Source organism: Flavobacterium sp. LM4 (genome assembly GCF_002017935.1).
Taxonomy (GTDB): Bacteria; Bacteroidota; Bacteroidia; order Flavobacteriales; family Flavobacteriaceae; genus Flavobacterium; species Flavobacterium chungangense.
This window is the reverse complement of record NZ_MUFW01000002.1, coordinates 692,059-749,729: the sequence shown is the minus strand read 5'-3', so window position 1 is coordinate 749,729 and position 57,671 is coordinate 692,059. Positions and strand designations below refer to the sequence as shown.

The 57,671-nt window shown below is 33.8% G+C and carries 45 protein-coding genes, 1 tRNA gene, 3 pseudogenes and 1 riboswitch (1 of these 50 running past the window's edge); of the genes and pseudogenes, 27 read left to right on the top strand and 22 right to left on the bottom strand.

Going from position 1 to position 57,671, the window contains the following annotated elements:
* From BXU10_RS17045 to BXU10_RS16970, 16 genes are all read right to left on the bottom strand, one after another.
* Positions 1–3,042: the 5' portion of a CheR family methyltransferase gene (locus tag BXU10_RS17045; protein ID WP_078228737.1), read on the bottom strand. 237 nt of this gene lie to the left of the window's left edge; 3,042 of the gene's 3,279 nt are visible here — the first part of the coding sequence; the start codon lies at positions 3,040–3,042; its stop codon lies off the left edge, out of view.
* 203 nt (positions 3,043–3,245) lie between these two features.
* Positions 3,246–3,620: a response regulator gene (locus tag BXU10_RS17040; RefSeq protein WP_078228735.1), complete on the bottom strand. Its 375-nt coding sequence runs from the start codon at positions 3,618–3,620 to the stop codon at positions 3,246–3,248.
* A gap of 856 nt (positions 3,621–4,476) precedes the next feature.
* Positions 4,477–5,085, bottom strand: coding sequence for an SET domain-containing protein (locus tag BXU10_RS17035; protein ID WP_078228732.1), 609 nt, complete (start codon positions 5,083–5,085; stop codon positions 4,477–4,479).
* Positions 5,086–5,119: 34 nt separating this feature from the next.
* Positions 5,120–5,527 (bottom strand): adenylyltransferase/cytidyltransferase family protein, encoded by a 408-nt coding sequence (locus BXU10_RS17030; RefSeq protein WP_078228730.1) that lies wholly within the window; start codon positions 5,525–5,527, stop codon positions 5,120–5,122.
* Positions 5,490–6,662 carry a glycosyltransferase gene (locus BXU10_RS17025; protein ID WP_078228729.1) on the bottom strand — a complete coding sequence of 391 codons (1,173 nt, stop codon included), beginning with the start codon at positions 6,660–6,662 and terminating at the stop codon, positions 5,490–5,492. Before BXU10_RS17025 ends, BXU10_RS17030 begins: the two co-directional genes overlap by 38 nt.
* A 313-nt stretch (positions 6,663–6,975) precedes the next feature.
* Positions 6,976–7,479, bottom strand: a complete 504-nt coding sequence (locus BXU10_RS17020; RefSeq protein ID WP_078228727.1) for a DNA-deoxyinosine glycosylase — start codon at positions 7,477–7,479, stop codon at positions 6,976–6,978.
* A 97-nt stretch (positions 7,480–7,576) separates the two neighbouring features.
* Positions 7,577–8,176, bottom strand: a complete 600-nt coding sequence (locus tag BXU10_RS17015) for a ferritin-like domain-containing protein (protein WP_078228725.1) — start codon at positions 8,174–8,176, stop codon at positions 7,577–7,579.
* Positions 8,177–8,192: 16 nt separating this feature from the next.
* Positions 8,193–10,334 (bottom strand): catalase, encoded by a 2,142-nt coding sequence (locus BXU10_RS17010; RefSeq protein WP_078228724.1) that lies wholly within the window; start codon positions 10,332–10,334, stop codon positions 8,193–8,195.
* Between the two features lie 227 nt (positions 10,335–10,561).
* On the bottom strand, positions 10,562–11,185 hold the full coding sequence (locus tag BXU10_RS17005) for a DUF6766 family protein (RefSeq protein WP_369803418.1): 624 nt from the start codon (positions 11,183–11,185) through the stop codon (positions 10,562–10,564).
* 120 nt (positions 11,186–11,305) lie between these two features.
* On the bottom strand, positions 11,306–11,509 hold the full coding sequence (locus BXU10_RS17000) for a hypothetical protein (RefSeq protein ID WP_078228720.1): 204 nt from the start codon (positions 11,507–11,509) through the stop codon (positions 11,306–11,308).
* A 38-nt stretch (positions 11,510–11,547) separates the two neighbouring features.
* A complete protein-coding gene (locus BXU10_RS16995) occupies positions 11,548–12,138 on the bottom strand; it encodes a hypothetical protein (protein WP_078228718.1) in 591 nt (196 codons plus the stop codon).
* A 419-nt stretch (positions 12,139–12,557) separates the two neighbouring features.
* Positions 12,558–13,694: a DUF1624 domain-containing protein gene (locus tag BXU10_RS16990; RefSeq protein WP_078228716.1), complete on the bottom strand. Its 1,137-nt coding sequence runs from the start codon at positions 13,692–13,694 to the stop codon at positions 12,558–12,560.
* Between the two features lie 7 nt (positions 13,695–13,701).
* Positions 13,702–16,092, bottom strand: coding sequence for a TonB-dependent receptor (locus BXU10_RS16985; protein ID WP_180910030.1), 2,391 nt, complete (start codon positions 16,090–16,092; stop codon positions 13,702–13,704).
* A gap of 256 nt (positions 16,093–16,348) precedes the next feature.
* A complete protein-coding gene (locus BXU10_RS16980) occupies positions 16,349–18,157 on the bottom strand; it encodes an IucA/IucC family siderophore biosynthesis protein (protein WP_078228712.1) in 1,809 nt (602 codons plus the stop codon).
* 32 nt (positions 18,158–18,189) lie between these two features.
* On the bottom strand, positions 18,190–20,031 hold the full coding sequence (locus tag BXU10_RS16975; protein ID WP_078228710.1) for an IucA/IucC family siderophore biosynthesis protein: 1,842 nt from the start codon (positions 20,029–20,031) through the stop codon (positions 18,190–18,192).
* An 11-nt stretch (positions 20,032–20,042) separates the two neighbouring features.
* The gene (locus BXU10_RS16970) at positions 20,043–21,128 is read right to left on the bottom strand and encodes a TauD/TfdA family dioxygenase (protein ID WP_078228708.1); all 1,086 of its coding nucleotides are present in this window, start codon (positions 21,126–21,128) and stop codon (positions 20,043–20,045) included.
* A gap of 272 nt (positions 21,129–21,400) precedes the next feature.
* On the opposite strand from BXU10_RS16970, the gene BXU10_RS16965 reads away from it, so the two are divergent.
* From BXU10_RS16965 to BXU10_RS16935, 7 genes are read left to right on the top strand one after another with little or no spacing between them, the layout of a single operon-like run.
* The gene (locus BXU10_RS16965) at positions 21,401–22,009 is read left to right on the top strand and encodes a nitroreductase (RefSeq protein ID WP_078228706.1); all 609 of its coding nucleotides are present in this window, start codon (positions 21,401–21,403) and stop codon (positions 22,007–22,009) included.
* A 42-nt stretch (positions 22,010–22,051) separates the two neighbouring features.
* Positions 22,052–23,581: an aspartate aminotransferase family protein gene (locus BXU10_RS16960; RefSeq protein ID WP_078228704.1), complete on the top strand. Its 1,530-nt coding sequence runs from the start codon at positions 22,052–22,054 to the stop codon at positions 23,579–23,581.
* Positions 23,556–24,941, top strand: a complete 1,386-nt coding sequence (locus BXU10_RS16955) for a GNAT family N-acetyltransferase (RefSeq protein WP_078228702.1) — start codon at positions 23,556–23,558, stop codon at positions 24,939–24,941. The genes BXU10_RS16960 and BXU10_RS16955 overlap by 26 nt, the downstream gene beginning before the upstream one ends.
* A gap of 10 nt (positions 24,942–24,951) precedes the next feature.
* The gene (locus tag BXU10_RS16950; protein ID WP_078228700.1) at positions 24,952–26,283 is read left to right on the top strand and encodes a lysine N(6)-hydroxylase/L-ornithine N(5)-oxygenase family protein; all 1,332 of its coding nucleotides are present in this window, start codon (positions 24,952–24,954) and stop codon (positions 26,281–26,283) included.
* 11 nt (positions 26,284–26,294) lie between these two features.
* Entirely contained in the window at positions 26,295–27,692 is a 1,398-nt protein-coding gene (locus BXU10_RS16945; RefSeq protein WP_223255490.1) for an MATE family efflux transporter, read from the top strand.
* A gap of 50 nt (positions 27,693–27,742) precedes the next feature.
* On the top strand, positions 27,743–27,982 hold the full coding sequence (locus BXU10_RS16940; protein ID WP_031453251.1) for an acyl carrier protein: 240 nt from the start codon (positions 27,743–27,745) through the stop codon (positions 27,980–27,982).
* A 9-nt stretch (positions 27,983–27,991) separates the two neighbouring features.
* Positions 27,992–29,380, top strand: coding sequence for an AMP-binding protein (locus BXU10_RS16935; RefSeq protein ID WP_078228696.1), 1,389 nt, complete (start codon positions 27,992–27,994; stop codon positions 29,378–29,380).
* Between the two features lie 524 nt (positions 29,381–29,904).
* Here BXU10_RS16935 and BXU10_RS16925 read toward each other — a convergent pair.
* The 3 genes from BXU10_RS16925 to BXU10_RS16915 all read right to left on the bottom strand — a co-directional run bounded on the left by BXU10_RS16925 (position 29,905) and on the right by BXU10_RS16915 (position 35,492).
* Positions 29,905–30,387 carry a hypothetical protein gene (locus tag BXU10_RS16925; RefSeq protein WP_078228692.1) on the bottom strand — a complete coding sequence of 161 codons (483 nt, stop codon included), beginning with the start codon at positions 30,385–30,387 and terminating at the stop codon, positions 29,905–29,907.
* A 93-nt stretch (positions 30,388–30,480) separates the two neighbouring features.
* Entirely contained in the window at positions 30,481–32,838 is a 2,358-nt protein-coding gene (locus BXU10_RS16920; protein ID WP_078228690.1) for a TIM-barrel domain-containing protein, read from the bottom strand.
* Between the two features lie 86 nt (positions 32,839–32,924).
* Positions 32,925–35,492, bottom strand: a complete 2,568-nt coding sequence (locus BXU10_RS16915) for a helix-turn-helix domain-containing protein (RefSeq protein ID WP_078228688.1) — start codon at positions 35,490–35,492, stop codon at positions 32,925–32,927.
* A 96-nt stretch (positions 35,493–35,588) separates the two neighbouring features.
* On the opposite strand from BXU10_RS16915, the gene BXU10_RS16910 reads away from it, so the two are divergent.
* The 7 genes from BXU10_RS16910 (at position 35,589) to BXU10_RS16880 (ending at position 41,822) form a co-directional block, all read left to right on the top strand.
* Positions 35,589–36,707, top strand: a complete 1,119-nt coding sequence (locus BXU10_RS16910; protein WP_078228685.1) for an RHS repeat domain-containing protein — start codon at positions 35,589–35,591, stop codon at positions 36,705–36,707.
* Complete coding sequence (locus tag BXU10_RS16905) at positions 36,704–37,087, top strand: hypothetical protein (protein WP_078228683.1); 384 nt, start codon at positions 36,704–36,706, stop codon at positions 37,085–37,087. The genes BXU10_RS16910 and BXU10_RS16905 overlap by 4 nt, the downstream gene beginning before the upstream one ends.
* Before the next feature lie 1,353 nt (positions 37,088–38,440).
* Positions 38,441–39,241 (top strand): lipopolysaccharide assembly protein LapB, encoded by an 801-nt coding sequence (locus BXU10_RS16900; RefSeq protein ID WP_078228682.1) that lies wholly within the window; start codon positions 38,441–38,443, stop codon positions 39,239–39,241.
* A 12-nt stretch (positions 39,242–39,253) separates the two neighbouring features.
* On the top strand, positions 39,254–39,808 hold the full coding sequence (locus BXU10_RS16895; protein WP_078228680.1) for a hypothetical protein: 555 nt from the start codon (positions 39,254–39,256) through the stop codon (positions 39,806–39,808).
* Positions 39,792–40,031: a hypothetical protein gene (locus BXU10_RS16890; protein ID WP_078228678.1), complete on the top strand. Its 240-nt coding sequence runs from the start codon at positions 39,792–39,794 to the stop codon at positions 40,029–40,031. Before BXU10_RS16895 ends, BXU10_RS16890 begins: the two co-directional genes overlap by 17 nt.
* 12 nt (positions 40,032–40,043) lie before the next feature.
* Positions 40,044–40,523 carry a hypothetical protein gene (locus tag BXU10_RS16885; RefSeq protein ID WP_078228676.1) on the top strand — a complete coding sequence of 160 codons (480 nt, stop codon included), beginning with the start codon at positions 40,044–40,046 and terminating at the stop codon, positions 40,521–40,523.
* A gap of 459 nt (positions 40,524–40,982) precedes the next feature.
* Positions 40,983–41,822 carry a tyrosine-type recombinase/integrase gene (locus BXU10_RS16880; protein WP_078228674.1) on the top strand — a complete coding sequence of 280 codons (840 nt, stop codon included), beginning with the start codon at positions 40,983–40,985 and terminating at the stop codon, positions 41,820–41,822.
* A 178-nt stretch (positions 41,823–42,000) separates the two neighbouring features.
* Here BXU10_RS16880 and BXU10_RS16875 read toward each other — a convergent pair.
* Positions 42,001–42,072: transfer RNA gene (locus BXU10_RS16875), tRNA-Glu, on the bottom strand.
* Between the two features lie 692 nt (positions 42,073–42,764).
* On the opposite strand from BXU10_RS16875, the gene BXU10_RS16870 reads away from it, so the two are divergent.
* The 11 genes and pseudogenes from BXU10_RS16870 to BXU10_RS25805 all read left to right on the top strand — a co-directional run.
* Complete coding sequence (locus tag BXU10_RS16870; protein ID WP_078228672.1) at positions 42,765–43,349, top strand: Crp/Fnr family transcriptional regulator; 585 nt, start codon at positions 42,765–42,767, stop codon at positions 43,347–43,349.
* A gap of 81 nt (positions 43,350–43,430) precedes the next feature.
* Positions 43,431–44,051, top strand: a complete 621-nt coding sequence (locus BXU10_RS16865; protein ID WP_223255489.1) for a DsbA family protein — start codon at positions 43,431–43,433, stop codon at positions 44,049–44,051.
* Between the two features lie 99 nt (positions 44,052–44,150).
* Positions 44,151–44,990, top strand: a complete 840-nt coding sequence (locus tag BXU10_RS16860) for an MBL fold metallo-hydrolase (RefSeq protein ID WP_078228670.1) — start codon at positions 44,151–44,153, stop codon at positions 44,988–44,990.
* A gap of 59 nt (positions 44,991–45,049) precedes the next feature.
* Positions 45,050–45,439 (top strand): nuclear transport factor 2 family protein, encoded by a 390-nt coding sequence (locus tag BXU10_RS16855; protein ID WP_078228669.1) that lies wholly within the window; start codon positions 45,050–45,052, stop codon positions 45,437–45,439.
* Between the two features lie 279 nt (positions 45,440–45,718).
* A complete protein-coding gene (locus tag BXU10_RS16850; protein ID WP_078228668.1) occupies positions 45,719–46,369 on the top strand; it encodes a Crp/Fnr family transcriptional regulator in 651 nt (216 codons plus the stop codon).
* Between the two features lie 127 nt (positions 46,370–46,496).
* Positions 46,497–46,868, top strand: a complete 372-nt coding sequence (locus BXU10_RS16845; RefSeq protein ID WP_078228667.1) for a helix-turn-helix transcriptional regulator — start codon at positions 46,497–46,499, stop codon at positions 46,866–46,868.
* 214 nt (positions 46,869–47,082) lie between these two features.
* Positions 47,083–50,457 carry a pectinesterase family protein gene (locus tag BXU10_RS16840; RefSeq protein ID WP_078228666.1) on the top strand — a complete coding sequence of 1,125 codons (3,375 nt, stop codon included), beginning with the start codon at positions 47,083–47,085 and terminating at the stop codon, positions 50,455–50,457.
* A gap of 360 nt (positions 50,458–50,817) precedes the next feature.
* A riboswitch (SAM riboswitch) is annotated at positions 50,818–50,917 on the top strand.
* A 254-nt stretch (positions 50,918–51,171) separates the two neighbouring features.
* Positions 51,172–51,618, top strand: a complete 447-nt coding sequence (locus tag BXU10_RS16835; RefSeq protein ID WP_078228665.1) for a carboxypeptidase-like regulatory domain-containing protein — start codon at positions 51,172–51,174, stop codon at positions 51,616–51,618.
* 41 nt (positions 51,619–51,659) lie between these two features.
* Positions 51,660–52,097, top strand: a complete 438-nt coding sequence (locus BXU10_RS16830) for a TonB-dependent receptor plug domain-containing protein (RefSeq protein WP_223255504.1) — start codon at positions 51,660–51,662, stop codon at positions 52,095–52,097.
* A 204-nt stretch (positions 52,098–52,301) separates the two neighbouring features.
* Positions 52,302–53,105 (top strand): hypothetical protein, encoded by an 804-nt coding sequence (locus BXU10_RS16825; protein ID WP_078228663.1) that lies wholly within the window; start codon positions 52,302–52,304, stop codon positions 53,103–53,105.
* A 174-nt stretch (positions 53,106–53,279) separates the two neighbouring features.
* A pseudogene (locus BXU10_RS25805) lies at positions 53,280–53,414 on the top strand (hypothetical protein); the annotation flags it as partial.
* A 497-nt stretch (positions 53,415–53,911) separates the two neighbouring features.
* Here BXU10_RS25805 and BXU10_RS16820 read toward each other — a convergent pair.
* Positions 53,912–54,583 carry a TetR/AcrR family transcriptional regulator gene (locus tag BXU10_RS16820; RefSeq protein WP_078228661.1) on the bottom strand — a complete coding sequence of 224 codons (672 nt, stop codon included), beginning with the start codon at positions 54,581–54,583 and terminating at the stop codon, positions 53,912–53,914.
* 148 nt (positions 54,584–54,731) lie between these two features.
* Between BXU10_RS16820 and BXU10_RS16815 the strand changes: the two are divergent.
* Positions 54,732–55,625, top strand: a pseudogene (locus BXU10_RS16815) (bestrophin family protein).
* On the top strand, positions 55,615–56,289 hold the full coding sequence (locus tag BXU10_RS16810) for a carbonic anhydrase family protein (RefSeq protein WP_304529079.1): 675 nt from the start codon (positions 55,615–55,617) through the stop codon (positions 56,287–56,289). Before BXU10_RS16815 ends, BXU10_RS16810 begins: the two are co-directional and overlap by 11 nt.
* A gap of 531 nt (positions 56,290–56,820) precedes the next feature.
* Here BXU10_RS16810 and tnpA read toward each other — a convergent pair.
* Positions 56,821–57,180: pseudogene (tnpA, locus tag BXU10_RS16805) on the bottom strand (IS200/IS605 family transposase); the annotation flags it as partial.
* Positions 57,181–57,671: the final 491 nt, after the last annotated feature.

Genomic DNA, 57,671 nt, shown 5'->3' with positions numbered 1-57,671 from the left:
TCCACCAAGTTCAAGTATTTCATCAGGTGAAGGGTTTAGCGTTTCAATTTTGATTTCGGGTATTATGTCTTCTTTGGAATATTTGATAGCGTTCAGTATCAAATTTTTAAAAAGCTGCTGAATCTGATACGGTATGATATTTAATTGAGGAGAGGGAAAAATAGTGATTACGGCTTTTTTTTCTAAAATATTGTCCTTAATATCTGCCAATGTTTTTTTCAAAACGACATTCAGATCTGTTTTTTTATACTCTTTTTTTATAAAGCTTATTCTTGAGTACTCAATGAGATCGGTAATTAAAATACTCATATTGGTTACAGAAAAAAGAACACGTTCGAGATTATGTTTTCCTGATTCGCTTAAGCCTGATTCGTTTTCAAAAATCCTTTTGCAAAACATATGAATTTTTCGGAGTGGTTCCTGTAAATCATGACTGGCTGCAGAAGTAAAAGCCTCCAGCTGTTCATTTTGTGTTTGTAATTCAATATTTTTATTCGACAATAATTCATTTGTTGCTATTAAATCTGTAATATCTTCGAGTGCCACAAGAATCATCCCTTCTGGTGTTGAATCGATTATAAGGCGTGCATTTACAATCATTGTTTTTTTACCAATATCAGGACAGATAGTATCTAATTGTAAATTTTCTATCGAAAATTCCGTGTCTATTTTCAGTAATTGTTTCCTAAATTCAGGAATGTCCCATTGACAATTTCCAATTTCAAAAAGACTATAAGCTTCTGTAGCTTTTTCGCTTGTATTAAAGTATTTATAAAATGCAGGATTGGCACTTTTGATGATAAAGTCCTTGTTTACAATTAGTAATGGCTCGTGAATGGTTTTAACAATTGATTCAGAATAATTTCTCAGGGAAATAAGCTGTTTCTGACGATCGATAAGCTCATCATTGACACATACCAATTCTTCATTGTTTGACTGAAGTGCCTCAGTAGAGGTTTCCAGTTCTTCATTCAGTGCCTGCAATTCTTCTCCACTGCTCAATAATTCTTCATTAGTAGTCTGTAATTCCTCTAAGAGGATTTTCTGTTCTTCAGTTACATTTTTTATATCTCTGTATAATTGTGATAATTCATTTTCAAGTTCCTCAATACCCTTTTGGTCTGATTTTTTTTCCTGTATTTTTTTTTGAGGATTTGTTTCGGGTACAATTATCTTATGAAAAATAATCATAATACGCTCATCGTCATTTGGGAGTAAAAACATTTCAAAAGAAACGAGATAAGGTTGGTTTTTAATCTGAATATTTTCTTTTTTTATATTTAATTTCTCTTCTCTTACTTTTGCGATTGCATTATTTAATTCAAAAAAAAGACCTTCACGAGCCATTTTTAAGATATTAAAATTAGGCTGTCCGGGAGAGGGAAGCAAAAATGGGCTTGTATCACCATGAAAATATAAAATTTCCTGATTCAGATCAATTATAACACTAATGGGTGTGTACTTTGTAAATAAAATCTCAGATGCAATTTTTTTGAAATCGTTTTCAGATGCAGTTTTTATTTGAGTTGATACATTGTTTTGCGATACATTATTTGGTGTTGGTTTATAGAGTTTTGTCACATACCTGCCTGCTATAAACTTGCGGGTGTAGATTTTTCCGAATTTTCCGAAATTTTCAAATAAATCATGAGAATTAGTAATTGATTCTGATTTTCCAAGAAACAGCAATCCATTATCTTTTAGGGAATAATGAAAAGTTCCCAGAACTTTATTTTGCAGATAAGAATCAAAATAGATAAGTACATTACGGCAGGTAACCAAATCTATTTTGGCAAAAGCAGGATCCTTCACAAAATTATGCACGGCAAAAATGCACATGTCCCGAATTACTTTATTGATATGGTAGTTACCGTCGCTTCTCGTAAAATAATTACGAAGCCTCTCTGCTGATATTTGCTGTACTTCCTGATAAGAATAGGTTCCGGATCTTGCTTTAGTGATGCCTTTTTCAGATATATCCGATGCGAAAATCTGAACTTTTATGTCTGTATTATTTGTTTGCAGCAGATATTCATGAAGGCTGATCGCTATAGAATATGCTTCTTCACCCGTAGAGCATCCGGCAACCCAGATTCTTAGGTTGTTATTGGTTATATTCCTGATTAGGGATGGGTAAACAATGTTGGGCAAACTTTCAAAGGCTTCCTGGTCTCTAAAGAAATATGTTACCGGAATTAAAAAATCATTAAATAATAAATCCTGCTCATTTTTGTTATTTCGCAAAAAGTTATAATAATCTTCAATAGTGTTTCTTTCTGTAGGGACCATTCTTCTGGCAATACGACGTCTTATAGTAGGATATTTATAATGCCTGAAATCGTTACCGGTTCTTAAAAGAATAAGATTAATAATCTGAAAGAAAATTTCCTCATCGTTTTTTGGAATATGTTCTTCTTCGGTATAGCCATAGTTGGTAATGTAGCTTTTATGAATTTCCAGTAACTGGGACGGAATTTTTTCGGGAGCCAGAATATAATCGGCTGCATCAGTTTCAATTGCGCTTTGAGGCATTCCTTTAAATGCGGCCGTTTCGGGGTCCTGAGCTATAGTTGCGCCTCCCAGTTCCTTTATTTTTTTGAATCCTAATGTACCATCAAAACCGGTTCCGGAAAGTATAACACCAATTGCAAAAGTTCTATGAACATCTGCAAGAGATTCAAAAAAGATGTCAATGGTATTATTTCGTCTTTCACCCCGTGTTCTCTGTTTAAGTTTTAAAGTGCCTGCTTCGGCTATGAGAAGATTGTTTTCGGGAATAACGTAGATATTATTAGGTACAAGATTTATATTGCGGATAATTTCTTGTACAGGAATTTGTGAATATTGTGACAGGATTTCTGTAAGGCTGCTCGGCTGCTCGGGTGACAAGTGTTGTACAAGCACATAAGCCATGCCTGAATCTGCAGATATTGCTGAGATTAATTTTTTAAAAGCATCCAGTCCACCGGCAGATGCTCCTATACCAACAATTGGAAAAGTTGTGGTTTTATTTTCGGTTTTAAAGGTTTCGGGGACTTTCATGAGGTAGGTGTTTTCTCAAAGATAGTCAGTGTTTTACTCTAAAAATAAGCTTTTTACGCTCACATGGGAATTATGTAAGGCACACATTTAAAAAATGTAAAATTGAAATCACGTACTTTTTAGGTGAAAAATTTATCACTTTAAAAGTTTAAATTTTGAATTAAAACAGTCTTAACATTAGCTGATTTTTGGTCAAAAAAATATTAAACGATGTTTCTCAAAATTGTTTTCATAGTTCCAAAATCGTTTGGTTTAATATAATAACCCACTGCGCCCAATCCCTGCAGTTTATTTTCTATGTCTGATGGTATCGAGGTAGAAAATATGATTACAGGAATATTTTTTATGAGCTCTTTTTTATTCATTTCTATTAATAGTTCCATTCCGTTCATTCCGTTCATATTAATATCTAGAAAAATCAGATCCGGATGTATTTCTTTACAAACCAGTTTTTGTAATGCCTGAAGAGGATTATGTATTGCCGTATAGGCAGCAGCAGATACTTCTTCGAGTGCTTCTAAAAAGAAATCGCAATCATCATAATCGTCATCAATCTGTAAAATGTTTTTATATCTCATAATTGCTTTGATTGAAAGTTATTTTTCATAATTATTTAAAATTATGTTCTAAGGAGAAAAAATGTAGATTTCAACTAGACTATTTATGCAGTTTTATGGACTGCTTAAATGCAGACAAGCAATTATATATGTGTTATAGAAGGGTAGAATTCTTTCATAGATAACGGAGTTATTTGGGGTTAAAAAGTCTTTAGTAATTTTGAAATGGATGCAATTAATCTATTAGCACTTTTAGTGAATCCTTTTGATGAAGGACTGCCTCTTTTTGATCTCTGGTATAATCTTCATCATCACAATGAGAAGAACAATTCGTATTTATAAGGGTAAAAAAAATAGCGATTAAAACAATAATAAAGCTCAGTTTTTTCATATTTATTAAAATTATAAGTAAAATAATTCTGATAAAAATATAAGGAAGTTAAAAGATGAATTTATATAATTTCTCTTTTTTGTTATATAATACCCATGTTTATTAGATTTGATTTAAAATCTATTTTAAAATAAGCTTTTGATTATTAGTGCTTTATTTTTTTAATTGTGTGTAAACTTTCAATAATAAGATCGGCCGTTTTATCTATTGTCTGTAATATGATTTCTTCAGGTGATCCGTTAAAAACTTCCCGATGGTTGATTTTTTATCAGAAGTGATAATGTAAATAAAAATAGTTCCTACTGGTTTTTCTATAGTTTCATTTTCACCTGGAGTTGTAAGGACGGTACACTTTTGGTAAAAGCGATATTCCATCCTTTTTCGGCAATTGCTTTACCGCATTTAATAACTATTTCTGAAGGCATAAAAATAATTTTTATTTTAATTATTAATCCTTGAAGAGTTGATTTTTATAAATCATAAAAATTAGGTTGTGCTGTTTATTTGAATATCATGTGGATAATGACATTCGAGTATCGATTTCATTTTGTGTGGGCTATGAACCGCATTTGCGAATTCATTCCAGGTTTCTTTAGGAATTAAATCAAGTAATAACTGTTCAACTTCCAAAACTTTTGGAGCATTTTCCTTAATAAGATCATCCCATTCTTTATGAAAGGTAACAATATCATTCGGGAAAACTTTTTTTCTGTCAGTACCTTCGTCAATTACATCAAAAGGTTTTTCTACATTAAGATAACCATAATCATCTGTAAGTTCGTCACCTGGAAAAATATTCCTGATAGCAATCTCAAAATCATAGGCTGTACTAAAACAGCTTGGTTTAAAACTATGGTTCACAAATTTTCCGTTATCCCAGCATAATACCATTTCTCCATATTTATTGATAAAAGAGTAAGTATCGAGGTGTTTTTTTATAAAAGCATTCAGATTAGCGGCCTCATCACGGGAAAATATCTGATCTAAATCATCCTGAACCCAGGTAATAGTACCTTTTGGAATTAGTTTTGTTGCTACTACGCCATATCCTTTTTCTTTGCTGATAAAACGTATTTCTGTATCTGTATGTATCATCTTACACTAATTTTAAACATTCACATTCGTATACTTATTTTCTAAGTTCACTGCTGGAAAAGCGATGATTGCGTGTGTTGAAAACGAGTTTAATTCCCTTCTGTTCGAAATAGTCGCGCCCTGTAAAATTTTTATCTTTGTATTCGTCTCCCAGAATCTTTACATCAGTAGGAAAGGCCTGAAGAATGCTCTGAAGATCCTGATCTGCGGCATACGGAATAATTTCATCTACAAATTTACAACCTGTAAGTTGTATATAACGTTCGACTACAGACTGTGTTGGTTTGTTTTTTTCGGGTCTGTCCAAAGTCGGGTCTGTTTGCAATCCTAAAATTAGATAATCACAATGTTGTTTTGCTTCTTCAAGCATTCTTACATGGCCTGCATGTAATAAGTCGAATGCGCTAAATGTGATTCCAGTAATTGTTTTTGTCAGTCCCATTTATAAAATTTTTAAGAATTGATTTCATTTTAACAGCAGTAATATCCCATGATGTTTTTTTGAGGATTTTGTGGTATTCCAGTTCCATTGAAAAACGATCTGTTTTATCAAGTGCAAACTTAATGGCTTCACAAAATTCATCTGCAGATTCCACCATGTTCAGGCAAATACCATAGTTGTGTACTATATCTGTAATTTTTGTAGAAATAATGGGTTTACCGGCCGACATATATTCCAGGGTTTTGGTAGGGCTAATGTATTTTGTTGTATCGTTTACTGCAAAAGGTATCATAGCAATATCAAATGCTTTTAGATAATGAGGTAATTCGTTGTAAGACTTCATTCCTAAATAATGAATGTTGTCTTCTTGTGGGAGATCATTTTTCTCTATTTTCGACAAAGGTCCAATCATTACAAAAGAAACATTGGGTAGTTTAAGAGCCGTTTCATGAAGCAATGCAAAATCGATACGTTCATCGATTACTCCATAATATCCTACAATAGGTGATTGTAAATTGGCAACATCATCAGCAATTTTGATTCCGTTTAAGGCCTTTGCAAAATGGGGTTCATCGACTGAACTGGGAAAACAATGTACATTTGTGTGCCACAGTTTTTTTAATTCATATAATGATTTTGCACCCGTAAAAACAATGTCAGCATTAGATATCAGATATTTTTCCTGATTTATCACATTTTTTGTGGCACCTTTCAGAAAAGAAAGTTCCTCCATGCAATCATAAACGATAGTTTCAAAATCAATACATTCGGATAATGGACAAAAAATAGCTGAATAAAACCATCCAACAGGAATATCTTTGTTTTTTACATATTCAGGAATGATTGCAGCAATCGATTCGATATCTTTTACATTTGGCTGTAAAACATGCAACATATCATTGAGAATAATAAGATTTCCGGACTCTTTACTTTCATTGTTGTATAGGGGTTCTTCAATGAATAAAGTTTTCATTGTTTTAGAAATACGGCTAATGATGTGTTGAGGACGCTGATAAACAAAATGCCATCTTAAATGACAAAATACAATCATATCATAATATTGGGCAGTATTCTGATTTGATAAATTTATTCTCTTAAGTATATTCTTTTGTGCATTTTTTAAATTTTCTATCATAGCCGATAATTTAATTTTTTTTGTAGGTTAAAAGTGTAAGATAATGATTTTAACTTTAATAAAAGTAATTTAATAATTACAAAAATATATTTTTACAACAATAATTTCTTGCAAATAAAATAATAAGAGTTACATAATTTACAGTTATGAATTTTTGAGATTTAAAAATGCATGATAATACTGTTGATTTGTGAAGGTTGTATTAGATCAATGGTAATAATAGTAGCGAAGGTGAGATTTTATCGAACAAAAGTCTTAGAATTTCGCCTTTATGATAAATTTCATTTTAGTGAAAACAGCATTTATGTGCTAATTATACAGAATCTAAAGCATCTGCTGTTGCTGCTAAAACAGTCCACATTTCGACTTTTTGACTAAACGACAACCCTGTATTTAAACCACTGGTTGATGGTAAAATGTGATAAGATATATCTGTTTGAGGTTTAAGATATTTATGGTAAAACTTAGCTGCTGATTTGCTTTCAAAAAATACATTTTTAATATTTGGGTATTGAATATGAAAATTTGTAAAATCATTTATTGTTTCATTACTAATTTTCGAATCACTGCTCCCTTCTCTGATGCATGATGCCAGAACATTCCATAATGCAATTTTATGCTTTTTCAAAAATGTTTTGCGATCATCGTATGATTCGCTGTAATTTTCGTTAAAAACAGTAAATAGGATTCTCCAGAAATGATTTCCTTTATTTCCATAATATTGTTGTTTGGCAATAGATTGGTCTCCGGGCATTGTTCCCAGAATTAATATTCTGCTGTAATGATCGACCAGTGGATGTAAAGCCTTTTTATACATAGAAAATAGAAATTTGAATAGTATAATAATACAAAAAACATCTGTCGTGGTACAGATGTTTTTCTGGGAAAAATGAAAATATTTAAAAAGATGATTACTATTCGGCTGCTACGATATTTACTACATTTAAAGCAACGTCGTTCAGTATGCAGTCTGCTTCTTTTTCTTCTGCCAATGTTTGTGTTAATAGTTTTGCAGCATCATTTTCTCCAAGAGTTTTTGCAAAAGCAGCTAAGGTTCCATATGTTGCAATTTCATAATGCTCAATTTTTTGAGAAGCAGCAATAATACCCGCATCTCTAACAGGTCCTGGCGTCGTTTCTTCAAGAATGCTGTCACCTTCTTTTAGTAATCCGGCCATAGCTTCGCATTTTTTTCCTTCGGCTTTTTCACCTAAAAGTTCAAAAACTTGTTTTAGTCTTTCTACCTGAAGTTCAGTAATGTCAAGATGTTCTAAAATGGCACTTGCAAGACCCGGAGAACTGGCATTGGCAGCCATTTTAGGAAGCGCACCAACCAGTGCGTTTTCAGCCCAGTATATATCTTTTAAACTGTCAACAAAAAGTTCTTTTAATTCCGTTGCTGCATCTGAAGCTGGCTCAACAATATTTATTTTTGCATTATCTTTTATAGCTTTTGTTTGATTTGCTTTTGCTTGAGGAGCATTTGTATGGCCTTCTTTTTCTGAATTTTTCATGTTTATTTTTTTTAAATTAAATATATAAGTTGGGTTCACGATCCCAGAAACGATGCATACCCATTGCAGCGATAAATTCCTGGGCAAATGCTTCAGATCCAACATCGGTGGTTACAATAATTCCAGCATCGGTTTTTGTTAATTTCGAAGCAAAAGCTGTTGCGCTAAGCAATTCAGATGCTTCTCCATCAGCACCTATAATCTTGCAATGTTTATAAGCATCATTAAGGTATTCAAGAGCGTCATCATTTTCTGCTAATGCATTCAGCCCTATTCCGTGCGGAACATAAACCGCATCAAATAAAACTGATGATGCTGTGAGAAAACTATATTCAGCGGCAAGAGCTCCGTCAGAATCAGTAAGAACAGATCCTAAATGTGGTGCAATTACACATCCTTTGGCTCCTTGTTTTTTAAGAGCACTTTTCATATTTAAAACTGATGCTTCAGAAACTCCATCAGAACAAAGGATAGCAATTTTTCGTGACTCGATTGTAGGTGAATTGGTCGGATTTTTAACCATACTCAATGCATCAGACGAACTTACAGATGATTCAACCGTTTTAGGCTCCTGATTTCCACCTTCATTTTCTGGTGAAACTCCTTTATTAACAGGGAATTCTAATGTTGATGGTACAGAAGCCCCAAGTCCTAATGCTACTTTTTCTGCCAATTGAGCATCTACCTGCGAAAGAAGTCCCAACATTCGAACTCTGATTGCAGTAGTTTCTACCTTGCCAAGTTCAAAACGTAATGCCTTTACAATATGGCTTTTTTCTACATCGGTCTGGCTGTTAAAGAATAATTTTGCCTGACCGAAGTGATCAGCAAAGCTTTCACTTCTTTCACTTATTTTATGAGCTTCAATACGTTCATTAAAACTGGAGAAACCGCCTTCGGCAATTTGTGACTGATAAGGACATCCGCCACCAAGTGAATTTGGATGATAACTTACCCGGCCTTTGTTAACTTCCTGTCGCATAAATCCATCACGTTGATTATTGTGAACAGGTGCAATACTTCTGTTAATTGGAATTTCATGAAAGTTTGGCCCGCCTAATCGGGTAAGCTGCGTATCTGTATAAGAGAACAATCTTCCTTGTAGTAATGGGTCGTTAGAGAAATCAATACCCGGAACAACATGCCCAGGGTGAAAAGCAATCTGCTCTGTTTCTGCAAAGAAATTATCCGGATTTTTGTTCAATGTCATTTTTCCAATTATAGTAACCGGAACTAATTCTTCCGGAACAATTTTTGTTGGATCAAGTAAATCAAATTCATATTTGTCTTCATCCTCTGAAGGTATTATTTGTACACCTAATTCCCATTCAGGAAAATTACCCATTTCTATAGCTTGCCATAAATCTTCTCTGTGAAAATCCGGATTCTTACCTGAAATTTTTTGTGCCTCATCCCAGACTACGGCGTGAGTTCCTAATTTTGGTTTCCAGTGAAATTTTACAAAAGTAGATTCATTAGCTTCGTTAATCAATCTGAATGTGTGAACACCAAATCCTTCCATCATACGATAACTTCTCGGAATCGCACGATCAGACATTGTCCACATAATCATGTGCATAGATTCCGGCATAAGCGAAATAAAATCCCAAAAAGTATCATGTGCAGAGGCTGCTTGTGGCATTTCGTTATGTGGTTCAGGTTTTACTGCATGAACCAAATCTGGGAATTTTGAAGCATCCTGAATAAAAAAAACAGGAATATTGTTACCAACCAGGTCATAAACTCCTTCCTGGGTATAAAATTTAACCGCAAATCCCCTAACATCTCTGGCAAGATCTGTAGATCCGCGTGAACCGGCAACTGTAGAAAATCTTGCAAAAACGGGAGTTTTTTGTCCTGTTTCCTGTAAGAATCCAGCTTTTGTTAATTCTGGAATGGGATTTGTCACTTCAAAAAAACCATGCGCTCCTGAACCACGTGCATGTACTACGCGTTCCGGAATTCTTTCGTGGTCAAAATGGGTTATTTTTTCTCTTAAAATGAAGTCTTCCAGTAAAGAAGGTCCGCGCTCGCCTGCTTTCAGTGAATTATTATCATCATTAATGCGTACACCCTGATCTGTGGTCAGGAACTTGTTGGTTCCGTCTGATTTGTTTATGGACAAATCACGTTGTTTCTCGTCTTGAAAATTTTTCATATAATAAATCTTTTGATTAAATGTTTGAAAGTTTACAGGTATCTCTTAAGTTTTTATTATTAATATCTTATAATGAGTTATTTATAAAGTGATATTTCCGGTTATTTCAAATGTAAATGATAAAGCAATGATGTATTTATATGATTAATTTGAAACGTTGTACAATTACCATTACTTAAAAAGTATTGTTTATTATAGCAGGTTTATTGTAAAAGTTTGCTCAATCGTTATTCTCCAGTTTCCATGTGAGGAGCATCTACTGGTTTTGATTGTGAAGATCCGATTTGGCGTAAATAGATAGAAAGCACAACAATAGCAAAAACAGAAAGAAATTCGCTTTGCCAGTTCTGAAAAGATTCATACCAAAACCTGGAATCCCCAATATAATCAGCACTGGATTCTAAAGGCATTCCTTTTAATGCCAGTTGTTCATTTTCGTCTTTAAGGCTCCCATAAAAATGAGCTATAAATGAGGCTGTAAACAGCAAAAACAAAACAATAGTCAGAGAATGTTTGTAAACTTCAAGAATCCATCCGCCTTTTTTTACAGGCCATGTCGCGTCTTTTCGGGTGGGTGAGGGTTGTCTGTCGACTTCTTCGTCTTTATCCGGATCTTTTGACTCGGAAGATCCTTTCTGCATTAAAAAAATAGTAAATACAACAAACAGGGACATTTGTAGAAATTCGCTTTCCCAATTTTCAAAAGTCGATTGAATAAAATGACCTGAGATAAGATAGGACGAAAGCTGAATGGCAGTACTGCCTTCATCTATAAGCTCTTTATTATGTTCTTTAAAACCAAATACGATCTGTCCGAATAATGTTCCAATAAATAATACTAAAAAGCAGATACATATTTACCAAGATGGTCAATGAGAGACAAAAAAATGAGTATTCTATCGAAGAAAATAAGACATAAAAAAACCACCTAATTTCTTAGATGGTTAAATTTTTTTGAATTAAAATATCAATTATAATGAGCTATTTTGCATTTTGTTTATTTTTTCTATTTTTTCAGGAGAATCAAAAACTTTTTCGAAAAGCCTGCCTTTTTCTTTGGCAAATTTCTCTACGGCTTCTAACTCCTGGATAGTCATTTTAGGACGACCGGCCCAAAAGTTAGTAGATTTTTCTATTTGTTTTTCTACTAGATCTCTTAATTGTTTTACTTCCATGATGTTACAAATATACTATTTTTTTATTATTTCAATAATCATAGGTCTTTTTTTAACTTAAACAAAACAAATTGATAGTCCGATGTTTTAGCTGCGTTGTATTTTTCAATGCTTTTTATTTCAACACTCTTACTGAGTGATGTCAGGTCTTTTTCCCGAATAGTCCTTTCGTGTTCTTTTCCTTTTCGTGTAATCGTTTGTTTTTTTTCTATAAGCTTTATTTGCTCTTCTGTTTTGCCTCCTGAAATCTCCAAATATTGTTTTAGAATAATAATGTTAGATGAAATCTTTTGTTTGTACAAACGATGTTTGTGTAGCGTATTTCCAAAAAATAAAATAGTATGATCAGGATTGGATATGAAAAAATGAAGTATGCACATAAATACTGTGGCTAAGACTTCATCATAATCATTATTATTAATTTCGGCAAGATCATTAACAGTGATTCCATCTTCATAATTTTCTAAGTTTCCAAAACCTACACTGTACCAATTCAGGTTTTTATTTACAGGCGAAATAGAAACAATTTTGGTTATTTCCTGTATTCCTATACTAATGAATCGAAACTGATAAACTTCATTAGTAATTCCTTCAAAATTATAACTGTACGCTTTATTTAAAAAATCCAAATTTAATTAATTTCAATTTATAAGTAAATATAAATATCATTTTTGGTTATTATGAGTAAATAAGAAATTTATTGTTATTTTTTACATTTCGGTTACAGTTTGTACTTTTTTGGGATTTATTTTGAATAAAGAATAAAAAACGATAATCATAAATAACACAAGATTCAATGTTTTTCCAAAAACGTTTCCAGTGAATTGAATTTTACATTAAAGATTATCGTTTTTTATAGATACGTTTGAATTGACTGTGTGGTTTGATTACAGGTTCATTTATTTTAATTAAGTTACAAATAAATTGAATGCTAACAGTTCTGTTTTAAATTTTGTATGCCAAACTTATCCAAAAAAAGGGTAAAGGATGATTTACCATTGCCCTAATAATTAAAATGATAAAAATAGAAATGGTGATATTTATCTTTTTAATTAGCTGGTTTAATTCGTTTAATTGTAAAATAACAAATCAAAATAAAAGCAGACGATAAAATATATACCGTACTCAGGGAGTACCCATAATGGCTCAATGGACTTTCATTATTATATGAGGCAGAGGTTATGATCATCATTTGTAATGGTTTACTTTGAAAATATAAAGAAAGCATAGCAGCCAAATGAATTATAAATGTACTGAAGAGGTAAGTAAGCAACGGGTAATTTCCTAAAGTAAAAAAGAAATCTGAGATTTTGTTTTTAAGGTTTTCTGCATATGCCAGAAATAGGAAAACAGGACCTAATGTAATCAAGATGTAATCCAGTGATGCCGGATATTTTGTTAGATTGAAGAATGATAAAATGGTTTTGGCAGTTGAAACTTCGATTTTCCAGGGATTCGATTCTCCATAATCATTAATGCTGCGGAGTAAAAAAAACAGACATATAGAAATCCAGCCGGAGTATAACAATATTTTTTTACGAATTACGGCAGAGCTCTCTGGTCTGTAATAAAATCCAAAGAAATAGCCTGATAATATTATCCCAAGCCAGGGCAAGATTGTGTAATTTATAATATACATATTTTGCCCGAGTGGGATATATTTTTGCTGATGCAGCAAATACCATAAGACAGCCTTCATTGAATGTCCTTCAAATTGAATTGGATCCAGTAAGTGATGACCTGCGATAATGGACAAACTAATTACTAAAATGAAAGTTCTGCTGAAGTATTGAAAACCTGCCATACAGAATATGCATAAACCCAATGACCCAATAATGAAAACGCCAATAGTACGATAATAGATATCAAAGGTGTACAGGAAATTGTTTATAAATATTTCAATGAGAATCAGAGCACTTCCTAAACTCAATAGATACCATACGTTTTGTGTCTTTGTTTTTTTACCCATAATATGAAATAATTCCATGCCAGTTATAAAAAAAACTGCCGGGGCAAAATAATGAGATATAAATCGGGTAAAAAATAAGGGCCAGGTGGTATGATCCAGATCTGCCGGGTTGGTGTTCCAGTAATGGAAAAACAAACGGGTATGATCAAGAATAGCAAAAGCCATAACTATACCAAGTAATGTCCTATAGGTTTTGAAAGTGCTCTGATTGGTCATTTATAAATTAAAATTTATAAGTAAAATTGATCATAAAATTGCTTGGCTTTTGCGGGCGTGCATAAAAACCGTCACTTACCCAATATTTTTCATCCAGAATATTATTGGCTTTGATACCAATTCTATACCTCGGACGGTTGTAAAAAAGAGTTGCATCAAGAAGATTATAAGAAGAAAGTGTAAAATTGTTTGCACTGTCTAAGAATGCATCCGAAACATACGAATTGCCTACTCCAAGTCCTAATCCCTGCGCTTTTCCATTGATAATGGTGTAACTTGCCCAAAGATTTACAACATTTTTAGGAGTACCGGGGGCTCTTTTTCCTAATATGTTTGGATTTGATTTTGTAAATTCATTCTCGTTATAACCATAGCTGGCTACGTAGTTGAATCCGGAAAATGGCCTTCCAATAATTTCTACCTCAAGTCCTTTGCTTTTTTGAGTTCCATCCTGTACAAAAAAGTTGACACCATTAATTACCTGATTCATAGTACTATTTGTTACATCAATCTCATAATAACTGATGGTTGCATTAAATTTATCTGATAAATCAACCTTTACACCACCTTCAAGCTGTGTCGCTTGCTGAGGTTTAAAAACAGATACTTCTCCATTTGGCTGAATTCTGTTTCCTACGTTTTTAAAACCATTCAGGTAATTGCTGAAAACGGATACTTTATCTTTCAAAATCTGGTAGACAAAACCGAGCTTAGGAGAAAATGCCGTCTGGTTATAATTACCTGTAGTGGCACGGGTAAGTGTATTTGTTGTTCCATCGCCAATATAACGATCAACACGTAAACTTGCCATTATTAAAAGTTGATCGGTTACATTTAAAACATCAGAAGCATAAGCGCTGTAGGTTGTTTCTTTTGTTTTATTCTGTCCGGTATTTCTGTCGGCTAAAACTGAAAGAACGTCTTCTAGACGAATTACAGGTGTACCCGGAAGATTATCCAGTTTTGCTGGTTCGAATACTTTAGCTCCATAACCAAGTCCGTCATATCTGGTTAGTCTGTAGCTGGATAAATAATCAACACCTACGACAAGTCGGTTACGTAGATTACCAATTTTAAAATCTCCTATAAAATTTTGCTGAAAGTTTCTTCTGGCTGTTTTTTCATCAGTAAATGCTCTAAGTACACGGTCAACAGTGTTATCATCCTGCCAGATAAAGTCAAAAATATAAAGATCATCATAGGAACCTCCGCCATAAGCATATCTCGACTGTGAAGTCCATTGGTCAGAGATCTTGTATTCTGCATCCAGTAATATGTTAGTAGAACGCTGCTCGCTGACCAAAGAATTATCATTGAGTGACTGACGATAATCCAGATTAAGATCTTCGAAACTCTTTATCCCTAAGTTAGCAGCGGTAGTCCATCCTCCGGCAACTACTCCTTTGGCACTAAAGAAATCTGCATTTAGAGTAAATTTTAAGCGATCTGATACCTGATAGGTTATACTCGGCGCAATAAGCAATGTGGCATTGTTCCCCTGATCCTGAAAAGTGTTTTCGGTCTGACGGGCTACATTAAGTCTAACTAAAAGGCCCTCGGCGTCTTTAATAGGAGTATTCAGGTCTAATGTCATACGATTTAGGTCCCAGCTTCCTGTCGTGTAACCTAACTCTCCGCCAAAATGGTCATACGGTTTCTTGCTGACATAATTAACGAGTCCTCCAAATGAGGTCATTTGCGCTCCAAAAAGTGTCGAACTTGGTCCTTTATAAGTTTCTACACGCTCAACAGAAGCTAGATCAATACCTGTACGCAGATAGGTTGCCATTCCATTACGGAAATTCTCACTGGTCTGAAAACCTCTTGAAAAAAAAGATGGCATTCCTGCTCCCGTTTTTGCAGGTGCAGCTCCCGGAACATTTCTAAACGATTCTTCAAGTGTCAAAGCCATTTGCTCTTTAATCAATTCTTTGTCAACCACACTGTAAACTTGTGAGTTTTCAAGATTTTTGATTGGAAGTCTTGAGATATATTCGCTGTTCTTTCTGGAAGTAATAGCATATTTATTTCCAACCACAAGAACCTCATTAAGAGATTCTGCATTCGCGGCAAATGTAAAATCCAAAACTAATTCTTCTCCTGGATTCAGATTTACCGTCCTTGTTTCTGATGCTAAACCTGTAATGTTTGCTGTAAGAGTATAAGATCCTGCTATAAGATTTTCAAATTTGTAAGCACCTTCCTTATTTGCTTTTATACTATATTTTCCATTGATATTAACACTACCGAATTGGACATTTTTCCCATCTTCAGTCAAAATTTGCCCTTTAATAATTCCTGATTGATTTTGTGCTTGTGTATGTATGGAAAATAACAAAAGCAAAGTCGAACATAACAATGTAAGAAGACACTTGTTTAGTGATGTAAAATAATTCATATATAGGTTGTTAAATTTCTGCAAAAATACATAACAGAATTGAAAAAGCATATATTATTTTTATTTATTCTTAATAAGAGTAAAACATTTTTCTTAGAAGTTGTGAAATATGATACTATGTTCCCTTAAAAAAAAAACTAATGCCATAAATAAAGGCATTAGTTTTTCTGAAAGATTCTTTTGTATTCAGGCTGCTTCAGGTTACTGATCAAAGCAGGAATAAAATAGACTTTGCACCAATTTTAGCTTTTAGTATTTAATTAATAGCAAAAGGGGTTATTGGATTTTCTACAATTCCTATGTAGGGCAGATCCTGAAAAGGATTGGCACGATTTCGTAATTGCCTGTTATTATTCAGTTGTAATTTATTTAATGCATCCGGACTGAATTCGTTAACAAAAAGATCAAATTTCTGAAAAGATTCACTGAATTCAGGATTTTCAGATTGGTAATCCTGGATGCATTCTGCTACCAGTTTCCAGAATTTATCTTCATGAAAATCAGCATGTTCTGCAAGTATTGCCGATATAAACCTGAATATTGAATCAAATACCTGCGTAAATAAAGGGAGTGTTTTACGGTCTTCAGGAACATCAACCTTAAGTCTTAACGCTGCTTCCGGAACCTGTAAGGAGGTGTTTAGTAAAGAAACTTCCTCACCTATATCTTTCATAATAGCATTCACTACTTTATGATCTTCCAGGATTAGGATTAGGTTTTCTCCATGAGGCATGAACACCATATCCCACTTATAAAAGCAATGAAGTAAAGGACTCAGATAACAGCTGAAGTATTGTTTTAGCCAATTTGCAATTGATAGGCCAGATGCTTTTATTAGCTCAGGAAGGTAAGCTTTGTCTTCATTGTCGATATGTAACAATGCGGCCATAGTAATTAAACGCTGATTACCACTAATTTTTTCGGCAGGGCTTTCTCTCCATAAACAGGCAAGCATTTTTTTGTAAGGAGTATCGTTTGCAATCGCAGTTTCATAGTATTGATGCGCAAAACTTACACTTGCGATTTCCCTTAGAATGATAAACCCTTTTGATTTCAGATAATTATCATTCTCAACCAAATTGTAAATCCATTCGTTGATAGGCGGGTTGGTCAACATAAATTTAGGAGACAAACCACGTACATAACCCATATTAAGGACAGAAAGGGCTGTTTTAACATAAAACTTTTCAGGATTGCTAATATTATAAAAAGTACGGATCGATTGTTGGGGCTGGTATTTATCTTCATTATACCCTAAGCAGACTAATCGGTTAGTAGCAATATCTGCAGAAAATATATTGGATAATTTATTAAACCATTGCCATGGATGAACCGGAATAAAAAAATAATCTTCAGGATTCAAACCTCTTTGAATAAGTTGATTATTAAAGTTTCTTAAGGTTTGTTCTCCCAGTTCCTGCAGCATTACTTTTTGATAATCCAGATTTGGAACAGCAGTAAACACAGCAGTTGAGCGATGGCCGGCAAGCCATACTAGTGAAAATGGCTCAGCTGTTTCAGGGGCGTATTGCCTGTAATCGCTGGAATCAAAGCCAATTCTTCCGTTATTGGCAATGAAACGCGGATGGCCGGTCATTGAAGACTCCGTTTGCTGATAGTCTGCTTTTAACAACTCTTTTGAGTTTGGCTTGCCATAATAATTCATGTAGGCACTTCCGGCTAATGTACTGCATACCTCTTCCATGTAAACGGGTAATGACGCCTCTGGGATTCCCAGTTCTATCTTAAATTCAATGATAAAACTGAGCGAATCTAACGCAGCAGGTGTTCCGTCAACAAATTTTTCAATAGATTCCGTATCAATATACCAATGGTTAAGAGCCAGTATTTTTGCATTAAATTGATAAATATTTCTCTCATCTGAACTGCTAAGCTGATAAATGCCCCAGTCGTCCTTGTTTTCAATTAGTTTAGGGAATACAAGACGTTCATGAGAGAATTCGGCAAGTATTTTTCTGATATGTAAACGGTTTATTTTATTCCAAACTGATTTTTCTAAATGTGTTGAGGCTTCTATTGGTGAAACCTGAGTATCTATATTCATTGTTTATAGTATATGATAGTTATTAAGGATAGCTAGATTAATTTTGCCTGATAAACAGAAAGAGGATTTTTTAAAAAGCCTGCAAATTTTTGATTCCTGAAAGGATCACTTCCATCAATCATCTTTTGGCTGTTTTGCATTTGCAGTCTGTTAGAACAGGTTTTAATAATTTCTGTAGCAAACAAATCATACTTTCTGAATTTATCTTCCAGTTCAGGATATTCAGACTGGTATTCGGTAATGCATTCTGCTACCAGGCTCCAAAAATCTTCCTCTGGTAAGTTGATGTGTTCTACCAGTACATGATTCAGGTAACGAAAGAAAGAGTCAAATATCTGAGTGAAAATGGATAAAATTTTAAGGTCTTCAGGTACCGGGATGATAATTCTTTTTACAATTTCAGGCAATTCCTTTTGCTGATTTACAACGGCTACTTCTTCTCCAATATCCTTCATAATCGCTCTAACCGGTACATTATCCCGGAATACTAAAATCAGGTTTTCTCCATGCGGCATAAAACGCATATCATGATAATAAAAACAATGTAAAAGCGGACTTAGGTAACATTGTAAATAACTATTCAGCCATTCTTTTGTGTCTAAAGGTGAATTCTTTATTAATTCTGATAAAAGAGATGTTCCTTTTGTATCTATATGAAGCAGAGATGCCATTGTCATTATACGCTCTCCTGGAGCTATTTTGTCCATTGGGCTTTCTCTCCAAAGTGTAGACAGCATTTTTTTATAAGGAGAGTCAACTTTTATAGCCTCTTCAATATATCCATTCGTATAGCCTACAGTTGCAATTTCTTTCAGTATCGTAAAGCCTTTTTTCTGCAGGTAAGCATCATTCTCAACTGTGTTCGCAACCCATTCATTTATTGGAGGAGTAGTTCGCATAAAATAAGGAGAAAGCCCTCTCATAAAGCCCATATTCAGAATCGATAAAGCCGATTTCACATAAAATCTGCGAGTATGGCTTACATTAAAAAAGGTACGAACAGATTGTTGCGGCATGTATTGATCTTTACTATTTCCCAGACATACCAATTTTGATGCAGCAATATCAGGAGCAAATAAATAAACCAGTTTATTATGCCATTGCCATGGATGAATAGGGAAATAGATATATTGTTCCGGATCAAGCCCTTTTTCATTTAGAACTAAATCAAATGATGCTATAGTTTCTGAATCTAATTCCTGTTGCATTACCTCACAATAAGTAAGCGGGTCTATACTGGTAAATTCAGTATGATTTTTATGGCCCGCAACCCACACAAGCGAAAGCGGAGCAGCTGCTTCCGGACTGTAATTTTGATAATCTACGGCATCAAAACCTATTCTGGCGCTGTTGGCAATAAAACAGGGATGTCCGGCAATCATGGCATGTTCCACATCTGCGTAACTTGCTTTGGTTAAATCTTTAGATGTGAGCTGGCTGTTGGTGTGCATGTAAGCACTGCCATACAAACAGCTTATTACCTCTTCCAGATAGGTAGGAAGGTTTGAATCCGTAAAACCTAATTCTTTGGTAAATTCAAGCAAAAAAGCAATTGCATCCAGGGGTTCAGTCTGTTTGTCTGTGATTTTGGTAATAGAATTGTTATCAATATGCCAATGGTCTAATGCCAGTATTCTGGCCAGAAATTGATATTCTGTTTGTCCATTAGAAGTGGTAAGGCTGTAAAGTCCCCATATGCCATGAATTCTTTTCAATTGAGGACTTAGTAGCAATTCATGTGAAAATTCACATAACATTTTTCTGACCTGGAGTCTGTTTACTTTTTCCCAGATTTCAGGCTCAAGGTGCGATATAGCAAGTTCGGGATTCAGCTGATTGTTTTTATATTCTTGTATTTCAGATTGTTTTTTCATTTGGTGATGTTTTAATTGATAAGATTAACTTTTCCATAGTGATCTTCCATAATCAGATAAGGATTCTCGGGGTGAGCAACATCCTGAACGTGAATCAGGCTGCTTTTACTCATCATACGCAGCATTTGGCGTCTTTCGCACTTGACACTTTCTCCGTTTACTTCTCTTATACCGGCTCTGAAAGCAGTTCTGCCATGTGCACATAAATGATTGTTTACAAAAACAAGATCACCTGCATTAGGAATGAATTCATCATAAATAAGGGTTTTGGCTTTCTCCCAGAATTTTTTTAGAATCTCTAAAGCTTCAGGACTTTGGCCGGCTTGTTCATTATAAATTTGTTCTGCTGCATCAAAACGGATAAAAGGTCTTAACCTGTTTCCGTACAAAACAGAAGTCGTTAGCTCTGATGCTAAAGCGTCTTCGATTTCAAAATTGGCATCTTTTGGACATTTATATATCTCTTTGAAAAGTTCTTCCATTAATTCATCTGTTTCTCCGTGTGATCGTACAGAATATAAAGTTGAATTTACCTGTTCTTCATTTCGCAGGTATAAAAAACTAAGAAAATCAGCAGGATTATATAAAAAAGCATCTTCGGTATGTACAAATAAATCGGTTCTGGAGCCTGCACCAGTTTGAGAAAATGACATGTTTTCTTCCGGAATAATGGCGTGCAAACTTCCTCCTCCTTTTCGCTGTACATAATATTGAACCGGTTTTGAGGGAACAGCGCCATGAAGCAATGAAGAAATAAAACCGTATAAGTTCAGTTTACTCTTATCCGTTTCTTTCCACGAGGTAGGTGTTGGACCTAAAGCTTCCTGATCAACATCGACTAATCCTCTAAAAACGATAGCGCCATATTGTTCCTCAGAAAAGTCTGTACTAAGATTACTAAGCAAACTTGCAATTCTTTCGGGGAGTAAATGATAGGCATTTAGATGGAGATTTGATATATAATCCGGAGACTCATAATCTCCATACTCATTTTGAAGATACAAAGCAGAACTTTTTATTATAGCGCGTTCAACTGGTGATACATCAACAATGAGTGGTTTTGTTGGTGGTTTTGATGGGGTGATTTTAGTTATCATAATTTGATAGATTAATTAAAGCTATTTACTGTTTAGGTAAATAATTAAGGTTAATTAAATAGGTTAACTTTTTATTTAGTAAAAAAATCGCATTAAAATATATTTTGTTTTATGAAAAAGACTACATATATTTGCTATTCTTATTTATTCTAAATAAAAATAACTTGCTCGCCGCACAAATCTATTTATAATAATTTTAAATAACAAAGTTTTTTATAAATATTTTCGCACTTAATAAATCTGTTGGTGTTATTTAAATCTTTTTGATAATTATGGAAAAAACTAAAATTTGTTCTGATTCTGAGGCTGTAACCCGAATAATTCGTTTTAGAAAAAGTATTTATGCTGATTCTTATACAGGAGGGAGTCTTCCCGATGAGGTATTGAAAGAGATTCTGATCAACGCAACCTGGGCACCTACGCATAAAATGACAGAACCCTGGAGATTTATTGTCCTTTCGGGTAGTCAACTGAGCAAATACGGAGACTTCATGGCTGATTATTACAAGCATTTGTACGAAGACATTCCTGATGCTCAAAAAAAAGCAGCTAAGTACAATTATTTAAAAGAATACCCCCTTAATGCTGCTTGCATGATTGGAGTGATTCTTTCAAAAAGCAGGAGTGTCGATATTCCGGAATGGGAGGAATTGGCGGCAATATCCTGTGCAGTACAAAACATGGCTATTAGTGCCACCTCCTACAATTTAGGGTCTTATTGGGCAACTGGCTGTAGTGCAGTAGAATATGTCAGGACTTTTGGTTTAGAAGATCATGAACAGTCTTTAGGGCTTTTTTTTATTGGATATCCTGATAGCCCAGCGCTTTCTGTAACAAAAAGAAGAACATCAATTGATAAAAAAGTTTCCTGGTTTATTTAACAAACCAGTCTTAAATGTCTAAAATCAAATCATTTTAAAACTATGGAAAACATATCTTATACAAACTCAACAGAAAGAGAAGAGTTCTCTGCTATTATTGAAACAACCCCTTTTCAGGATATTTTTTATGAAAAAACGGCAGATGCTTACCGTGATGCAGTAGATCAGGCAAAAGAATTGGTTATGAGTTTTTTAGAAAATCAACAAAAACCATTTAGTGGTATTACACCTGCAGAGTTAGGTGCGCAGTTTAAGCAAATAAAATTCGATACTCCATTAAACAGTTATGATGAAATGTTTGCTGAAGTAAAAGAACTTTATGTAGATCATGCGACAGCCTTTCATTTGCCAAGCTACATTGCACATTTAAATTGTCCGGTAGTAATTCCGGCATTGGCTGCCGAAGTACTGATTAGTGCAATTAATTCTTCGCAGGATACCTGGGATCAAAGTGCGGGCGGAACACTAATGGAGCGTCGATTAATAGACTGGACTGCTGAACAAATTGGCTTTGGTCTGGAGGCTGATGGCGTTTTTACAGGCGGCGGTTCTCAAAGTAACCTGATGGGGCTTTTGCTTGCCAGAGATTACTTTGCCCTGGATCGTCTTGGGCATAATATCAAATTGGATGGGAATCCTGCAGAATATGCCAAATTTAGAATTTTTGTTTCTGATAAATCTCATTTCAGCAACCAGAAAAATGCGTCATTAATGGGACTGGGAGAACGCAGTATCGTACAGGTAAAAACAGATAGCAGGTTCAGAATGGATATAGATGCACTGGAGCTGGCAATACAGAAGGAACTTGAATCAGGAAATATTCCAATAGCAATTATAGCTACTGCCGGAACAACAGATTTTGGTAATGTAGACCCATTAAACAAAATCGGTTTTTTAGCTGAAAAATACAAGCTTTGGATGCATGTCGATGCAGCATATGGATGCGGATTGCTGTTAACGGATAAACATAAACACCTGTTAAACGGAATAGAATTAGCGCATTCTGTAACTATTGATTATCACAAATCTTTCTTTCAGCCAATCAGCAGCAGCGCTTTTATTGTAAGAGATAAAAAACTGCTTGAAATTATCAGGCATCATGCGGATTATTTAAACCCTAAAGAGGAAAATTATGAAGCTTATCCTGCCCAGATCAATAAGTCAATTACGCAAAGTACCAGAAGATTTGATGCACTAAAACTCTGGTTCACGCTAAGGTTGATGGGAAGGGAAAAATTAGGAGAATATATTGATACGGTAATTGCTACTGCTAAAGAAGCTGCATCTGTAATTAAAGCTGATCCGATGCTGGAATTATTAAGCGATTCTGATATCAGTATTTTAGTATTCCGTTATAAATCCATCGGGGTTTCTCCCAAGAATGTCTGTGCCCTGAATGAATTTATTAAAAAGAAAATGTTTCATACAGGCGAAGTACTGGTCGCAAGTACAAAGGTAGATGGAAATTACTATTTGAAATTTACCATCTTAAATCCGCTAACAACTCTTCAGGATATTCATAAAATTTTAAATCTGATCAAAACATATGGAGCAGCCTACCTTAATAACTAACCCAATCAATGCTGAAAATAAAGATTTGACTTTCTCTGTTTTACTGCGTTTTTATTGCCGGGAGTTTACTAACTGGAGCCCGTATATGGGACTCCCAAAATATGATCAGGTTGTAAAACATGCTTTAGAAAACTCAGGTTCTGACCTTCATCTCAGAATTGATTTTAATACAGAAGAAATAGAGGTATATGTTCCTTTAGTTTATTACAGTCCAACGGGGAATCATCTTTTTAAAGCGAAGTTGATTCAAAGAAACAGGCGCAATGATGAGGTGAAAGAATTAGACCTGTATTCTTTTTTTGAACTGGCATTTAAAGAAGGAACGAAAAATTATCCCGAATGGCAATCGATAGATATCGAATCAGGAGTAAAACAAGCAATTTCAGCTCTTGAACAAACTGCTCAGGAGTATATAATGAAAGAAGTTTACTTTTCAGATCTTTTATTGGATCACCTTCCTTCATCTATTACCAGTTATTTGCAAAAACATCTTGAAAATTTTGATATTTCTGAAAATGTACAGAGCCAACTGGAAGATTTATTTGTGATTGTTGGGATATTGGGGCAGAAGGAATTAATGGAAGAACATCTTTCGCTTAACTATATTTACAATCAGTTCCGTCAAAAAGGAGAGGAGTTTAAAGCCATTCTTGATCAGAGAAAGAGTAAAATAAAGGGAGCTTTCTTTAGCCATTTTACAGCGTATGACCAACTGGTTCAAAATATGCTGCATTATGCTTTTTTCTCTCCCGATTTACTTCTTCCTCAAATTAAGAGAGAAGTATTTAGTAAATATTTTGAACAGGAAAAAGTACAAATTAGTTTTCGGCCTTTTGACCTGGATCGCGATCTGGAGATGGTTTGCGAGTGGTTTCATAAGGATCATGCCAAAACGATATGGAAAATGGACTGGCCAATTGCTGAACTGGAATTGTTTTACAGGACACTTTTGCCTGGCAGGTTTTCGCATAGCTATATCGGGGAAATTAACGGAGAAGCGATATTCAATTTTGAAATTTACTGGGCTACTAATGATGTACTGGGTGATTATTATGAAGTGCTACCTTCAGATTATGGCACTCATCTCTTTATTGCTACAACAGACAAGACAAAGAAATTTCCGGCACTCATAACCAGAAGTATTGTAGAATGGATGTTTAGCCAGCCTCAGGTAAACAGAATGGTTGGAGAAGGATCTGTCGAGTCTTTGGCAGCTTTAATGAATAAGGTTCATGTAGGCTTTAAGTTGCAGCATATTATCGAAATGCCCCATAAAAAAGCCTATTTGAATTTTTGCATTAGAGAATGGTATCTCGAAAAATTTCCTGAAAGTAAGGAGCTAATCAATACAAATTTTTAAAAAATATAAAATGAAAGAACACAAAATATACGACCTAATTGGTATTGGTATCGGTCCATTTAATTTAGGTTTAGCCGCATTAGTAAAACCTGTAGATGAATTAGAAACTGTTTTCTTTGATCAGTCAGATGAATTCAATTGGCATCCCGGACTGATGCTGGATGAAGTCACGCTTCAGGTTCCTTTTATGGCAGATCTTGTAACGATGGCAGATCCTACCAGTCCTTACAGTTTCCTGAATTATATGAAAGAAACAGGTAAAATTTATAAATTTTACATCAGGGAAAGTTTTTTTGTTTTCAGAAAAGAATACAATAATTATTGCCGTTGGGTGACAGCACAGCTTGACAATTGTTTTTTTGGAAAAAAGGTAATGGCCGTAGATTATGAGGATGGTATTTATACGGTTACTGTAAGAGATACCAAATCGGATAATTACAGTATCTGGCATACGCGTAAACTGGTATTGGGTACAGGAACAAACCCGCATGTTCCGGTAGAAATTGCACAAAAACGTTTTGACAGAGTGATCCATACCTCTAAATATCTGTATCATAAAGACCAGCTCAATGGAGATAAATCAGTAACAATTATTGGCTCGGGCCAAAGTGCTGCAGAAGTATTTCAGGACTTATTGCCCGAAGTTAAAAAGGGATTGCGACTCAATTGGTTTACCCGCTCTGAACGTTTTTTTCCTTTAGAAAATCATACAAAGCTTACACTCGAACTGACTTCGCCGGAGTACATTGATTATTTCCATACATTACCCGAAGATCAAAGAAAGACTGTGCTGGCTAAACAGAATATTTTATTTAAGGGTATAAACTATGAACTCATTAACCAGATTCACAACAGCCTGTATGCTATGGAACTTGATGATCCGAATTTAAAGGTGACCTTAATGGCGAATAGTAAACTAATTGATATCAGCAGAAGTGAAGATCTGTCTTATCTCTTGAGCCTTTCGCAGGTAGAAGAAAACAAACCTTTTGAAATAGAAACAGATTATGTGATTCTGGCAACTGGTTATAAATATGTAGAACCTGATTTTCTAAATGGAATCCTAAACAGGATTAGAAGGCTGGCTGATGGCAATTATGATGTTCGTAGAAATTATACCATTGATCATTCAGAAGAAGAGATTTTTGTTCAGAATGCAGAGTTGCACACTCATGGAATTTCAACACCTGATTTGGGAATGGGAGCTTACCGAAATTCGCAAATCATTAATCAGATTTCAGGCAGAGAAGTGTATTTGGTAGAAAAGAAGATTGCATTTCAGTCTTTTAGCGCTGAAGATATTCTTGCAGAACAAAAAATGAATTTTAATCTTCCTTTGTAAAACAACTAATTGTGTTAATAAAAATTCGTTCAATATTTGCCCTGTTCAGAATTGCTTTGCAGGGTACAGAAAAAAATTTCACATCAGGAAATGTAAACAGGGCCACCTTTTTATTGTCAGTTCCTACCATGCTGGAACTTAGTATGGAATCCTTATTCGTATTGGTAGACCTTCTTTTTGTAAGCAGTCTTGGCGAAAATGCCATTACCGTCGTAGGAATTACCAATTCTGTAATTATTCTTATTCAATCTGTAGCAATGGGTTTAAGCATTGCAGCAACAGCACTGATTTCAAGAAGAATAGGAGAGCAAAAGCACCGTGATGCCGGACAAACTGCAATGCAGGTTATTTATTTAGGAATTTTCCTTTCTGTAATATGCAGTTCTGTGGCAGTGGTTTTCAGTCAGGATATTATGCATTTTGCCGGAGGATCGGATCATTTGGTAAATTATGGAAATGTATTTTCTAAAACCATGTTCGCAGGGTTGATTTTTATGATTATGCGAATTATGATTAATGGCGTTTTTCGGGGTTCCGGGGATGCCTCGATGGCGATGCGGACACTTGCCTTTTCTAATGTTTTAAATGGGGTACTGTGTGCGGTACTAATTTTTGGCTTGGGGCCATTTCCTAAGCTGGGTTTATTGGGAGCAGCCGTAGCGATGGTTATTGCAAATATTTCAAGTGTAGCGTATCAGTTGTGGTACCTTTTTAAAAAAAATACCAGAATTAGTATAGGAAGGCAGGAGTTGTTAATGGTTCCTGCCTTAATGAAACGTATCTTAAAACTGGCTACCGCAGGAATGATTCAAAACCTGGTGCCCTCTTCGAGCAGATTTTTAATGATTGTGATTGTTGCAAAACTGGGCGAAAATGTATTGGCAGGTTATATCATTGCCAATCGCATCATCATGTTTAGTGTCTTGCCGGCATACGGAATTGCAAATGCTGCCGGAGTACTAACCGGACAGAACCTGGGGGCAAAACAGCCGGAAAGGGCAGAAGCTTCTGTATGGAAAACAGGAGTATTTAATATGTGTTTCCTTGGACTGATCGCTATCTTCCTGTTGTTTTATGCCGGATCTCTGGCCAGCTTTTTCACACACGAAGACGAAATTCTGTTCTATGCATCCACTTATCTGCAGTACATGGCAATTGCTTACTTTTTCTTTGGTTATACGATGGTAATTTCCCGCTCGTTAAATGCAGCCGGAAATGTCAATACAGTAACGATGCTTTACATTCTAATGTTTTTTATCATTCAGCTTCCCTTGTCGTATCTGCTTGGAATTTATTATGAATGGGGACCAAAAGGCATATTTACAGCAATCCTGATTTCAGAGATTGTATTAGCAACCAGCTGTATCCTTGTTTTCAGAACCGGAAAATGGAAAACGGTTGAGTTGTAAAAAACTGATTAAATTTTTAATAACAATAAATTTTTATACTTAAAATAATTATGAATAATTTACATAAACTAAAACAAGCTTTTTCAGAGGGGCTTTCTATTTCTATTGATGATGTACATGAAGATTTAAGTTATCTGGAAATTGTAGAATGGGACTCTATGTCACATTTATTTCTGGTAAAAGAGATCGAAAATTCTTTTGACATCGTAGTTGAAACCGAAGATATTCTTGAGATGAACAGTTTTAAAAATATCAAAGAAGTTCTGGGGAAGTTTCAAATTGCTTTTTAAACAATCGATATGTCAGAAACAAAACAACTTTACGAATTAATACTCGGTAATAAAAACTTGCTTTATATAGATTCTGTAAAAGACAAAGCCAATTCAGTTTTGGATTTCCATGAATCTTTGGATATTATCGGTGGAGGAGGACTGGCTTTTCTTTATCTGGACAATCAGATTCAGTCGGTTGAATTGCTCTTAAATTTCATAAGATCAGACTTTACCATTGCATTGCTTAGCCCGTCTTTGAATGTCATTCATAAAGAATATCTCGAAAAGCATTATAACCCCTATTATATTTATGATGCAACCCGAATAAAAATTGATGCCTATTCGGCTAAAGCATTAGGGGCAACCCATACTTGTTTTGTTCAGGACAAGGCAGTGAAAACTGTGGTAAATCCTTCAATCAAATTGTTGCTCAGTACTTCCGGAAGTACAGGTTCACCAAAATTTGTGAAATTGTCAGAACAAAATATAGTAAGCAATGCCTTGTCTATCCTGGATTACCTGCCGGTTAAAAATTTCGATGTCTGCCCGTTAAACCTGCCTTTGTTTTATTCTTATGGATTCTCGGTATTTACTACTAATTCTATATCAGGAGGTACGATAGTATGTTCTGATACAACCATTATGCAAAAGGAATTTTGGGAAGAATGGGAGCGATATCAATATACCTCTTTGGCTGGTGTACCCTATGTATATGAAATGCTGCAACGAATTGGTTTTTTGAAAAAAGAATATCCTTCTTTGCGATACTTAAGTCAGGCAGGTGGCAGACTGAATCCGTCAGCATTAATTGAGTTTGGAAATTATGCTTTAAAAAATGGCCTTTCCTTTTATACGATGTATGGGCAAACAGAAGCTACGGCAAGAATGTCCTATTTAGAACCTCAATATCTTATTGAGAAAGCAGGTTCAATTGGGAAACCCATTAAGGATGGAAAAATGGAAATTGATCTGGTCTCCGGAGAACTTTTGTATTCTGGTCCAAACGTATCGGGCGGTTACGCAACTGTAAAAGAAGATTTATTGGAGTATTCTCCTTTAAAAGTGTTGCATACAGGAGACATTGCCAAAAAAGATAAAGATGGATTTTTTTACATCACCGGAAGAAGTCAGCGCTTTATAAAGCTTTTTGGCACAAGGATCAGTTTAGATGAAATTGAGCAGATCCTGCAGAATAATTTTGCAGGAACTAAGTTTCTTTGTCTGGGTGAAGATGATAAAATCCTGATTGTAGCATATTTATATGATGATCTTAATGAACTTGAAATCAAAAAGATACTTTCTGAACAAGTTAAGCTTCATCCGACAACTATAAAAGTGAAGAAAATAAATGAGCTGCCTTTATCTCAAAATGGTAAGATTGATTACAAAGAGGTAAAAGAAATGGTAGCATTTTAAGTACTACTTTACTATTATAAACAAGTAAAAGGGGAAATAAAGAATTGTTATTCTTTTTTCCCCTTTGTTATTTGTCGATGCTCTTTATCGGCACGGAAAAAATTTCTGCGGTATAGTTGTTATTAATGAGCTATTTATGGTCTTAAAGATTGTTGCCACCTGATTAAATATATTTGCGTACTCTCAATAGCAATAGTAAAACTCCTAAAATCACAAGAATATACCATCTCTTATAAATTCCAGGCGAATCTTTCGCCAATTTCGTATTACTATTACTGGCATAAAAACCGCCAACTATCAACATAATTGGTACCAACAGACGAAAAATTTCATTTAATTTCATATTTATAAGTTAAAATAAACAATACAATGATAACAAAATAAATAGTATTATTAGAATTCGAATGGTCAGCGTTACTTTTTTATGTGCGTTACAAACGCTATGATTTATCTTTTAATTTTTTAGGTAGCCGATACAATCGGACACAGGAGTATAAATAAACGTGCGCTAGTTGAAGTTATTATTACGTTGATATATCCGATTCATCTGGTGTTTGTGGAATTACAATTTCTGTCTTTTCATCGTAAGAATTCAACATTGTGATAAAATCTTTTTCATCTAATAAAATGATTTCGTCCCAGCCAAAACAAAATCCAAATATAAATTCATTGTTTGTACTTAAAAATTTTGAACCAAATTGATATGTTGATTGTAAATAATTATAAATAGTAGTGATCTTTTGAGTATTCATTATTTCACTTATTTCTAATAATTGAATTTCTACACTTTTCAGATCATAATCCCCTAAAATTATAAGTTCTTCTATTGGAGATAATTGGTAAACTTTTATATCGTAATCAATTAAAATTTGAACTAATGAGTTGTCAATTAATTTTAAGACCAATGAATCTGAAAGGCTATAGGAAAATTTCTTTTCACAAATAGAAATATTGTAAATGTTTATTACTGTTTTATTGTTTAAAAAATCTAAATTATAGCCTTTCATTAAAATTTAATTGTTTAGTTATTGGAATAGGGGTAGTAAAAGTAATTCAGGTACTATCTAAACCCTTAATTCACTTTTTTTACCATTCAAAAATTAAAATTTAACCGATATTTTACTGCCTTTATAAGAAACACTCTTAACGATCTCAGCAGGAGTATCACCATACCCCTGATTTTTATTGGCAATCACAATTTTGAACTTACGAGATTTAATCATACCAGGAAAATTACCTTCTCTGTTTTCTATAGTAAGGGTTTTTGATGCATCACTCCATTTGAATTTGATAGTAGAATAAAAGTTCTTTTCATAATTGTAATTGTCATTTTCATCTTCGTATAATAGAAATTCCCCATCTGCTCCGGGATAAATACGTATTTCAAGATTGTCCCATTTTTTTTGGGTTGCATACTGAACCTTGGGACCAAAAGGCACAATAGAACCCGATTTAATGTATAGCGGAATTTTATCTACCTCAGTTTCGGTTGAAACGGTTTGTCCTCCGGTTAAGTATTCATTGGTCCAGAAGTTGTACCAGTTGCTTCCCGCAGGAAGATATACAGGCCATTTTCTTGACTTATATTGGGTAACAGGAGCGACAAGAATAGAACGCCCGAAGAGGTATTCGTTGCCAATATCGTGTGTTTTTACATCTGAGGCAAAATCCATAACGAGTGGACGCATAAATGTTCCGTTGTTGTGACTGACATCCCATGATGTGCTGTAGATATAAGGTAAGAGGCTGTAACGTAAATTAATTGCCTTTTCCTGTGCATCGAAACACCACGTACCACGATCTCCAAAATTCCATATTTCGCGCGGAAGATCGGTTCCATGAGAACGCATCATTGAGCAAAACGCTCCAAACTGCATCCAGCGAACATAGAGTTCCTGAAACTCCGGGTTTTTATTGCCTCCATCTTTTTTCCAATGACCGGCAAAAAAACCGCCAATATCACTATTCCAGTTTGGAATACCCATTAAGGTATAATTTAACACGGCAGGAATTTGTTTCTGCAGCATTTCCCATGAAGAAACTACATCGCCACTCCAGGTATTAGAACCATAAAACTGCTGTCCGATAAATCCTGAACGAGTAAGGATAACGACCCTTTTTTCTAGATTTGTTTTACGTTGATTAAGAGCAATTCCTTTATTATGCATAAGACTGTAGGCATTCTTTACACTGCGGTAAGAACCCAGATGTGTTGGCAGAAGATAATCTGAATCTTTCCTGTCGATGTGGTCTGGTTCTGTTGAATCGAGCCACCAGCCATCATTTTCAATAAAGCTAAAAATACCTTTGTTCAGGTAGCGCCAGTAAATATCTAAGGCTTCAGGATTGTATACATCATAAGGACGTGCACCGCTTTTTGGAGGCCATGTATCAAAGTTGATAATCATTTTTTTACTGTCTAATTCTTTACGCTGCTCTGTTTTAGGACCAAATCCGGGCCAGGTAACGATCAGTAATTTTGCATTTAGTTTGTGAATTTCATTTGCCCATTGCTTAGGATTAGGAAACCTCTCCCTGTCAAAACTTTGCGAATTCCATAAACTGTCACTTTTGTTATATTCGGGCCAGTAACGCCAGTCCTGAATAACCACATCCAGAGGGATTTGAAGCTCGCGGTACTTCTTTACTACATTCAGGCTTTCGTCTTGTGTGTGATACCGTTCTTTACTTTGAAAAAAACCATAGGCCCATAAAGGAAGCATTGGCGCTTTGCCTGTTAAATCACGAACTTGTGCAATAACACCGTCTGCATTTTTTCCATACATAAAATAATAGTCGGAGCAATGTCCTAATCCTTCAAAAGAAAGTTCCTGTGGATTGTCATTAAACTTTGAAATGGAGTAATTATCCCAAAAAACGGCATATCCTTTCACAGACATAAAATACGGAGAATAGGTTGACATGTTTTCATTCTGCATATTATGCGAAGAGTTTCGGCGGTTGAATTTATTATCCATGATTTGTCCAACTCCGTATACTGCTTCGTCTTTTTCCAGCAAAAATCCTTCTTTAACGGAATAAGATGGTGTTCCGGCATCATCCAGAGGCGAAAACTGTGTTCCGTAATCCTTATCTTTAAGAAGCAGTTTTCCCGAAGTATCATAAAAAGAAATTCCTCCGCTTTCAGTATTAATCTGAACCTTAAGATTATTACTTTCTAATAGGGTAATTTCTCCTTTTTCATTAAACTTTACGGGCACATTTTCAGGAAGTTTTACAACAGAAAGGCTTTTTTTGTTATAAGAAATCCCACTTGGACTTTTATAAACCCTAACAATATTATTAGAATAAAATTCGATCTGGATTTCCATACCTTGTGAAGTAAATTTTACTCCCTGCGTGGTTTTCTCTATAGCTTGTGCATTAACACCTGCTATTATAAAATAGAGGAAAAATGTTACTATTAAACGATTAGATTTAAAATTAAAAAATTTCATTGGCTTTAATGTTTTGGTTTTCTATATGTCCAAAATTACTTTTACCCCCGTAAAAACGACAACAGCCATGTTGAAATAAACAGTAATCAGGTTGATTTGTTTATCTTTTCGGCATATTCTGATGGCCTGCAACCATACATCTCCTGAAAACATTTACTCATATAACTGGGACTGCTGAATCCTACTTTTTCTGTAATTTCTGAAATACTGAGTTCTCCTTCAAGAAGTAAAACTGCAGCTTTCTGAAGACGTACATTTCTAATAAACATAGACGGCGGCTTATCTAAAAGCGCGATTAATTTACGGTAAAGTCCAGTGCGGTCCATACAAAGGTCCCGGCTTAGATCTTCTACGGAATAATTAGCAGTACTCAGATTCTTTTCAACCTGTTCTAAAGCTTTTGTTAAGAATATTTCATCAGCTTTGTTTTCATTTTTTTGAAGTGAAGGCTGAAATACATTTGTCTGAGCAAGATAAGTGTCTTTTTCAGCTTCAAGATAATTACACTGGTCAATAAGGTTTTTTATTCGCACCAGAAGCAGATCTTCTCTGTAGTTTTGTTCCAGTTTCTTTCGGGTATTCGCAATATAAATGTAAATTCCTGTACCAATAAATGCTGTCAAAAATAAAGTGAATAAAATGTAGGCAGAAGTAGTTCTCCACCATGGCGCATGAATGGTAATTTCTAATTCTGAAACAGGACTCCATTGTCCACGGCTTCCGGCTGCCATTACCTTAAGTATATATCTTCCGTGTGGAAGATTGGTATAAGCGTTTTTGAGTTTACTGCCTGTACCGGTATTTTCATTTTGCCTGCCCGCAGAGGTTTCCCGCCAGTCATTATCGATACCCACAAGTTGGTAACGGTAGCGTGTTTGCGAGGGGTTTTTATAATTTAGGGCAGAAAACTCAAAAGTCAGGAAGTTCTGCTCATAAGAAAGTTCAATCTTTTTAGTATTCGGAGCAGTCTGTTCTAAAATAATACGGTCATCATATTTAACACCTGTTTCGACCTTCTCTCCACGAATAAACAGATTTGTAAAAACGGGACGAAAGGGAAGTTTTTCATCCACTTCATTGTCCGTTCTTAATGTATTAAAACCATTAATTCCGCCAAAATACAAAGTCCCGTCAGTTGCCTGAAAAGCTGCATCATCTGAATATTCTCCTTCTAAAGTTCCTTCACGGGAGGTAAAAATTGTAAAACTAATTTTCCTGCTTACAGCATCTATCTGCAGTTTTGTTATGCCGGAACTGGTCGTTACCCATATATTTTTGTTTTGGTCCTCCAAAAGAGCATGGACAAAATTATTAGATAAGCCATCCTGGGTATAAAACAGTTTTTCTTTTTTCTTGTTTGGAATAAAAAGTTTTAATCCGTCTTGTGTTCCCGTCCATTTCCAGCCACGTACATCATAAAGCGATCTGTGTATACTGCCATAATAAGTTTTATCCTGATTGAATTTTTTTAATACTTCTTTCGGAAGGGAAACAGAAGGAACAAGAACTACCTTATTTTCTTCGGAATGGTATTGATAAAACACATCGCCGCATCGAATGTAGATATTTCCTTTCTGATCCTCAGCAAATGATTCAACGGTTATGTCTTTTGGATTTTTTGGCTCAAAGTAGAAGCGTCCTATCAAATTGAATTTGTATCTGGAAGGATGATAATAAAGAAGTCCCTGGTTAAAAGTACCCAGCCAAAGACCGCCCTGCCTGTCATAAAACACAGTGCTTATTTCAGTATTGATGATACTTCCATCTACTTTTTTTAATGTAGGAATGTATTGTTTCTCTCCCGTTAGGTTATTAATGATCCAGATTCCTGTTTTGCAACTGATGTAAGCTTTATGATCAGCAGTGATTGCTAATGTATTAAGAGTATAGCTGGTTTCCAGTATTTTTTTCCAATTGCGTTTTTGGATATCAAAAAAGAAAAAACCACCTTTAATTCCGTTTCGTAATTGATAAAAACCGTTGCTTCCTTCAACTACCATCGAGGTATTTTTAAAATTAGCATGCTCTGCCGTGCAGTATGCGGTACTGCTGTAGCGTTTTTCTTTTGTTTTCAGATCATAACACACTACTGCTCCGGTACTGTAAAAGAGGTATAAGTTATTCTTAACGGAAGCCAAATCTTGTAAATTGCCATCATTGGCTCGTATGTCTATAAAATAATCGGAATTATTTTTATAAAGTTTGTTCCTGCTCAGCAGCCATAGCCTGCTGTCTGAATCCACGAAAAGATTTTCGACAGGTTTTTTTAATCCTTTATTTTTAAAATAAGATTCTGGATTCGGAACATATGTTTCAGTATACAGGTCTAAACACATCAATTTGTGAGTGTCTTTAATCCATAGAAGTGAATCCCTGTCTTTATAAATTCTGTAAAACCCATCGTAACCTTTTAGAGGAAAAACATGAGCAGTGTTCTGGTGTATATATTTAAAATTTTCTCCATCGTAGAGGTTTAAATTACCGCTGGTTTTAAAAACCATTCTTCCATCAGAAAGCTGCAGTATATAACGAATTTGATTATCACTTAGTCCTTCTAAAACGTTAATTGGCGAAAATACAAAATTACCGGACTGGGCACCGGCAACATGTATTGCTAACAGAATGATTATAATTATTCGGGATAATGGATTCATTTTGTAATAATATCAAATAATTTTCAGTTTTTCTTTCTTACGAACTTAAAAAAAGTTTTTGGTCTCCCTATTTTCTTAAATTTGTAATGTCGAAAATTGCTGAAAACTGCAATTTTAAGGTTTTTAAATTGTACAGAAGTTCTTTTATTTATTGGTCTTAACCGCTACTCAGATTACTATCCTTTTGGAATGATCGTACCTTCACGTCATGGAAGCTCCGATTCGTATCGTTATGGCTTCCAGGGGCAGGAGAAGGATGATGAGATGAAAGGGGAAGGGAATTCTTTGAATTATACCTTTAGGATGCATGATCCTAGGATTGGGAGGTTTTTTGCGGTGGATCCTTTAACAAAAGAATATCCATATTACACTCCTTACAGTTTCAGTGGAAATAAAGTTATTGCCTTTACTGAATTAGAAGGTTTGGAAGAGAACTCAATGCACCCTGCAGGACCTTTGGATAATGTTGAAGCCTCGTGGAGAGAAATATCTGGAGGACGTATTTCTGACTTAAGTCTAGATCGAGATGATGCAAAAAGTGGAGAGGAAAAAAGTAAGATAGCTAAAGAACAGAAAAAAGTACTAGTAAAAACAGCAAAAGCTACAGAAGTAGTTAAAAAAGCAACATATGCAACAGCTGGTATAGCTGCTAGTCCTTTCATGATAGGTGGTGCTTTTTATATTGCTCCTGCATATGAATCATATACAGTTTGGTATGGTAGTTCACAAGCTTACGCGTATTTTTCAGGTGGGTTAACATCTGCTGCTGCTGCTGATTTTCTTTCATACAATGGTCTTTCAAAAGCTGGATATAGTTTTGTTTCAGGTTCACTTGCACAGTATGCTGGTTCTGGATTTAAAATGAAAAAAGTTGATTTTCTAAAGAATGCATTTACAAGTCTTGTTGGAGGATATGGTAGCTTAGCCTTTTCGTCTTCATTTCAAAAAGACCCTGAAAGTGGTGAATATCATATCTCGAGTATGAATGAATTTACATTAGATTTTACTTTTGGGAGAATAAATGACAAAATTGGTGATAATATAAAAGGCTTAAATATTCCAAAAACTTCTGGTACTCCATTTGGTATGGGACTAATTACTGAGACATTTTTAAAAATGGATGCTAAAATAATGACTAACGTAATAAAAAATAAAATTAAAGATGAATTCATCACTGATAAGAAGAAAGAGAAAAAAACAGGTAAAAAAAGATGATTAATAAACTTATTCTTAAAGAGGCGCAAATATTAAATTTTTTATATTTAATGTTTATACTAGGATCGTTATATGCTGTTTATAGAGGCACACACCGCCAAGATTATTTAAAACAGAATTGTGAATTTACCATAGGTAGGGCATTTGAATATACAGGAACCGGTGGAAATAATGGCTTTGTTGCCTATAAATACTTTGTTAATGGTTCAATATATAAGGGAGATGTGAGACGAAATTTTGAAAAAGCTTCTCCTTTAGGTAAGTATTACGTACTAAAATATTCAAAAATAAAACCAGAAATTAGTGAAATATATTTAAATGAAGAAGTTACAGATTCTGGTAAAATTGTTAAAGCTGGATTTAAATATCAAAAAGAATAACATTTTGAAATTTTACAACCCCAGATGGCACGGATATCTCATCGCAACGATATCCCCGATGGCGCGGATATGTAAGCGGTTCGATAGCGCGGTTTTGCAATCTCGATGGCTCGGATATGCAATAAAATTCCTCCTTTCCCAGATGCCCAGATGGCTCGGATATAACCCAGATGGCTCGGATATATCATCGCAACGATAGCGCGGAAATTCTTCCCGATAGCGCGGAAATGTTTTCCGTGCCCGCAACGATAAGACACAAAGCATTAAAACTACAACCCTAAAAAAGTTGTAGTTTTTTTATTTATATCCTAACAATTTCAAGCTTTAACTTAAAATTGTATTTTTGAAAAAAACAAAAGCATGAAAAAAACGAGTCCTATTATACCAGATGGCGCGGATATATCAACACCGATGGCGCGGATATGTCATTGCAACGATACCATGAACCCGATAAGAATAAAAATGAGCTAGGGAAATTGAATCAACAACAACAAGCTGCTGTTAATGAAGCAAACAAACAGATTAATGAATTTTATGAACAAAACAGATATGTAGATGAATAATAACTTAATAAAACGTTTTTTTTATATTGTTTTGCCTAACTTATATATTTTAATAACGTATGGTTTAATTTTAAATTTTGGTTGGTTTTTTACTTCAATTTATCTGCAAAAAAATTATTTCGATAGAAATTTTGTTCTTACAATATTCGTATATATTATATTGATAAGTCTTATTATATCGAAATTTTATTCAAAAAAATTTTCGTGGATATTTTTCATAAAGTCATCATTATACATATTTTTTTGTCTGATGATATTAATTATCTTTTACATCTTTTTGTTAGGTGTAGGCTTTAATTATATGATTTCGTATGGACTACTCATATTGACCTATTCTTTTCTTATGTCAATAATTTTATCAAAGTTAAAATTTATAAGAATAAATTATATTTTTTATATCTGGCAAGTTATAATATGTTTGGTTACTATATTTTGTTTTATGTATTTGGACGGTATTCAAACATATTTTTATGGTTTACAATTTTTATTTTCAACATGGATACTTTCCATCAATATTTATTTGTTTTTTCATAAAGCTTATAAAATTTTTAATAATCCAGATGGCTCAGATATATCATCGCAACGATAGCGCGGAAATGTTTTCCGTGCCCGCAACGATAAGACACAAAGCATTAAAACTACAATCCCGAGGAATCATCTACAGAAGATCCAGCTACTCTTAACGCAAATAAAATTTTACAAGAACATTTAAAACCTCATATAAAAACTCCACTTGAGAAAATTGGAGAAACTTTTGGAACCATAGTTAAAAACTCAAAAAAAACATCGGATGAATAAATTCAAAATAGCACTTTTTTATATATTAATTACTTTGTTTTCTAAAGTGTTTTCTCAGAATACAAATGCAAAATATTATGCTGATGAATCAAAAAGATTAGTAATACAAAAAGAGCACAAAAAGGCTGTTGAAATGATTGATAAAGCTATTGAAATAGATTCATTAAATGAAGACCACTATATTCAAAAGGCAAATATATATTATGAAAATTCTAAATGTGAAGATGGTTTAAATGTATTGTTAAAATATCTTGAGATTGCAGGGAATATTAGTGAAAAGGGAATATTATATATATCAGAATTGATTGAATGTGCATATTCCAAAGAGGAATCATTAAAAGTTTTAATTAAAGCAGCAAATGGTAATTTTGGAGATTCAAAATTAATTTTAACACAAATTATTTCTAAAAGTTTAGACTTAAAAGACTATGATAATGCTGTTATTTACTATAATAAATATATTCATTTGATTCCTGATGATGTTGATAGTATAAATAGTTTATATACTCTTCTTTATGGTTTAAATAAATTTGATGAGGCAGAAAAACTACTTGTGTTAGGTTTGAAAAATAATCCTGACAACCTAAGCCTTTTATCAAATTTAGCGGGCTTTTATTTTGCTCGAAAGGATTATACTTCGTGTATTTCTACAATGGATAAAATTGTTAAACTAAGTTATACAGTAGACAATATTAAAAATAGAGCTATTGTATATGAAAACAATAATCAAATTGGATTAGCATATGAAGATTATAAAAGAATTATTAAAATTGACAAATGTAATGAGGAGTGATACGCTAAGATATTGCAATATGAGTATGATAATAAGAATTATGAAAACGTAATAACTAATAGTCTAAAATTTATAAATTGTAATGCAACAGCTGAAAATAATTTAATTGATGGATTATATACTTCAATGTTTTTTTGTAATCAAAACAAAAAAGGTGTTGAATTATTAAATAGAAGATTATCTCAAAAACCAGATGTTTTTTTACCCTATTATACAATGGCTGTAATTTTGATTAACCAAAAAGAATATGAAAAAGCATTACAATATATAGAATTAGCGCTAAAGAGTAATGGTTTAAGTAAATCTGATAATTTAACTATTAATCTTTTGAAATTAGGTATTTATTTAGTCCTTGAAGATTATAAAAGTTTATCATCTTTCGCTACAGAATATGAACTTAGACAAATTATTTCTGATAATAAAACTAACATTTCAAAAACTAATGAAATAAAAAAGGTAGAGTTGAATGTTTTTTTTGATAAACAAAAAGGGATAATAAGTACTTCTATAACTATACCTATAAAAGTAATTAATCTTTTAAATGACAAGTATGGTGTTTCATTTTAAATCAGTCTATACTGATTTTAGAGGAAGAAAAACATTTGGTTACAACCAGACCCAAATGACAATAGAAAAGAAACCCGATAGCGCGGAAATGTTTTCCGTTCCTGAATATTACAAGAAGAACACAGATGATTTCTCACCTGATTATGAAAATATTCGTCCAGATTCGCCCGCAGGAGATTTAAAAAAAACAATAGAAGAGATAGCCCCAAAAATTGGATATTAGATAAGTTTTAAAATGAGAAACCACATATTATTAAGAGGTATAGCATTAATTATATTTTTATTTTTTGTAAATTGTACAAATCATAATGAATTAAAAAAAAGTAGTAAAACAGAGTTTACTTATTATTATGAAGAGCCTGAAGTTTTAATGAATAAAGGAGGTGTAAAAACAATTTCTTTTCTATTTTTTATAACTGAATTAAAAAGAAATCAAGAAGTTAGTAGAGAGGATGTAAAAAGTTTAATAATTAGTATTCCAGAAAATAAAATAAAATTCTCACTAAATGATCAAAATATATGGCAATGCAAATATTCCTATTTTTTAAAAAAAGATGGTTTTAAGAGTGAAGTAGTAAAACATGGTAGAATCGAAGGAGAAAAAATCGAAGAAGGAATATGGAAAATTAAAATAAAGTTTAAAGAGTTTGATTTTGATGGATTAGTTATGCAAAACAAAAAACATGCTAATCATATAATAATCGAAACCCGATAGTGCGAAAATGCCTTCCGTGCCCGCAACGATGAGCCATAAAGTATTAAAACTACATCTGAACAAATAATACCGATGGCGCGGATATGTCATTGCAACCATACCATGAACCCGATAGCGCGGAAATGTTTTCCGTGCCCGCAACGATAAGACACAAAGCATTAAAACTACAACCCTAAAAAAGTTGTAGTTTTTTATTTATATCCTAACAATTTCAAGCTTTAACTTAAAATTGTATTTTTAAAAAAACAAAAGCATGAAAAAAACGAGTCCTATTATTCCATTATTTAAGCAATTTATAAGGGAGACAGAAACAGGTAAACGACTCAAAAAAATGGAGAAAAAATAAAAGCCAGCTCGATCCAAAACTACCAATATGTATTAAAGAATCTGATTCAGTTTTCGAGCGAAACTAAATTTGAATTGCGTATTTGTGATGCTTCCAAACTGGACAAACGCGAAATGACATCAGAGAAAAGCTACTGGAAAAAAATCTATCAAAAATTTACCGAATTCTTATATAAAAAAGGCTGTCATGACAATTATGTAGGTGCCAATATCAAAGTGATTCGGGTCTTTTTTAATTATCTAAAAAATGATAAAGATTTAAGTACCGGTGATTTTCAGCGTTTGTTTTATGTCCGCAAAGAAGAAATTGAAATCTTTGTACTCTCACCTGAACAGTTAAAATTCTTAATTCATGATAAAGAATTTGAACAAAGTCTGATTCCGAGTTACAGACGCATTAAGGATATCTTTGTTTTTGGCTGTACTACTGGTTTACGTTACTCGGACATTTTTTTATTGACCAATAAAAACTTCGAAAAAATAGATGGGGAATGGTATCTAAAATTGAAATCCAAGAAAACAAAAACTTTTAGTTTTATCAAATTATCAGCTTATGCGGTCACTATTTTTCAGCGTTATACAACATCAAACAATAAAGCAACTCTTTTTGGAAACACGAGTTTATTCAATTTTAATAAGAGCCTGAAACATATAGGTGAATTTGCAGGTTTTACAACTCCTATAGAAGTTTCCAGAGAAAAACAGGGTAAGACCAAGCGCATAACTAAAAAGACAGACACAGCTAAAAACCGCTTTTGCGATAAAATGAGTTCACACATGATGCGAAGAACCGCTATTACTACATTACTCATTTTAGGAATGCCGGAACATTTAGTCCGCAAAATTAGCGGACACAGTCATGCCAGTACTTCTTTTAATCGATATGTACATTATGCCCAGGCTTATATGGATAAAGAGATTGAAAAAGTGCATAGTAAGCTGGAGAGTTATTAAATAGAAAAACTACAACTTTTTTGGATTGTAGTTTTATTGTTTTGTTTTTATTGTTACAGGCACGATAAGAATTTCTGCGGTATCTTTGTACAGATATGTGCGGGCCCTCTGATATTAATTTTTGCGATACAAAATAAAAATAAAAAAGCTCCAGATTTTCTCTGAAGCTTTGTGTTAGTAGCCCGTAGCGGAATCGAACCGCTCTTACATGGATGAAAACCATGCGTCCTAACCGATAGACGAACGGGCCTGTTTTGCTAATGCGGGTGCAAAAATGCAATAAAATTTAAAATAGACCAAATGATTTTTTAAAATTATTGTCTTAATTTTTTTGAAAATATACTATTTATAAATAATCAATAGTACATGAATTACGTTTTTAAGATGTATTTGTTTGATTCATAATTGATTGTTTTATATAAAAAAAAGAGTTAATAAAGTTATTTTATTAATTGATTATTTTTAATAAATTTTAAAACCATTTTGAAAATTATTGTTTTGAAAGAATATTCGTTTATTTTTCCATTATATTTTTAGATTTTTATTATTTGATTAACGTAAAATAGCATGCTTTTACATAAACTATAGTTGAAAATTCAGGTTAGAAATCGTATTAAACACTATTAATATACAAAGCCCTAAATTTAGAATGGATCTCTGCAATATCAGTAATGTCAAAATAAGCTGATTTTACTTTGGCTTGAATAGATTCAGTATCCTTCTTCGTATAAAAGATAGCTCTCTTATACTTTACAAGCAAACTTTTTTATGTGTATTGCCTGCGATAAGCTGCCGGAGACAAATTAGTCATTGATTTAAAAAATCTGAATCATATTTGCATTTTGAATGTTATTAATCTGCAATTGAAAAAAGAATTAAGTCTAAAAGAAACCCGAAGTAGAATTTTTAGTATTTTTATTTGTTTTTTTATCTAAAGCTTAAATGAGAGAACAACTTGAAAATAATATTACAGCACACCTTAATCTGACTAAAGATGAAGTAAAAGCATTTTGTAATTTGTTTGAACCTAAAAAAATCAAAAAAAAGAGTTTCTTACTTCGTGAAGGAGAGGTTTGCAGATTTGAAGGGTTTGTAGTAAAAGGGCTTTTTCGGGTTTTTCATATTGATCAGAATGGCTTTGAACAGATTCTTTATTTCGCAGTAGAAAATTGGTGGATTACCGATATTGACAGTTTTATAAATGAAATCCCTTCACAGCTTTTTATAGAAGCGCTGGAAGACAGTGATGTTTTGCTTATTTCAAAAAAAGATAAAGAATTTGCTTATTCGAATCTGCCTGGGATAGAAAAACTTTTCAGAATAATGACCCAAAAAACGCATGTTGCACTGCAGCGTCGTATGATAGATAATCTTAGTAAAACGGCAGAAGTTCGTTATATTGAGTTTGCGCAAAGATACCCCCGGCTTATACAGCGTCTGTCTAACATTCACATAGCAGCTTATCTGGGAATTACCAATGTTTTTTTAAGTAATATCCGAAAGAAAATTGCATTAAAAAATAATTAATAAAGGTGTTTTTTAAACTACTTTAATATTTTTAAAGGTCTTTCCATACCATCTTTGCATTGTAATTTAATCAATTAAAAGATGAAACTAATTTATATAATGGATCCTCTTTGCGGATGGTGCTATGGAAATACGGCCAATATTGTAAAGCTGTACGAAAAATACAAGGATAATCTGGATTTTACAATTCTTCCGGCAGGAATGTGGACAGGCGAAAATGCCCGAAAGCAGACTACACAGATTGCTGCTTACATTAAAAAACACGATCCGCAGATACAGCAGATTACAGGTACAGAATTCGGAAATGACTATTTTAAGTTTATAGAAAATCAGGAAATAATCCTTGACAGCGAAATTCCATCAAGAGCAATAATCACGGCAACAAAATTATGGGAATCAAAGGCAGTACTTTTTGCTGCAGAAGTTCAAAAAGCAAGATACTGGTACGGAAAAGATCTAAATGCAGATGATACTTATCTAGCTGTCTGCGATATTTTAAATTTGAATAAAACAGAATTTTTAAAAGCATTCCATTCTGAAGTATTGAAACAGGAGACGCAGAACACATTTGCCAAAGCACTTCATTATGCACGTTCTTATCCTACACTATTGGCGCAGAAAGACGATAAGATATTTATACTTGAACAGGGTTATGCTAAATTTGAAGCTATTACAAAACAAATTGATGCCCTGTTTTTTTAAACTAGTTTAATGTTTTAAAGCCTACAAGATTTAATCTTTGTATGATTAAATAATGGAATAAAGAATTGCGAATTTTTATAAATTTTAATTTTATACAGTATGGAATCACATGTAAAAAGTTTCAAAACGATTGAAACTGAAAATTTGAATCTTAAAGTTTTTAATGCATCAGAAAATAGTTTTGGGGTTGCTTCAACAATAATTTCAGGAAAAGAAGACGTTGTTTTGATTGATGCCCAGTTTACTTTGGCTGAAGCCGAAATTGTGGCAGAGGAAATCAAAAAAAGCGGTAAAAAATTAGTAGCTGTTTATGTTTCTCACGGAGATCCTGATTTTTATTTTGGTCTTGAAGTATTTAAAAAACATTTTCCTGAAGTAACCGCTTATGCTGCCCCTGCAACAGTTGAACATATAAAGGCTACAGCGCAGAAGAAATTGGAAATATGGGGAGAAAGATTAGGAAACAAAATTACCTCAAATGTTGTTTTGCCTCAGGTCTTAAAGGGAAACAGTATTGATTTAGAAGGTCATAAATTAGAAGTTTTTGGGCTGGAATCTTTTCCGTCTAAAACTTTTATCTGGATTCCATCTATAAAAACAGTGGTTGGAGGGATTAATATTTTTGGGACTACTTTTAATTTATGGATGGCAGATGCACAGACAGTCGAAGCGCGTACGAACTGGATTTCAATTTTAGATCAAATTAAGGATCTGAATCCTGAAATAGTTATTCCGGCGCATGCTAATTCAGATTCTCCTTTTGATGTTGCAGCTGTGGTGCATACAAAACAATACATAGAGTTTTATGAAAAGGCTCTTCAGGATAATGCAACTTCTGAAAGTTTAATTGCAGCTTTAAAAGCAGAATATCCGGCACTTACTTTTGATACTGCTTTGGCTATAGGAGCAAAGGTGAATACTGGAGAAATGAAATGGTAAAAGTATAATATGCAGCCTGAATACATAAAGTGTTCAGGCTTTTGTTAAATAGAAAAACAATGACAAATCTTGATATTGTAAAAAGTACTTACGAAGGAAAAACTTCGGAAGAAAATGGTAAAAATCTAACTGCTTATGCAGCCGATGATATTTCATGGACAGAAGCAAATGGATTTCCTTATGCCGGAACCTATATTGGTTTAGAGGATATTTTTAAAAATGTTTTTGGCAGGCTTGGAAGTGAATGGATCGATTATAAATTTACTCCGGAAGACTATGTCTGGAATGAAGATAAAGTAGTAGCCTACGGAACTTATAGCGGAACCTATAAAATTACAGGAAAAGTATTTGAGGCCAGAGTGGCGCATATCTGGAAATTAAAGGATGGAAAAATTATACGTTTTGAGCAATTTGTAGACAGCCAGTCTGTGAATGATGCGATTAGCTAATTAACCCAATTATGTTATATTAGAAAAAAACACTTCTTATTGCCGTAGGTCTGTATGCTCTTGTGTCAGTTATGATTTTGGATGTATCGTTTCCTGCAGGCTTTAACAGATCTTCCTGCGTTGTAATTTTCAGAGCTGCATAAAGGTAATGGTACAGATACTGTTACCTTTTTTTTAACCTGAAATGTATAGTTTGTTCTTATTGTATTCAGAATTTTTTACGCCTCGTCCTGATACTTAACTTTGCAGAAAATTTTAAATTATTGCGACGTTAATTCTATGATACCAGAAAAATCAAGGAGAGTTTATAAAAGAAAAAAAATCAAAACTGAACATTTAAAAGATTGTGGAATAATAAATCTGTATAGAATGATTATTTCTTATATCTATATCAATGATACAGAGTGGCAATATTGTCAGAGTATGCTTAGCAGTTCATTTTTTTTTAAAAAAAGTATGCTTCTAAATGAAAATGATGATTGTGATAAAATCTTTTTTGTAGTGAGTGGTCTGTTACGCATTTATTTTGCAGACGAAAAGGGTGAAGAGAAAACCTTTCACTTCTGTCTGGAGAATACTTTTGCCACCGACTATGAAAGTTTCTTAAAAAATGTGCCATCCAATCATTCTATACAGGCAATGGAAGATACTGTTGTTATCGTTATCTCCAGAGAAATGCTTCACAATTTTTACAATACAGTCAGGTATGGTGAGAAACTTGGCAGACTTATTACTGAGGAATATTTTTTTATTATTAATGATAAAATTAAAGCTCTTTATACCAATTCACCTAAAGAGCGTTATGTGTCTATGAACCGTCACTTTCCCAATCTTTTTCAGCGTGTACCTCAATATTATATAGCTTCATATTTGAATATTACTCCTGTCCATTTAAGTCGGTTAAAATATACCTTGCGGAAAGATGCTTAAACGCTTAACATTTGTTATTGTGCGTTCTCATTTAACTTTCTTTATTTGCTGTATTCAGGAATTACTGTTTTACAAATAAGTAGTGATTTAGATTTAATAATAGTTTGATACTAAATCAAAAAATGTGATGAGTAGCAATATAAACGATAATATAAGAAGTATCAGAGAACTTAAGAATTATACCCAGGAATATATGGCTGTGCGATTGGGAATTACACAAGCCGGTTACAGCAAAATCGAAAAAGGAAATGCCAAAATGAGTTTTGAGAAGTTAGAAGAAATAGCGGCTGTTTTTGAACTTAGTGTAGAAAATATTATAAGTTTTGAGACGAATCTTCATATAACAAATACTGTTAAAAGAAACAGTATGCTGTCAGATAACTATGGTCTTATGAATTTAAATTTGCTTTATCAGGACAAAATTATGCTGTTGGAAAAGTTACTGCATAAAACTGATTCTGAACTTAGATGCTATAAGGACAAATTTGGGCTATTGTGAACAATTTTTATCTTACATGTTAAATAGCATCAGTGCTGAAATTTAAGTTTTTAAAAACTCACAGATGTTATAATGGTTTGATTGACAAATATTTGTTTTTACCCCTTGTTTAATAGTGATATGTCTACTGTATTTGTATATGGTTTTTTATAGTTTTGTTTTAACAGGAAAGTACTTAATCTGTAAAACTATTATCTAACCAAAACCAAAAAGTATGAAACAAAAAATTTTACTATTAGCTTTTTTAGCTTTCTTTTCGATACAACTGAAAGCACAGACCTACGATATCGTAGTTGCCAAGGATGGAACAGGTAATTATACCACTGTACAGGCAGCCGTGAATGCAGCTCCTTCTAATAGTTCCACCAGAACTAAAATTTATATTAAAAATGGTACTTATTATGAAGTAATTACGATTCCTTCAAATAAAACAAATCTGACCTTCGTAGGACAAAGTTCAACGGGAACTATTTTGACCTATAATAACTATGCATCCAAAATTAATCCGGCAACAGGAGCTGCTTACGGAACCTCAAATTCGGCAAGTACTTTCATCAATGGGGCAGGTTTTTATGCATTGAACCTTACGTTTGCTAATTCATCCGGACCTGTTGGACAGGCAGTAGCTGTTCGCTGTACTGCGGATAAAGCTGTTTTTAAGGACTGCCGTTTTTTAGGAGATCAGGATACTTATTATCCTCACAGCGGTAGATCTTATCATGAAAATTGTTATTTTGAAGGTACTACAGACTTTATTTTTGGAGGAGCCATCGCTTATTTTCAAAATTGTCAGCTTTACACAAAAGGGGGAAGCTCTTTAACTGCAGCTAATACTGCATCACATTTAGCATATGGCTTTGTATTCAATAATTGCCAGATTACAGGTTCAGGAAGTAATATTACGGATCTTGGCCGCCCATGGGGAGGATATGCATCGGTTACCTATATGAACACAAGTATGACTAATGCTATTAAAGCAGTAGGGTGGAATGACTGGGGTAACGCTGCTAATCAGGCTACGGCACGTTTTGCAGAATACAGTAACTCAGGAGCCGGTTATGTTCCGTCTTCAAGAGTTTTATGGGCAAAAAAATTAAGTGTTGCTCAAGCTGCCTCTTATACAAAATTAAATGTTTTAAAAGCAAATAATGCCAATCCACAGGTTACCGATAACTGGAATCCTGATACCATCATTAATTCTGTTACATTAGGAGCTGCATTAATAAAACACGGAGCTGGAGGTTCTAGTCAAACCATAGCGATAAATACTGCTATTACAGGCTTTTATTATAACTGGGAAAACGCTGCCACAGTAACAATATCAGGATTGCCATCTGGAATCAATGCGGCTATAGATAATTCGGCGAAAACTATAACCTTCAGTGGAAAACCAACTGTGAGTGGCACTTTTAACTATACAATTACCACAGTTGGCGGGACTCCAAATGTTACAAAATCAGGAACTTTAACAGTTACCGCATCGACTCAAAAGGCTACTGCAGCTCTAGCGGTTACTTCACCGGCATTTCCGGGTGCCGAAGGTTTTGGACGTTACACCAGCGGTGGTCGTGGCGGACAGGTAATCTATGTTACCAATCTAAATGATTCAGGTGCTGGAAGTTTAAGGGCAGCCGTTACAGAAACAGGAGTGAGAACAGTACTGTTTAAAGTATCCGGAATCATTGCGCTTAATTCAGATTTAAGAATCAATAATGGAAATATCACCATAGCAGGTCAGACTGCTCCGGGTGATGGAATCTGTCTGAAAAATTACTCAGTAAATGTAGATGCTGATAATGTTATCATCCGATATCTTCGTTTTCGTATGGGCGACCAGGCACAGCATGAAGGAGATGCCATTGGCGGCAGGAATCATAAAAACATTATTATTGACCACTGTTCTATGAGCTGGAGTACAGACGAATGTGCTTCATTTTACGACAATGAAAACTTTACTATGCAGTGGTGCATGATGTCTGAAAGTTTGCGCGTGTCTGTTCACGACAAAGGAACTCATGGTTACGGTGGAATTTGGGGAGGAAAAAAAGCCTCGTTTCATCATAATATGCTGGCTCATCATGATAGTCGTAATGCCCGTTTTTGCGGAAGCAGATACTCGGCGCTTCCTAATCTCGAGATGGTTGATTTTAGAAATAATGTTGTTTATAACTGGGGCGGTAACAGTGCTTATGCTGCTGAAGGAGGATCGTATAATCTTACCAATAATTATTACAAAGCAGGTCCCGCAACAGCTTCAGGAGTAAACGACCGAATTATTTCTCCCAGTGCGGATGATGGATCTAACTCTCAGCCAGCAGGTGTCTGGGGTAGTTTTTATGTCAATGGAAATTATACTACTGCAAATTCAACTACTTCTGGCGATAACTGGAATGGCGTCGATCCTAATCCATCTTCAAAAAGTAAAACGGAGCTTCGTGTAAATACTGAATATAATTTTGGTGAAATGACTACACATTCTGCAACAAATGCCTACAACAGAGTATTAGCATACGTAGGAGCAAGCTTTAAGCGTGATGCGGTGGACAACAGAATTGTATCAGAAGCAACTAATGGAACCTTTACTTATACTGGTTCCAACGGTAGTACTAAAGGGCTCATTGATACACAATCTGATGTTGGAGGCTGGCCAACCTACAATTCTACTACAGCACCTACAGATACAGATAAGGACGGAATGCCGGATAGCTGGGAAAATGCCAATGGTTTAAATAGCAACAATATTTCAGACGGAACAACTTATACATTAAACTCGGTATATACTAATCTGGAAGTGTACATTAATGGATTAGTAGCAGCGATTACTTTTAGTCAAAATCAAAATGGAACTGCTAATTATACAGATCCGGTTGCAGCAAATACTGAAATTTCGATCAATGAAAATGAAACGGGTTTCTGTTTTGTTGAAGGCACAATAGACAGTAATAATGCCGGATATCAGGGTACTGGTTTTGCCAATGCTAATAATGCAGTCGGTGCAGGAATTGAATGGTTTGTGAATACTTCTTCCGGAAATTATATCCTTCGATGGAGATATTCTAATGGAGGTACTACTTCAAGAGGTGCTAAAGTAATTGTAGATGGCGTTACTGTGGCTACTGCAGCTTTTAATGCTACAGCCAATTGGACAACCTGGGCCGAAAATTCCAGTTCTTTGGTTACTGTAGCGCTTTCTGCCGGTACTCATAACATAAGATTAGAAGCCACAACAGCATCAGGTTTGGCTAACATTGATAAGATAGAAGTAGAAGGGATTAATCCTGTCGCAATTAGTTGTGGCAATACATCTAAAAATGCTGTTTCTGACAATACACTTGATGTAGCTCTGGAGGTTAAAGCTGAAGTGAAAATATATCCTGTACCATTCAAAAATGAATTTTATATAGATTTTGGTACTATTGGAAAAGTCAAACAGATTTCGATATTCAATATGCTTGGACAACAAATTTACACAATAAACGAAATTACTGATACAACTGTAAAAGTGAACATGAATGCCAGTGCTGGTACTTATGTAGTTAAGATATTGACCGAAAAGGGTATCATAAATAAAACCATTATCAAAGAATAAGTTTTTATAAGCTTAAGTACTTTTTTTGTTAACCCTGTCAGAAGCTAAAATTTCGGATAGGGTTTTTTATTAATTCTCCTAAACATTATTTAATATCTGGGAGCAAGTGAATATTAAAAAGTAAAACATACTGGGTATCTAAATTTTCCAAATATTGAATAAAGCATGAATATTCTGTGTAAAATAATAATATCTACTTTTTTTAAGTATAAATAAGTATTTGTTATACAGTTAATTAATGTTTTTGTGAAATATTTTTGTAAAAAACATTTTAAAATATATTAATTATATAGAATTAATATATATTTATATATATTTATATATATTTATATATATTTGTCAGGTAGAAAATTTTTACATGACTTATCCAGAAAGACTGAGGGAATAGGCCCGATGATGTCTTAGCAACCTGTTACCAAATAAGGTGCTAAATCCTTCGGCTGCGGTGGACAGATAAGAAAGATTTCCTTAGAAAATCTGAATAAGCTCATTATTATTAAATTTTTTATCACTTACATGAAAACTGAACTATTATTTTTAGATGCCCATTCCAAACAATTTAATCTGCTTTTAAAAGAAGACTATTCTAAAGTTTTCCGAATGCAAAATCGTTAGTCTTTTTTAAACCCTGTCCTGTTTTATCAGCATTATTGATAGGCCATTTCAACATCGGCCCTGGGGATTACTATATCCAATTTTTAAAAACAAAATTCAATGAAAAAAATCTTACTAGTTTTAATTTTTTTGTTCAGCATACTTCCTGGAATGCTGAGTGCACAGGATCGAACGATAAGCGGAACCGTGAGAGGTTCTTACAAAGGAGAGCCTTTACCGGGAGTTACCATTATTGCTACAGAAAGTGGGAAATCTGCTGTCACAGATAGCAATGGAAAATTTTCACTATCCATAACGAAACAAGACAAGTTGTTGTCTATCAGTTATATTGGTTACGAAACGCTTGAAAAAAATACAGGTTCCTCATTTAATGACATAAGACTTATACCGTCTAGTACAGCTTTAAAAGAAGTACTTGTAGTAGGTTATGGTACGCAAAGCAAAAAAGAATTTACAGGTTCAGCTGCAAGAATTACGTCTAAAACAATTAAAGATATTCCGGTTCAAAGTTTTGAACAGGCACTGATTGGGAAGGCTCTGGAGTAAATGTTTCTAACCCGAGTGGTGTATTAAATGATGCTCCGGTAATTAGAATTCGTGGGGTAAATTCAATTTCCTTAAGCACTTCTCCTTTAATTGTTATTGATGGTATTCCGGTTAATTCCGGTGATGTGTCCACAACAAATTCGGTTGCCAATAACCCACTTTCAGATATAAACCCGGCAGATATTGAATCTATTGATGTTTTAAAAGATGCCGCGTCAACCTCAATTTACGGTTCTCGTGCTGCCGGTGGAGTTATATTAGTGACAACAAAAAAAGGAAAAGCAGGTAAAACTAAAGTTACCTACGATAGTTGGATTGGAATTACCAGAGCTACCCGATTACCGGATCTTCTGAATAATACACAATACGAAGACATAAAAAACGAAGCGGTATTCAACAGCAAAATATTAAGTGGTAATGAAAATAACGCTGCTGTAGCATCAGCACTTTTCTTTCCGTCTTTTAATGCTGATGGTTAACGTGTAAATACTAGCTGGAAAGATCAGGTATACCGTGACGCTGTTTCTCAAAATCATAGTATCAGTATTTCGGGAGGAACAGATAAAACCAGATATTTTTTCTCTACCAATTATTCTAAACAGGAAGGAATTACAAAAGATAATGAATTCGAGAGAAAAGGAGCTAGGTTTAATATCGATTATGATGTAAACAGATGGCTTAAATTGGGTGGAAATCTTTCGTATAACAATACTTTTAATCAGGCACAAAATACAGGTTCATTAAGCAGCAGCGGATTATTATTAATTGGTGCGGCACGTTTAGCTTTGGCACTTCCTCCAAACGTTGCTGTTTATAATAATGTAGGTTTATATAATTTAAGTTCTACAGGAACTACAAGTTCGGGAAATAACTTATTTACCAATACATTATCGCATCCCGGAGCATTGTTTGATAACAGTAAATACACCAGTTCCAACGATCATTTTGTTGGAAATGTTCACGCAACCATTACCTTTTTTGACGGATTTAAATTTGACAGTAATTACGGAATCGACAGGCTAAGAGCAGAAAATATAACCTATTTAAGTCCAAATCTTGGATCCTCGGCATATGCAACAGGCGGATCTTCAACTAATATTTCTATTTTAAGAAATAATTACAATTTTACAAATAGCCTTTCTTTTGACAGACGTTTTGGTAACAATCATCATATTTCAGCATTGGCAGGATATGATGTTCAGAAGTTCGAAAATTCATCCTGGGGGGCAAATCAAACCAATGCTTCAGATCCTTTCTTTGAAAATTATCAGGGGACCTGGGGAACAATAAGATCAGCCGGTAACAGTTTGTCAGAAAGACTTTTTCTATCTTCTTTTTTTAGGTTATCGTATGGCTATGCAGGGAAGTATTTTATTACCGGCAATTTCAGAAAAGACGGAAATTCTGCCTTGGGTCTAAAAAGCAAATACGTGAATTTTGGAGGAATATCTGCCGGATGGTCCGTTAGCGAAGAAAGTTTTTTTTAAAACAGCAAAATCACAGATTACGTAAGCTCGCTTAAATTAAAAGGAAGTTGGGGAAGAGTGGGTAATGGAAACCTTTCATCAGCGTATGCTTCACAAAATTTGTATGGTTCCTCAATTTATGGAACAGCTGCAACCTTGGCAATTTCTCAGGCAGGAAATTAAGATTTAGGATGGGAAACCAGTGATCAGACAAACATTGGTCTTGAAGCAGGTTTCTTTAAAGACAGATTACAATTGACAGCAGATTATTTCAATAATGATGTAAACTTCCCATATAAGATCAAATTGACAAACACAAGTTTGAAATAATAAATTATTTTTTTCTAAAGATTAAGTATCTCATATCACAAAACTGTTTTATGAGATACTTTTTTTAATGAAATATAAATCCATCTCCTGATGTTTACTAATTTCAAACAATCTTGAAAAATAAGTTCTGTTTGAATTTTAATTACTTGTTTACTAGTGTTGTAGTGTGTTTTGTTGAATTATCTAATGACTTTTAGGAAGGCTCAGCAGAATCTTATATTTCCTTCCTACCGGTAATTCAGCACTATTCAAAAGAATAATTTTGTTTTGCTTTACAGATGAAATATATGATTTATGATTAAAAAAATCTGATCCCGATCTACGAAAAATATCTCTTGGAGATACTGTACGATCTTACCTTACTTTATGAACAGGTATTTTATTTTTTAAATGGAGAATATGTAATACATGTCTCCTTGTATTTTGGAGGTATATACATTGAATAACTATGGATTTGGGAACTTCCAGTATAAATAATGTTCAAAACAATATGATAATTAATCCAAAACTTTAAATAACAAATCTTCAATGAATTGTGCTGTAAATTCTGTGTTTGTTTTTGAGGAAGCGTCCGTAAGTTTTGGTAAATTAACACTAAAGTACTGCTGTTGATGTGCTGTTTCAATCAGGGTAGTACTGAGTGATCTCGGATATTTATATTTTGAATTATACTCTGAAATAACTTCTGCTATTTTTGAGCACAAATCCTTATAAGGCTTAAAAACCTCATTTTTATTGATTTCTGTAACTTCTTTTACTAAATATACTTTACTGCTTTCCGCAATAACGATTTGATTAAGAAGCTTTTTATTATAATCAAATTGATTTGTACTTTCTGCAAATTCGTGAGTAAGTAAATTCACGATTATTTTTAATCTTTCTTTTTTATCAAATACGTTTTCTAATTTAAAAGTCACTAAAAATTCCATATAGCTCCAATACCAATTAAGAATGTAAAGCAAAAGGCGGTGTTTATTTTCAAAATATCGGTAAATGGTGGCTTCTGTACTGTGTATTTCTATGGCCAGTTTTTTAAATGTAAATTGTTCAAAACCAAGTTCATAAATAAGGTCAATGGATTTTTTTACCATCAATTTACCTAATTCGCTGCTTTCAGGATTACGCAAGAAGATTTTATCGTTTATATCAAACTTTGCTTGAAATTCCATATCAATTACTGTTTAAGCAAATATAGTGAAACATTTAATGTTTAAAAGTAAATATATCTTAAAAAATATTTAACAATTATCTATAATAGTATTACTATCATTTTAAATAGTTTTGTTATTTTTACATAACAAACCAAATCTAAAGTTTATGCTAACCAATACTAAAATACCCGTTTCCTATCTTTTCAAAAAGGTCAAGTATGAAATTCTCTTTGTATTAATTATTGGTTTATTGGTTCATTATCTTACGACTCAATTCGAAAATATTATTCCGATAATGCCTATAGCGATACTTGCATTTATAGGAACAGCAATTTCTGTGATTCTTTCTTTTAAACTCAATCAGTCTTATGATCGTTGGTGGGAAGCAAGAAAAATATGTGGAAGCATAGTTAACGATAGTCGTAGTTTTGTACTGCAATTACAATCCTTTGTAGCCAAAGAAAATCAAACCGAAATCAGAGAAATGGCCTTTAGGCATATTGCATGGTGTTATAGTCTGGGGCAGGGTTTACTCGGACTGGATCCTGTTGAAAACCTGGAAAACTTTATTACGGGGGAAGATATGCAGGAAATAGAAAAACAAAGCAATAAGCCTTTAGCACTTTTGTAGTTGAATACACTTCAAATAGCGGCATTGAAAGAAAAAAAATCAATTGATATTTTTTCGCAAGTTAAATTAAATAATACTTTGGTTAATTTTTCAAACTATATGGGAATGGCTGAACGTATAAAAAGCACTGTTTTTCCTACAACCTATCATATTTTTTTACATTTCTTTATCTACATCTTTATTGTTACGCTATCAATTGCGTTAAGGGATATAGAAAGCTATTTTGAAATTCCATTGTTATTAGTTATTTCGACTACATTTTTTCTCTTGGAAAAATCTGCCACACATCTGCAGGACCCCTTTAGAAATCGTCCGACAGATACACCAGTAAAATCAATTGCCAGAACGATTGAAATAAATATTAAGGATTTATTGAAAGAAAAGGATATCCCTAAACCACATCAGCCAGAAAAATTTTATTTATCATAACCTTGTAAAATCAATCAAAATGAAAACGTTAACAAAAGAAATGCAAGCTGCTATTACTCCCTCTTTAGCTTTAGAATTATTGAAGGAAGGAAACCAAAGGTTTGTAAGCAACTTAAAAATAAATCGTAATCTTTTGCAACAGGCAAATGAAACTTCAGAAGGACAGCATCCTTTTGCTGTTATTTTGAGTTGTATAGACAGTAGAACTTCTGCAGAATTAATTTTTGACCAGGGACTTGGAGATGTTTTTAGCGTACGTATTGCCGGAAATATTATCAATGAGGACATTTTAGGCAGTATGGAATTTGGCTGTAAAGTGGCAGGTTCAAAAATTATTGTAGTATTGGGCCATACCAAATGCGGGGCTGTAAAAGGTGCCTGTGATCATGTCGAAATGGGCAATTTAACAGCACTGCTTACAAAGATAAGACCAGCAGTTGATGATGAAACTGAAACAAAAGAAAACCGAAATTCAGGTAATCCTGAATTTGTTGAAAATGTATCGAAAATCAATATTAAACGAACTGTTAAATCAATCATGGAGCGTAGTCCGATCTTAAAAGAAATGATTGAAAAAGGAGAGATTGGAATTGTTGGCGGATCTCATGATATTGCATCAGGAGAAGTAACCTTTTATCCTGAAACTATGATTTTTGGGTCTTAAAAATAGAGCATTATCATTATCTTTTAGTCAGCTTCAAAGATGTAATAATAATTAAAAACTCTAAAAAAGTGTATTTGTTTCCTTATTAAAACATAATTAAAAACAAGGGCTGTCTGATAAAGACAGCCCTAATAGTAAGGAATTAATTTATTTTTTTGATACTTCAATAGAAACTTTTCTAAACTCTTTTCATAGTTTTTCAATCTCTAAAGAAGTACGGCTGCAACTAAAATTAACTGGGCTTGAAGAGGAAAGTAAAGATTTAGAGGAGCTTTTAAATAATGGTGTAGAGAGTCTCTTAAAACTTAATGAATGTTACAATATTGGAAACTGGATAGGGTCAAGACACTTAATAGGTCCTATTTTTCCTGAAAAATTTACAATTTAAAAAAATGAGTTTCGAACTGCTAGGGTTAATGAAGTAGTATATCTAATATATTTGATCAACAGTTTTTTATCTCTAATTAAACCACTCTGCACTGAAAGTGCAGAGGTTTGTTTGACGATGGACTGAAAGTCCCTCTTTCTATTTCATTCAAGAATGAAATTTGAATTATCATCCCCTTCTTTTCTTCTATGATGCTCTAAATATTCATTTACCATTTCATCAGTAATATTTCCTATACTTCAAACTCCGTAACCACTTGCCCAAAAATGCTGACCCCAGTAATGGACCTGAAGATCTGGAAATTCCATTTGCAATTTTCTTGAGGTACGTCCTTTTAAACTTTTTAGAATCGAACTAACATTCTTCTTTGGTGCACACTCGATATGTATGTGAACATGATCTGAACTCACAACTCCTTTTAAAATTTCAATTCCTTCAGCCTCGCATATCTGTATTAAAAGTTCACGGCAACGCTTTTGAATATCTCCCTTCAAAACTTTAAACTACTCAAACAACATGACATGTTAATTGGTTTACTGTATACCAACCTTTTCTTACATCTGTACTCATAATCTAAAGATAAAGATTTTTTCGAATTACTAAAGTACTGCAATAAATTGCAGGGTTTTAAACCCCAATCTGAGACCAATAAAAAAGGGACAAAGAAGAATTTTTCCTCTTTGTCCAAAGTAGTAGCGGGAAGCATTCAATTATCTAACCAGTTTATTGAGAATTATTACAATGTTTTAACATGTGCATTTTAATTGTCTCTCCGCTTTTTTGCACATCTATTCTTTTCAGATTAAATACCGGGTAGCAGTTAGTAAATATATAACGAAATGGTCTTATGCTTTTATTTCGACCTCTCGTGGATAAAAATCCCGCACTCGTGCCTTTTTTTTAATTTGAACTATGGCGTCATAGTAATTTTATTAAAGAAATGAGATAAGATGCATGCGCCAATTTGACTCAGAATCACTTTCCTAAACAAGAC

Coding starts and splice junctions, on each gene's coding strand:
- BXU10_RS17040 (WP_078228735.1), bottom strand. CDS start 3,620: ATGAGATATAAAAACATTTTACAGATTGATGACGATTATGATGATTGC.
- BXU10_RS17035 (WP_078228732.1), bottom strand. CDS start 5,085: ATGATACATACAGATACAGAAATACGTTTTATCAGCAAAGAAAAAGGA.
- BXU10_RS17030 (WP_078228730.1), bottom strand. CDS start 5,527: ATGGGACTGACAAAAACAATTACTGGAATCACATTTAGCGCATTCGAC.
- BXU10_RS17025 (WP_078228729.1), bottom strand. CDS start 6,662: ATGATAGAAAATTTAAAAAATGCACAAAAGAATATACTTAAGAGAATA.
- BXU10_RS17020 (WP_078228727.1), bottom strand. CDS start 7,479: ATGTATAAAAAGGCTTTACATCCACTGGTCGATCATTACAGCAGAATA.
- BXU10_RS17015 (WP_078228725.1), bottom strand. CDS start 8,176: ATGAAAAATTCAGAAAAAGAAGGCCATACAAATGCTCCTCAAGCAAAA.
- BXU10_RS17010 (WP_078228724.1), bottom strand. CDS start 10,334: ATGAAAAATTTTCAAGACGAGAAACAACGTGATTTGTCCATAAACAAA.
- BXU10_RS17000 (WP_078228720.1), bottom strand. CDS start 11,509: ATGGAAGTAAAACAATTAAGAGATCTAGTAGAAAAACAAATAGAAAAA.
- BXU10_RS16990 (WP_078228716.1), bottom strand. CDS start 13,694: ATGACCAATCAGAGCACTTTCAAAACCTATAGGACATTACTTGGTATA.
- BXU10_RS16985 (WP_180910030.1), bottom strand. CDS start 16,092: ATGAATTATTTTACATCACTAAACAAGTGTCTTCTTACATTGTTATGT.
- BXU10_RS16980 (WP_078228712.1), bottom strand. CDS start 18,157: ATGAATATAGATACTCAGGTTTCACCAATAGAAGCCTCAACACATTTA.
- BXU10_RS16975 (WP_078228710.1), bottom strand. CDS start 20,031: ATGAAAAAACAATCTGAAATACAAGAATATAAAAACAATCAGCTGAAT.
- BXU10_RS16970 (WP_078228708.1), bottom strand. CDS start 21,128: ATGATAACTAAAATCACCCCATCAAAACCACCAACAAAACCACTCATT.
- BXU10_RS16965 (WP_078228706.1), top strand. CDS start 21,401: ATGGAAAAAACTAAAATTTGTTCTGATTCTGAGGCTGTAACCCGAATA.
- BXU10_RS16960 (WP_078228704.1), top strand. CDS start 22,052: ATGGAAAACATATCTTATACAAACTCAACAGAAAGAGAAGAGTTCTCT.
- BXU10_RS16955 (WP_078228702.1), top strand. CDS start 23,556: ATGGAGCAGCCTACCTTAATAACTAACCCAATCAATGCTGAAAATAAA.
- BXU10_RS16950 (WP_078228700.1), top strand. CDS start 24,952: ATGAAAGAACACAAAATATACGACCTAATTGGTATTGGTATCGGTCCA.
- BXU10_RS16940 (WP_031453251.1), top strand. CDS start 27,743: ATGAATAATTTACATAAACTAAAACAAGCTTTTTCAGAGGGGCTTTCT.
- BXU10_RS16935 (WP_078228696.1), top strand. CDS start 27,992: ATGTCAGAAACAAAACAACTTTACGAATTAATACTCGGTAATAAAAAC.
- BXU10_RS16925 (WP_078228692.1), bottom strand. CDS start 30,387: ATGAAAGGCTATAATTTAGATTTTTTAAACAATAAAACAGTAATAAAC.
- BXU10_RS16920 (WP_078228690.1), bottom strand. CDS start 32,838: ATGAAATTTTTTAATTTTAAATCTAATCGTTTAATAGTAACATTTTTC.
- BXU10_RS16915 (WP_078228688.1), bottom strand. CDS start 35,492: ATGAATCCATTATCCCGAATAATTATAATCATTCTGTTAGCAATACAT.
- BXU10_RS16905 (WP_078228683.1), top strand. CDS start 36,704: ATGATTAATAAACTTATTCTTAAAGAGGCGCAAATATTAAATTTTTTA.
- BXU10_RS16900 (WP_078228682.1), top strand. CDS start 38,441: ATGAATAAATTCAAAATAGCACTTTTTTATATATTAATTACTTTGTTT.
- BXU10_RS16890 (WP_078228678.1), top strand. CDS start 39,792: ATGGTGTTTCATTTTAAATCAGTCTATACTGATTTTAGAGGAAGAAAA.
- BXU10_RS16885 (WP_078228676.1), top strand. CDS start 40,044: ATGAGAAACCACATATTATTAAGAGGTATAGCATTAATTATATTTTTA.
- BXU10_RS16880 (WP_078228674.1), top strand. CDS start 40,983: ATGACATCAGAGAAAAGCTACTGGAAAAAAATCTATCAAAAATTTACC.
- BXU10_RS16870 (WP_078228672.1), top strand. CDS start 42,765: ATGAGAGAACAACTTGAAAATAATATTACAGCACACCTTAATCTGACT.
- BXU10_RS16865 (WP_223255489.1), top strand. CDS start 43,431: ATGAAACTAATTTATATAATGGATCCTCTTTGCGGATGGTGCTATGGA.
- BXU10_RS16860 (WP_078228670.1), top strand. CDS start 44,151: ATGGAATCACATGTAAAAAGTTTCAAAACGATTGAAACTGAAAATTTG.
- BXU10_RS16855 (WP_078228669.1), top strand. CDS start 45,050: ATGACAAATCTTGATATTGTAAAAAGTACTTACGAAGGAAAAACTTCG.
- BXU10_RS16850 (WP_078228668.1), top strand. CDS start 45,719: ATGATACCAGAAAAATCAAGGAGAGTTTATAAAAGAAAAAAAATCAAA.
- BXU10_RS16845 (WP_078228667.1), top strand. CDS start 46,497: ATGAGTAGCAATATAAACGATAATATAAGAAGTATCAGAGAACTTAAG.
- BXU10_RS16840 (WP_078228666.1), top strand. CDS start 47,083: ATGAAACAAAAAATTTTACTATTAGCTTTTTTAGCTTTCTTTTCGATA.
- BXU10_RS16835 (WP_078228665.1), top strand. CDS start 51,172: ATGAAAAAAATCTTACTAGTTTTAATTTTTTTGTTCAGCATACTTCCT.
- BXU10_RS16820 (WP_078228661.1), bottom strand. CDS start 54,583: ATGGAATTTCAAGCAAAGTTTGATATAAACGATAAAATCTTCTTGCGT.